We start from the raw sequence: 55,736 nt of genomic DNA on the forward strand, positions 1-55,736 counted from the left end.
CAGTAAACTCTCGGTCGCGGGTGAGCGGGGCCGCTTCGCGCCCCAGCGCGAGCAAGCTCGCTCACCACAGAGTGGTGTGTACACCTGCGACATGGGTGTTTAGCTGGCATATGGCGCCAAATCTTGGGGTTTGTGGCAAACTTCGCGGTTATAAATGCCGGGATCGTCGTGCAGGGCTGCGACGCGATGGAATAAAGCGATGCCAGTTTGGTGTCCGCGGTGCGGAATCGGACTACTTACAGTTTGGTACGACGGTACCAATATCTTCTGCCTGACAGATTTAGAGGAACGACCGTGCATAACGTCGTCATCAGCGGCACTGGCCTGTACACCCCGGCCAACAGCATCTCCAACGAAGAGCTGGTGCAGTCTTTCAATGCTTACGTGCATCAGTTCAACAGCGATAACGCCGCCGCCATCGAGCGCGGTGACGTGCAGGCGCTGACTGAATCCAGCGCGGCCTTCATCGAAAAAGCCTCGGGTATCAAGAGCCGCTTCGTGATGGACAAAGACGGCATTCTCGACCCGCAGCGCATGGCCCCACGCTTGCCCGAGCGCAGCAATGACGAGTGGTCGGTGCTGTGCCAGATGGCCGTCGGCGCCGCCGAACAAGCCTTGCAACGCGCCGGCAAGACCGCCGCCGACATCGACGGTGTGATCGTTGCCTGCTCCAACCTGCAGCGCGCCTACCCGGCCATCGCCATTGAAGTCCAGGAAGCCCTGGGCATCGAGGGTTTTGGTTTTGACATGAACGTGGCGTGTTCTTCGGCCACCTTCGGCATCCAGAATGCCGTCAACAGCATCCAGCTGGGCCAGGCGCGGGCGATCCTGATGGTCAACCCGGAAGTTTGCACCGGGCACTTGAACTTCCGCGACCGCGACAGTCACTTCATCTTTGGTGACGCGGCCACTGCGGTTGTCCTGGAGCGTGCCGACCTGGCGACTTCCGAGCATCAGTTCGACGTGGTGAGCACCAAGCTGCTGACCAAGTTCTCCAATAACATCCGCAACAACTTCGGCTTCCTCAACCGCGCCGCGGAAGAGGGCATTGGCGCGCCGGACAAACTGTTCGTACAGGAAGGCCGCAAGGTGTTCCGCGACGTGTGCCCGATGGTGGCCGAGCTGATCGGTGTGCACCTGGAAGAGAACCAACTGAACGTGGCCGACGTGAAGCGCTTCTGGCTGCACCAGGCTAACCTGAGCATGAACCACCTGATCGTGAAGAAGCTGCTGGGTCGCGAAGCGTCGGTGGAAGAAGCGCCGGTGATCCTCGATACCTACGCCAATACCAGCTCGGCGGGGTCGGTGATCGCGTTCCACACGTACCAGGATGATTTGCCAAAGGGCTCTGTGGCAGTGCTCAGCTCGTTTGGCGCGGGCTACTCGATCGGCAGCGTGATCCTGCGCAAACGCTGATCCACCTCGTTCCTTGTAGGAGCCGGCTTGCCGGCGATGATATCCCTGCGGTGTAAATGACGCACCGTGGCGCCTGCATCGCAGGCAAGCCAGCTCCCAGAGGGATTGGGTTTCCAGAGTGAAATCGAGGTAAACGATGGCAGCAGCGGACGACGCGCACCTGCTAGAACGCTTGCTCAAGGGTGAGCAGCGGGCCTACAAGGAATTGGTCTCCACCTACCAGAGCGCCATGCGGGCGGTGGCTTATGCCATTGTCGGCCAGCGCCACGCCGATGAAGTCGTGCAGGATGCGTGGCTGTCGGTGGTGCGCAACCTGGCCAAGTTCGAAGGCCGCTCCAGCCTCAAGACCTGGCTGCTGACCATTACCGCCAACGCCGCCAAGGGGCGCTACAAGCAGAATCGACGTGAGGTATTGCTCGACGACCTGCCTTCGCCCCACGGCACGATTGGCGATGATCGCTTCACCCCCGACGATGGCCACTGGGCCGTAGCGCCTTATGCCTGGCACCAGGACACCCCGGAAGCCCTGCTGACCGAAGATGAACTGCGCAAATGCCTGGAACATACGCTGCTGAGTCTGTCGGAGTTGCAGAGCAGCGTGCTGGTCCTGCGTGAACGCCAGGGCCTGGAGTTGGAAGAAATCTGTAATCTTCTGACGCTGTCGCTCTCCAATGTCCGTGTGCTGTTGCATCGAGCACGGCTTAAAGTCTTCGCCACAGTGGAGCATTTTGAGGAAACGGGCGAATGTTGACCTGTAAAGAACAAGTGGCGCGTTCCAGTGACTATCTCGATGGGCAACTGACCTTTCGCGAGCGTCTGCTGGTGCGTCATCATTTGATGTTCTGCCCGAACTGCCGACGGTTTATCCGCCAGATGCGCCTGATGCAGGCGACGCTGAAGATCATGCCGGATGAGCCGGTTGAGGGAGTGGATGCCCTGGCGCAGCGGCTGGCGCAAGAGCGACTCAAGGACCTGTAGGAGCGAGCAAGCTCGCTCCTACAGTGGGGCGGGGTTAGAACTTGGCTTCGGCGTCCAGCTGCAGGGTGTTCGCGTTGGCATCGCGATAGCCGGTGGCGCTGGCGTAGTCGGCTTTGGTCAGGAAGTAAGTGGCGCCGATGGCGAAGTTCTTGTCGATGTCGTAACCGACTTTGAACTTGTGACCCCGTGCACCGGTGAAGCCGCCGGCGAAGTCCGAGTCGGTGAAGGCACCCACCACCGCATAACGTTGTACGTCGCGGTAGTTGTAGTCCAGGTTGAGGCCAAACACTTTGGACTTGGCACCGAGCAGCCAGGCAGTGTCCTTATCTTTATCCGTGGCTTTGGTGTTTTGCACGTATTGGCCATAGAACGACAACGGTACCGCCAGGCCGCCGATATCGACTTGGCTGAAGCCTTCGTACAGGCGGTACTCGCTGGCATTGCCGGCCGTGGTGTTCGCCACGGTTTCGCCTGGGGTCAGGCAGCCAGGGGTGGTGCCGGTCGTTGTCGGGCAACGGCTGTCTTCATCGTTCTGGAACGCGTAGACGCTGCCACCCAGGGTCAGTTTCAGATTGTCGGTCAGCGAGAAGCGAGACCCCAGTTGGCCGGCGGTCATGCGCAGGTCATTGCGAAATTGCACGCCGTCGCCGTTGACGTTGTCCTTGAGGCTGTAGTTACCCAGGCTGCCGAACAGCTCGGCGCTGCTGCCCAGTGGGTATTTGTAGGTCAGGGCCAGACCTTCCGGGTTGATATCGCTGTCCCAGATCACGTCGCCCATGCTGACCCAAGGCTGCAACATCTTGCCGCCGATCACGTGCAGGTTCTTGATTTGAGTCGGGTGGTAGTCGATGTAGCCCAGATCCAGCCAGATCGACTTCTTGTTGAAGTAGCCATCCAGGTCCTGGTTGGTGGAGCGAGCATCATCGCTGCTGCCGGTGGCGATACGGATGCCGGTGTCGACTTGCGAGTTGATTTCGGTATAAGCGCCCAGACGAGCACGGATGCGCTCACGGTCCTTGTCCTTGCCGCCATTGTTCGGGGTGCCATCGATCTTGATGGTTTCGTGGCGGAAGCGCACATCACCCTTGAGCTGAGTCTTGGCGGCCCAGGCCAGTTTCTGGTCGAAGCTGCTCAGTTCATTGGTTTTCTTCGCGGTGGCCGCGATCTGTTCGTTGGTCTCTTGTTGAGCTTGCCGTGCGATCTGCTGTTCTTTCTGGTCTTTGGCCAGTTCGCTTTGCAGTTCAGTGTACTGCGCAGCGGTGATCTGGCCGTTGGCCTTGAGCATGTCGAGCAATTTAGCGTCGACTGCAGCGCTGGCCGGAACGCTCAGGGCCAGTAACAGGCCGCCGCACAGGACCGCCGCAGTTTTAGTGGAAGCAAGACGCATATCAATCTCCGAAGGTGAGGAGGGATGGCAAACCATCCAGGACACAACCGACCGATGACGGACGGAAAAATAGCCACCTGCTAGAACCAGGTGCTCTAAAAACAGGCGTCAGTATCACGATCGTTTATGACGACGCAGTGGCGAAGTGATGTCATCTAGATGACAAATTGTTCATCTTCGGAACTATTGCTTTAGCGCTTTGTCTCGCGAATCGGGGGTGTGCGAAGCCCGGCGATCAGCGATACTCGCCAAGCTTTCACGCCCCTGAAGTAGTGAGGATGCCGATGCCGTTGCAACGCCTGGACAGCCTGTCCGAAATCGCCCCGCAAGCCTGGGATTCGTTGGTGCCAGAGGCCCAGCCGTTTGTCCGCCACGCCTTCCTGAGCGCGTTGGAAGACAGCGCCAGCCTGGGCCCGCAGTCGGGCTGGCAGCCAGAGCATCTGTTGCATTGGGAAGGCGATCGGCTGGTGGCAGCGTTACCCAGTTATCGCAAGTGGCACTCCTACGGCGAGTACGTGTTCGATCACGGTTGGGCCGATGCCTGTGAGCGGGCCGGTATCGACTATTATCCCAAGCTGCTGACGGCTGTGCCCTTCAGCCCGGTGAGTGGGCCGCGCTTATTGGCCGCGAGTGCCGATGAGGGTGTCGAGTTGCTCAAGAGCCTGCCGGGTTACCTGGAAATCGAAGGGCTCTCCAGTGCCCATATCAACTTCACGGATGACCTGGCCGATGCGGCACTGGCCCAGCAACCGGGCTGGTTGCAGCGCCTGGGTTGTCAGTTTCACTGGCAGAACCGTGGCTACCGCGACTTCCAGGATTTCCTCGATGCATTGAGTTCACGCAAGCGCAAACAGATGCGCAAAGAGCGCGAACAAGTGGCGGGGCAGGGCATCGACTTCGAGTGGCTGCAAGGCCATGAACTGAGCGAGGCGCAGTGGGATTTTGTCTACGCCTGCTACGCCAACACCTATGCGGTGCGCCGCCAAGCGCCCTACCTGACCCGCGCCTTTTTCAGCCTGCTGGCCGAGCGCATGCCCGAAGCGATTCGCGTGGTGCTGGCCAAACAAGGCCCGCGCCCGGTGGCCATGGCCTTCAGTCTGATCGGCGGCGAGAGTTTCTACGGCCGCTACTGGGGCTGCCTGGCAGAATTCGACCGCCTGCACTTCGAAACCTGTTTCTACCAAGGCATGGACTACGCCATCGCCCACGGCCTGCAACGCTTCGATGCGGGGGCACAGGGCGAGCACAAGTTGATTCGCGGGTTTGAGCCGGTGATTACGCGGTCATGGCACTACCTGCGCCATCCGGGATTGAAGAATGCCGTGGAGGATTTCCTCGAGCGCGAGCGGGTGGGGATTGTGGCGTATGCCGAAGAGGCGAGGGCAGCCTTGCCGTATCGGCAGGTATAAAGTCCCCTGTGGGAGCGAGCTTGCTCGCGAAGAACGCCAAGACACCGCGTTAAACCAGGCTGCCCGCGTTATCGTTGACGTTTTTCGCGAGCAAGCTCGCTCCTACAGGTGAGGCCTCAGCCCGGCTCCTCCTTGCCCAGCCAGCGGTAGGTAACACCACCGATTACCGCGCCGAGGATCGGCGCGAGCCAGAACATCCACAATTGCTGGATCGCCCATCCGCCGACGATCAGTGCCGGTCCCGTACTGCGGGCCGGGTTGACCGAGGTGTTGGTCACGGGAATCGAGATCAGGTGGATGAGTGTCAGCGCCAGGCCGATGGCGATGGGCGCCAGGCCCGGCGGGGCACGACGGTCAGTGGCGCCGAGGATGATCACCACGAACATGGCGGTCATCACCAACTCACTGACAAACCCCGCCGCCAGCGAATAACCGCCCGGCGAATGCTCGCCATAGCCGTTGGACGCCAGGCCCGATGCCAGTTCGAACCCCGGTTTGCCGCTGGCGATGAAATACAACAGCGCAGCGGCAATGGTGCCGCCGATCACCTGCGCCACGATGTACGCCGGTAACTCCCTGGCCGGAAACCTTCCGCCCACGACCAGCCCTACCGACACCGCCGGGTTGAGGTGACATCCGCTGATATGCCCGATGGCGAACGCCATGGTCAGCACCGTGAGCCCGAACGCCAGGGCCACGCCCAACAACCCGATCCCGACTGCAGGAAACGCCGCGGCCAACACCGCACTCCCGCAGCCGCCCAACACCAGCCAAAACGTACCCAGTCCTTCTGTGATTGAACGCTTGAACAAAGACATGCAACCCGTCCTTGATAGATCGCTCTATCCATTCAGCCAATCAGTGATGCTTCCTGCAGATTTACTTCAGCGCCCGTCTGGGCACTGCACTGATTACAGCACGGTTGTGGCACAAATCCAGGCGCAAAAAAAAGCGCCAGCCCCCTGAAAATAAAGGGCTGGCGCCGTCTTAACCAAGGAGCCGGCTTGCCGGCGATGAGGCCAGAAACATCACCGCCGTGCTTGAGGCCGCAATCGCCGGCAAGCCGGCTCCTACAGAGGTGGGTTAGTCGATGCCGACAAAGCCTCCGGTCTGGTGCTGCCACAACCGCGCGTACAGCCCGCCGTGGGCCAGCAATTCGGCGTGGCTGCCGCTCTCGGCGATCTGGCCTTTCTCCAGCACCACCAGGCGGTCCATCCGTGCGATGGTCGACAATCGGTGTGCAATCGCGATCACCGTCTTGCCCTGCATCAGGGTTTCCAGGCTTTCCTGGATCGCCGCTTCCACTTCCGAATCCAGCGCTGACGTGGCCTCGTCCATGATCAGGATCGGCGCGTCCTTGAGCAGCACGCGGGCGATGGCGATCCGCTGACGCTGCCCGCCGGAGAGTTTCACCCCACGCTCGCCCACGTGCGCATCCAGCCCGGTGCGGCCTTCAGCGTCCGACAGCAGCGGGATGAACTCATCGGCGCGTGCCTTGCGGATGGCAGCCCAGAGTTCTTCGTCGCTGGCGTCCGGCTTGCCGTACAACAGGTTGTCGCGGATCGAGCGGTGCAGCAGCGAGGTGTCCTGGGTGATCATGCCGATCTGTTCGCGCAGGGTTTCCTGGGCCACCTCGGCGATGTTCTGGCCGTCGATCAGGATACGCCCGCCCTGCAGGTCGTAGAGGCGCAACAGCAGGTTGACCAGGGTCGACTTGCCCGCACCGGAGGGGCCGATCAGGCCGATCTTTTCCCCGGCCTTGATGTTCAGGTTCAGGCCGCCAATGATCCCGCTCTTCTTGCCGTAGTGGAAATCCACCTGCTCGAAGCGCACTTCGCCATGGGGCACGCTCAGGCGCGGGGCGTTGTCGCGGTCGATCACCGCCAGCGGCTGGGCGATGGTTTTCAGGCCATCCTGTACCTGGCCGATGTTTTCGAAAATGCCGTTGACCACCCACATGATCCAGCCGGACATGTTGACGATACGAATTACCAGGCCGGTGGCCAGGGCAATCGCGCCAACGGAAATCATCGACTGGGTCCACAGCCACAACGCCAGGCCGGTAGTGGTGACGATCAGCAGGCCGTTCATGGTGGTGATCACGATGTCCATGCTGGTGATCACGCGGCTGGCCAACTGGGTTTTTTCGGTCTGCTCGATGATCGCTTCCTTGGCGTATTCCTGCTCGTACTGGGTATGCGCGAACAGCTTCAAGGTCGTGATATTGGTGTAGCCGTCGACGATACGGCCCATCAATTTGGAGCGCGCCTCGGAGGAGATCACCGAACGCTCCTTCACCCGTGGCACGAAATAGCGCAGCGCCAGGCTGTAGCTGATGATCCAGGTCACCAGCGGAATCATCAGGCGCCAGTCGGCTTCGGCAAACAGCACCAGGGAACTGATGGCGTAGATCGCCACGTGCCAGATCGCATCCACCGCTGCGACCGCAGAGTCGCGCAGGGAGTTGCCGGTTTGCATGATGCGCTGGGCGATACGCCCGGCGAAGTCATTCTGGAAGAAATTCAGGCTCTGCTTGAGCACGTAGCTGTGGTTCTGCCAACGGATCAGGCTGGTCATGCCGGGGCTGATGGTCTGGTGCACCAGCAGGTCATGCAGGGCGCCGAAGATCGGGCGCAGCAGCAGGGCGACCACGGCCATCCAGATCAATTCGGTGCTGTGCAACTGGAAGAAATTCGCGGGCGGCGTGCCCTGGGCCAGGTCGATGATGCGGCTCAGGTAGCTGAACAGCGCCACTTCGATGAGTGCACCGATCAGGCCCACCACCAGCAACGCAGCGAAGTGCGGCCACACCTGGCGCAGGTAGTAGAGGTAGAAGGGCAGGACTTTATCGGGCGGGGCGGCGCTGGGGGCGTCGCGGAAAATATCGATCAGTTGTTCAAAACGACGATAGAGCATTAAGTCTGACGCCCGCGGGGCGGGCTCTCCTTTCAAATGCGCGCGCGGCCTTGTGGGCTGCGCGCGGAGCTACCTGCTGACCTCAGTCGATGCGCTTGGCCGACTTGATCACAACAGGATCGATTGGCACGTTCTGCATGCCCTGCTTGGTGGTGGTCTGCGAGTTGACGATGATGTCGACCACGTCCATGCCCTTGACCACTTTGGCGAATACGGCGTAACCGGCATCGCGGCCCGGGTCGAGGAAGGCATTGTCAGCGACGTTGATGAAGAATTGGCTGGTGGCCGAATTCGGGTCGTTGGTGCGCGCCATGGACAGGGTGCCGCGTACGTTATGCAGGCCGTTGCTGGCTTCGTTCTTGATCGGGTCCTTGGTTGGCTTTTGGGTCATTGCCTGGGTGAAGCCGCCGCCCTGGACCATGAAGCCCGGGATCACGCGGTGGAAAATCGTGTTGGTGTAGAAGCCGCTGTCGACATAGGCCAGGAAGTTCTTGGTGCTGATCGGCGCCTTGACCGGGTCCAGTTCGATCTCGATGTCGCCATTGGTGGTGGTGATCAGTACGTGAGGCGCCTTGGCGGGCTCGGCGGCCATCAGGTTGGCGGCGAACAGAACAGAACCGGCAAAGAAGGCGATTTTTTTCAGCATGGGTCAGTGATCCTGGGTAGTGGTTTCGACTGTCTTTAGAAATTCGAGCAGGGTTGCGTTAAAGACTTCGGGTTGATCCAAGGGCGTGGCATGGCGGGAATCTTCGATCACCACCAGTCGCGCATCGGGCAGCAGTTTTACATAGTTTTCTTTTTGCGCCACGGGCGTGTAGTCGTGGTCGGCACTGATGACCAGGGTTGGACAGGTGATCCTCGAAAGTCGTTCCTGCACGCCCCAGCCCACAATGGCATCGAAGCTGGCGAGATAAGCACGTTTGTCGTTTTTTGCCCAGCGTTCGGCCATCTTGCGGCGCAGGTCAGCCTGGTGCGGTTTAGGGAACAGCCGGTCGCCGAGGGCCTGGCCGATGGTGTTCAGGCTGAGGACGCGGGCAAGCGTCCAGCGTTTGGCCCATTGCCAGTAATCGTCGGCGCTGCGCACCTTCACCTGCGGCGCGCTGTTGACGATGCACAGGCTTTTGACGCGTGCCGGTTCGTCCACCGCCAACTGGAAGGCGATCATGCCACCCATGGACAAACCCACCACATGGGCGGGCGGCAGGTCCAGGTGTTCGATCAGCGCGAGCAAATCATAGGTGAAGCCCTGGATGCTGTAGCGCTCCCGGGGTTTGTCCGAGCGGCCATGGCCACGCACATCCACCACGACCAGGCGGTAATGTTTGGCCAATACCGGAATCTGCAGTTCCCAATCCTGGCTGCTGGAGCCCAGGCCGTGGATCAGGATCAGCGGCGTGCCGTGGCCGTATTCCTCGTAGTGCAGGCTGCAGCCTTCGTGGTCGAACCAAGCCATGGATGAACTCCGTTTCAGGCTTGCTGGGGGGCGGCGAAAGGTGCGTCCAGCGGGGCGGTGTCAAAGGTGCGCAGCAGTTCCACGAGGATCTGCGTCGCCGGGCCCAGGGGCTTGTCTTTGTTCGAGTACAGGTAAAACGTCGGGTTGCGGCTGCCGCCCTTTTCCAAGGGGAGTTGCTTGAGCAGGCCTTCCTTGAGTTCGCGCTCGATCAGGTGGCGGGGCAACCAGGCAAAGCCCAGGCCGCTGCTGACGAACGTGGCGGCGGTGGCGAGGCTGCCGACGGTCCAGCGCTGTTCGGCGCCGAGCCAGCCCACATCCCGCGGTTGCTGGCGGCCGGAGTCGCGAATCACCACCTGCATCTGGCTTTCCAGGTCCTGGAAGCTCAGTTCGCGGTTCAGGCGATGCAGCGCGTGATCGGGGTGGGCCACGGCGATGAATTCCACGTCGCTCATTTCCGTGCCCAGGTAGCCAGGGATGATGAAGCCGCTGATGGCCAGGTCGGCCATGCCATCGAGCAGCAGTTCCTCGACACCGGAAAGCACCTCTTCCCTCAATCGCACCCTGCACCCGCGGCTCTGGGGCATGAACGCGGTGAGCGCCCGAACCAGGCGCGCATTCGGGTAGGCCGCGTCCACCACCAGGCGCACCTCGGCTTCCCAGCCCTGCTCCATATGGTGGGCGAGGTCTTCCAGCTGGCTGGCGTTTTTCACCAGTTGCCGGGAGCGGCGCAACAGCACTTCACCGGCGTCGGTGAGCACGGCCTTGCGCCCATCGATGCGCAGCAGCGGTACGCCGAGTTGGTCTTGCATGCGGGCCACGGTGTAGCTCACCGAGGACTGCGAACGGTGCAGCGCTTCGGCCGCCTGGGCGAAGCCGCCATGGTCGACCACGGCTTGCAGCGTGCGCCATTGATCGAGGGTAACGCGGGGCGCTTTCAAGATGGGTTCCTCTTGTCCTAAGCTGGCAGTCCTTATTGGAGACTGCCGAATGAGAAAATTCTGTTGTGTGTTGCTGGCGCTGCTGCCGATGAGCGCGTTTGCCTACCCCATCGACGTAACCAAAAAGATCGACGGCGTCAGCATCGATTACACCGCCTCCGACGTGGACGGCGATATCAGCTCGATCCAGCTCAATAACTACGGCACTAACGATGCGGTGTGTTCGGTAACCTTCACCAACGGCCCGGAGTCGCCGCGTCATCGCACCGTCACCGTGCCAGCAGGCAAAAGCACCAACACCACGGTCAAGTTCAACCGCGCGATTATCAAGATGCGGATCGCCCTGGCTTGCTCGCCGAAGTAACTGACAGCGGAGCATGCTCCGCTTATAAACAAATTTATAGATGGTTTATAGCAGTTTTTTGCGCTTTTTTATCGAATTGGCTCTGATTAATCTTCACTCCATCGACTTACAGCAATTACAGATGGAGCCTACAAAGCCATGTCCAATGTTCTGATCATCGAAAGCAGCGCCCGCCAGCAGGATTCGATTTCCCGCCAACTGACCCAGCAGTTCGTCAGTCAATGGCAGGTCGCCCATCCGGCGGATCAGATCACCGTGCGTGATGTGGCCCTCAACCCGGTCCCTCACCTGGACGCCAACCTGCTCGGCGGCTGGATGAAACCCGCCGATCAGCGCAACGAACGTGAGCAAGTCTCGCTGGATCGCTCCGACGAATTGACCAACGAACTGCTGGCCGCCGACGTTCTGGTGCTGGCCGCGCCGATGTACAACTTCGCCATCCCCAGCACCCTCAAGGCCTGGCTGGACCATGTGTTGCGGGCCGGTGTGACCTTCAAATACACCGCCACTGGCCCTCAGGGGCTGCTGACCGGCAAGCGCGCCATTGTGCTCACCGCTCGCGGCGGCATTCACACCGGGGCCAGTTCCGATCACCAGGAACCCTATCTGCGTCAGGTCATGGCGTTTATCGGGATTCACGATGTGACCTTCATCCACGCCGAAGGGGTGAACCTGAGCGGGGACTTCCAGGAAAAAGGCATCAACCACGCCAAAGCGTTGTTGGCACAGGTTGCGTGATCCTTTAATCGCCAGATAATCCCGCGATGTTTATCTAGCTCCACGCAAACCCTTCAAGTACGCGTAACGAACCTCCCTTTGCACTTTTGCTCCTGAGTGCTCCTGCCCGACTGACGCTTTAGCGAGGTCGGGTTTTTTTTGCCCCGAGTTTCTTCAAGCGCGGAAAACCTTTAATGTCCCGCCCATTCGATACGAGGCGCGCATGGGCTACTTACTGGTTGTTACCCTGATTCAGGCATTTTCCTTCAGCTTGATCGGCGAATACCTCGCCGGTCACGTCGACAGCTACTTCGCCGTGCTGGTGCGCGTGTTGCTGGCCGGGCTGGTGTTTATCCCGCTGACCCGCTGGCGTTCGGTGGAACCAGCTTTCATGCGCGGCATGCTGGTGATCGGCGCGTTGCAGTTTGGCGTGACCTACGTGTGCCTGTACCTGAGCTTTCGTGTGCTCACGGTGCCGGAGGTGCTGCTGTTCACCATCCTCACGCCGTTGCACGTGACCCTGATCGAAGACGCCCTCAACCGCCGTTTCAACCCCTGGGCGCTGGTGGCTGCGCTGGTGGCGGTGGCGGGCGCCGCGGTGATCCGCTTCGACCAGATCACCCCGCACTTCCTTGGGGGCTTCCTGCTGCTGCAATTGGCCAACTTCACCTACGCTGCCGGGCAGGTGATGTACAAGCACCTGGTGGCGCGTTATCCGAGTGATCTGCCGCACTACCGGCGCTTTGGTTACTTCTATCTGGGCGCGTTGCTGGTGGTGTTGCCGGCGTTCCTGTTGTTCGGCAAAGCCAACTTCCTGCCCGACGCGCCGTTGCAATGGGGCGTGCTGGTGTTCCTCGGGCTGGTCAGTACGGCACTCGGGATGTACTGGTGGAACAAGGGCGCCTGCCTGGTGCAGGGCGGCACACTGGCGGTGATGAACAACCTGCATGTGCCGGTGGGGCTGCTGCTCAACCTGCTGATCTGGAACCAGCATGAACCGCTGGGCCGCCTGGCCCTGGGCGGGTTGGTGATTGTGGGGGCGGTGTGGATCAGCCGGTTGGGCTTAAAGCCCGTACCTGGCGTACAGTCACAGACGTAATGGGCCCGGGGCGTGCGTGAGCGGCAATGAAAGTCTGTTATAGAAAAGAACGGTGCGGGGGCGGCAGAGTGGACAAGATTGATGAACTGATCATTGCAGCCTTGAAGGATGACTCCCGGGTCAGCCTGGCGCAATTGGCGCGGCAAGTTCACAAGTCTCGGACTGCGGTAGAGTCGCGCGTTCAAAAGCTGATTGAAAAAGGCATCATCCTGGGCTTCACCATCAACGTCGCCGAGGAGGATGAGACCCAGCAGTCGGCGTTTTTGATGCTGACGCTCAATGGCAGCAATTGCCATCTGGTGTTTCCGAAGATTCAGCAGTTCAGCCACGTGGTCCATGCCTACTCGCTGTTCGGCGACGTCGACATGATGCTCGATGTTCGCTACAGGAGCTTTGAAGAACTGATGGTCTTCAAGGAAACCCTGCTGAAGATCGAGCATGTGAAGGAAGTCGTGGTCAACCCGGTGCTGAAGGCCTGGCGCTAGGCGCGATCGCGAACGGTTTCGAGAAAATGGTGACTCAGGTTCGGCATTTTCTGACGAAGGGTGTCCACGAGTTCTTCGATGACCGCCTGGTTGAATGTGAGCGACGTATCGTCATGCCCCAGGATCACCACCAGCAGCCTGGACGAGTCTTTCGTCAACCGAAAGTCATGGGCGTCGGCGTCAACCTTGCCGATGCTCGCCAACGGCACATCACCGCAGGTATAGACGATATCGCCGACGGGAATCGTGATGGGCTTCTTGGCGAACAGTGGGCGTAGCACCCTCGGCTTATCCGAGCGCATCACGTAGATGTCATCCTGCTGATGATAGGTGTGCACGCCGATGCTGACCCCATGGCGGATCGCAACCGCGTTGTACGCGTCGACGATGTTGTTAATGGAGTAGACGCCTTTGGCGATGAAGCGTCGCAGCAACTTTTCGTTGGCGCTGACGGTGTTTTCGTAGCCGAGTTTTTTAAGCTGCTTGGCAAACCCTTCGTACACGATATTCGACTCCAGCTCGTTAAGGCGGGAGGCCACGTGGTTCAGGTTACTCTGCAGCACGGCGACGAAACTCTGGTCATTCGAGACGGTGATGTCTTCGATCACCGCGGCACACGCATTATTGATGCCCAGCTCGCAGGCTGACTTTTTGATGATCAAGCGACTGTTCATAACCTTAGCCCCACAGTTTGTTTCGAAGGTTCGCGGTACTGATGTCCAGTTGCAGCGCCGAAGGACTTTGCAGCCAGAACAGCCCCGGACAAGTGGCGAAGTCGATGGTGACCGGCGTGGTATCACCCGGGCGGATGAAATAGCGGTGGCCGCAATAGGCCTCGTCTGCCTGAGCGCTTTGTATGGCCTGAGGTGAGGGCGTCTCGAAGGTATGGCGTTTATCGCAGCAGAAGAAACCGATCCGGCCATGGCTGATCTGGCTGACCGCATCGGCCTTGGGGCGTGAGCGGCCGAGGTAGCTATCGAGCGCCAGCGACAGCAGGTCCGGGTGATACACCTGCTGAAACAGCAGCGGTGCGATGCCGCCGTGCAAGCGACCGCCGGCCTCAATCATCACAGGCCCGGCGTCAGACCAGATGATTTCCATATGAATCGGCCCGACCTGTACACCCAGGGCCGCGGCTGCCTGGCGGGCGTAATCGGTCAGTGGTTGCAGTTCGGTCGCCTGAGGGTCAAGGGTGTCCAGGCTTTCGTAGACAAACATGCTGCCGTTCTTCTGAATCTTGGTGTACTTGCAGACGCTGGCAATGATGTAGGTGCCGTCAAAGGCGACCATATCCACCACGTACTCCGGTCCCGCAATGAACGGCTGCACGATAAAACCGAGGTTGACCTCGCCCAAGTCGTTTTTCTGTTGCCAGGCGGCGTTTCTCAAGGCGGTCTCCACTTCGCCCTTGCCCTGGGCAAACACCACCCCTTCGGTGGCCGCCGAGTTCAGCGGTTTGACCACATAAGTGGCCGCCGGGTCGAGTTTGGCCACCACTTCGTCAATGCGGTTCTTTGAACTCAACAGGTGCGAAGCAATGTTGGCCAGGGGGTATTTTTTCAGCGCCTCCTGCATGGAGAACTTGTTACGTCGCAGGTCGCTGGTGATACGGCTGTTGCCCGGAATGCCGAGCAGCTCCGTCAGGTAGTCCGTGAGGTAGATCGCCGTTTCGCAACCGGCGATCACGGCGCTCAGTGACAAGGTTTCCAGGGTGATCAGCAGGCTCTCTTCCCAGACATACACCTCATGGAAGTTCTCTGTGATCAGGTCGTTGGTGAAGTGTTCAGGCAAGGCGCGCGTGGAGATCACGGCGATGCACCGTATGCCCTGCGCATTGAGCAAGGGCGCATAGAGTTTGCCCGTGGAGAACGGGTCAACAATCAGTACGGTTTTCACGTCGTGTATTCCTTATTCCGTGGTGGCGGTGGGCGCGGCGGCGGGGGTCAGGTTCCAGGCCAGTACGGCCGTGGCCAGCAGGCCGGCGGAGACGATCATCAACAGGCGTGCGCCTTCGAGGCCGAGAAACCCCGAGGTGGTAAAGAACGTCAGGATCATCGGTGCGGAGCCACTGACCAGCAGGTAATAGAGCGAGCTCTTGGCGGCGATCACGTCGGCAACCCGGGCGTTGGGCGCTGACTCGATCAGGGTTTTGCGCAACTGGATCCGCAGGCTGTTGATGCAGAAACCCAGCAGGAAGGCTGCCACCATCATCACGTAGAGGTTCTGGAAATAGACGATTGCCACGTCCGCCAGTATCACCAGCAAGATCGCCCCGTAGCTGTTGAGTTTGATGCGTGGCAACACGGCGGCGCTGAAGGCACCCAGGCCCGCCAGGCCACTGGCTACGCCGAACAACGTTGCATTCCACTCATTGAGCTTCTGGAAAACGATGGGCACCAGGCTGTTGAACGCACCGATATGGAAGCCGATCATGCTCAACACAATGATCAGGATGTAGAGGTTTCGCGGCAGGTCCAGCGGCCGGGCAGTGGACGCTCCGGTTACCTGTTCGGCGGTTTCTTCGTGAGGGGTATCGGCCACCAGCAGGATGGCCGCCAATGAGAGAATGGCCGCCAGGCTGATGACCTGCAGCGTCTGGTTGACCGAGAACACATCCACGATCAAGCCGCCCAGGAGTGCGCCGCCGAAGGCACCGATTTGTATGGAGGTTTGCATCAGCCGCGCGCAGGTGTCGCTGTCGGTGAGGCCGGCCAGCACCAGCTTGGTGTTTTTCGATTCCAGGGTACTGATGGTGAAGTAGTCGGTGACGCCCACCACAAACGCGATCGCCAGGAAGCCGATCGGTAGCAAGGCGGCCTCGGTAAACGACAGTCCCAGTACCGCGGCAAAGGCCGCCAGGCGAATGTACAGCAGCCGTTTCAGGCTGAGTTCAATCGTGAAGAACTTGCCGATGTACTGTTCGCATAAATAGGGCACCACGGTCGCCACGCATAAGGTGGCGCCGACCAGGAATGTCGAGCCGGTTGTCTCCAGGCCGAACCAGACCATGGCGATGACGATCGCCATGTCGAGGCCGGTGAAGAGGGTCACGATTGAATAGAACGCGGTGAGTGTCGATTTAGTATTCATGGGCTTCATCAGTCGTAACGGGAGATTTTAAGTAACGGCACACAGCGCTCGGTGTCGCCGACCACGGTGCTGATATGGTTTCTGACGCGTACGGTGGGCAGCGCCTTTTTTTCCAGGTTGCAGACCTTGTACGCGTTGTCGTGCCAGGGGCAGATCACGCTTTGGCCGTCACCCGTCACTTCGCCCATGTGCAGCGGGCCGCCACGATGGGGGCACGCGGTGGGCAGCAATTGCGTTGAATACGCGTGACGCTTGAGGAAGTAGGTTCTTTCCTCCACGGCCACATAATTGGCGTGGGTGATATTCAAGCTGATGGCTTTCATTGGGTTTCCCCTCAGATGGCGGTGACGGTGTATGTGCAGGACTGGCTGCAGATGCGGGTGCCATGCAGCATTCCCTTGGGAATCACGACACCTTCGCCGGCCGTGAGGCGCACCGTCAGTTCGGGGCTGACGACAAAGTCCAGCTCGCCAGATTCGACCCAGAACAATTCGTCATTCGGGTGGGTGTGCAGCACTGAAAGCTCGTGTTCAGGTTCGGTGATCCTCTGGTCCACCGGCTTGCGACCCTGGAGCGCCGCGGCCTTCGCGCGATGCTCATCGATCTCGTCATGCCATTGGATATGGGCATATAGTTCTTCGTCGGCGATGTCCTGAAGCAGCTTGAACTCTTCAAAGCCGCGAATGAGGTCGGGAATGATCGTGTTGCCGAACTGCTGGATCATGGGAATGATCAGGCGCTGGAGGGCCATTCTTCCGTGATGCACATCGATGTGAGCATGCTCATCGAAGTAGTCGGTGGAGACGGTGCCATTGAAGATGGTCTTGATAGCGCGTGACTGGTGCTTGGTTGTCAGCGCCAACGTGGCTTCGGTGTAGTACATGGCGCCGATATACCGGAACAGTTCGCCATGATTGGCCGACACATAGTGGAAATAGTTGGTGAGCGAGAGCGACGCCGGCGTATAGAACTGCCAGTAGTGATGCACGTGATGCGACAGGCCCATGTCCTGAAGCATGTCTTCAAAAATGGTGCTGTGCTTCTTTTTGTCGACGCCGTAGCCATACTCGTCGATCAGGATCTTGAACAATTCGCTGGTGTACACGCCGCAGTTACCCAGCACATTGCGCGCCATGGCCGAGGCTTCGCTGAGGAAGTCCCCAGCACATTGCGTCATGAAAAACCTGGCGGCACGTTGGGGATTGTGGCTGGTGGTCAGCACCTCGTAGAGTTTCGACTCGGCCTGCGCGACGTCATCCAGGACTTTATCGGTGTGGGCGATAAAAGCGTCTAGGCACCAGGGGCCGTTGATATGCACCTCTTCCTTGAGCCAGTTGTACAGGTAGTGCTCCAGCAACGGGCGGATCTTCTTGCCGCTGGCCGCGTGCAAGGGATCATAGAAATGCTTGAAGGCCTTGTAATCCAGTTCCAATGGCGACTTGGGCAAGAACACCAGGTCTTGCTCATAAATGTTCAATAGCAACCGTTGCGCCAATAGATGCTGACTGTTTGAAAGTTGATCGCTCGTCAGGCGGGTGCTGATGATGGTGTCGGTCACATCCTGGGGGCGCGAAGGCCGTTCATAAGGGCTTTGGGTATAAAACCCGCGGGGTTGAGCAAAGGCCGTAGCACCACAATAGTGGGTCAGTGCTTCGGCGTTTGAACTTAATACAAAGTCTGCCGCGTTATCGGAAAGCTGAGTTGTCCATAACATGAGGGGGCCTATCTCTGGCGTTATTTGATGGCCAGATGCTAAGGCGTTGGTTTTTTTAAAAACAGATTAGAAATAGTGCGCGCAAGTAGTGAAATTCACTAAAGGCGTAGGAAGAATTTTCTTTATTGTTCGACCGAGTTGAATATTCGGGGGCAGCGGCTATACACAGGTGCCGGTTGTTATCGGGGTACCTGCTCCGGCGAGGTGCGTGCTTGCCCCTCGCCGGTAGGGTTGTCAGTACTCGCCGGCTTCTGCGGTCCGAGTGTTGTGTGTCATGGCCGCTATCCCGGTGCGCAGGTCAGCGCCACTCGGCTGCTGATACAGGCTCAAGCCAAACTCCGGCAACACCGCCAGCAGGTAATCGAAGATGTCCCCCTGGATCCGCTCGTAATCTGCCCACGCCGTGGTGCGGGTAAAACAATAGATTTCCAGCGGGACGCCCTCGGCGGTGGTTTGCATCTGGCGCACCATGCAGGTCATGTTGGGCTGGATATCCGGGTGGCTTTTCAGATAAGCCAGGGCATAGGCTCGGAAGGTGCCGAGGTTGGTCATGCGCCGGCGGTTGGCCGACAGTTGCGCACTATGGCCCTGGGCTTCGTTCCAGGCCTTGAGTTCAGCCTGCTTGCGCCCGATGTAGTCGGTGAGCAGGTGCACCTGGGTCATGCGCAGTTCTTCATCGTCACGCAGGAAGCGCACGCCGCTGGCGTCGATGAACAGGCTGCGCTTGATGCGGCGCCCGCCGGAGGCCTGCATGCCGCGCCAGTTCTTGAACGACTCGGACATCAGGCGCCAGGTGGGGATGGAGACGATGGTCTTGTCAAAATTCTGCACTTTCACCGTGTGCAAAGTGATATCCACCACATCGCCGTCGGCGCCGACCTGGGGCATTTCGATCCAGTCGCCGACGCGCAGCATGTCGTTGCTGGTCAACTGCACACTGGCGACGAATGACAACAGGGTGTCCTTGTAGACCAACAGGATCACCGCCGACATCGCCCCCAGGCCCGAGAGCAGCAACAGCGGCGAGCGGTCGATCAGGGTGGCGACGATGATGATCGCGCCAAACACGAACAGCACCATCTTCGCCAGTTGCACATAGCCCTTGATCGAGCGGGTTCGCGCATGTTCGGTGCGGGCGTAGATGTCCAGCAGGGCGCTGAGCAGCGCGCTGCTGGCCAGCACCATGAACAGAATGGTGAGCGCCAGGGCCACGTTGCCGATGAACAGGATGGCGGTCTTGCTCAGGTCCGGCACCAGGTACAGGCCGAACTGGATCACCAGGGAGGGCGTCATCTGCGCCAGGCGATGGAAGACTTTGTTGTGCCGCAAGTCGTTGAGCCAGTGCAGCGCCGGTTGCCGGCCGAGCAGTTTGACCGCGTGGAGGATGAGGTAGCGCGCCACGCGCCCGAGCAACAGGGCCACCACCAGCAGCACCAGCAAGCCGAGGCTGGCGTGCAGCAACGGGTGTTCATCGAGGGCGCCCCAGAGGTCCTGGGCGTTGAGCCAGAGCTGTTTGATATCCATGGGTGAAAACGATTCTTCTATTGGGACAAGACGGGGCGATTAGAGCATTTAAGTGCATCAAAGTTGACGTCGCGGACAAATACCCTGACAAAAAAGCGGCTCAATAGCACCGTTCGCGTAAAGAAACTCGGTTTGGGCGCCCGAAACCGGTAACCTATGCAGCTGATTTTTTGTATTTCTTCGAGGTAGCACCCGTGTTTTCCCAATTCGCCCTGCACGAACGCCTGCTCAAAGCCGTGGCCGAGCTTAAATTTGTCGAGCCTACGCCTGTGCAAGCAGCGGCCATCCCGCTCGCGCTCGAAGGGCGTGACCTGCGGGTGACAGCTCAAACCGGTAGTGGCAAGACCGCCGCTTTCGTCCTGCCTGTACTGAACCGCCTGATCGGCCCGGCCAAGGTTCGCGTCAGCATCAAGACCCTGATCCTGCTGCCGACCCGCGAGCTGGCCCAGCAGACCCTGAAGGAAGTCGAGCGCTTTTCGCAGTTCACCTTCATCAAGTCCGGCATCATCACCGGCGGTGAAGACTTCAAGGTCCAGGCGGCCATGCTGCGCAAGGTACCGGACATCCTGATCGGCACCCCAGGCCGCATGATCGAGCAACTCAACGCCGGCAACCTCGACCTCAAGGAAGTCGAAGTGCTGGTGCTGGACGAAGCCGACCGCATGCTCGACATGGGCTTTGCCGACGACGTACAGCGTCTGGTGGGCGAATGCGTCAACCGCCAGCAGACCATGCTGTTCTCCGCCACCACCGGCGGTTCCACCCTGCGCGAGATGGTCGCCAAGGTGCTGAACAACCCTGAGCACCTGCAGGTCAACAACGTCAGCGACCTGAACGCGACCACGCGCCAGCAGATCGTCACTGCTGACCACAATGTGCACAAAGAGCAGATCCTCAACTGGCTGCTGGCCAACGAGACCTATCAGAAGGCCATCGTGTTCACCAACACCCGCGCTGCTGCCGATCGCATCTACGGTCGCCTGGTCGCCCAGGAATACAAGGCGTTCGTGCTGCACGGCGAGAAAGACCAGAAGGACCGCAAACTGGCCATCGACCGCCTCAAGGCGGGTGGCGTCAAGATCCTCGTCGCCACCGACGTTGCCGCGCGCGGCCTGGACGTGGACGGCCTGGACCTGGTGATCAACTTCGACATGCCGCGCAGCGGCGACGAGTACGTGCACCGTATCGGCCGTACCGGGCGTGCCGGCAACGATGGCCTGGCCATCTCGCTGATCTGCCACGGCGACTGGAACCTGATGTCCAGCATCGAGCGCTACCTCAAGCAGTCGTTCGAGCGCCGCACCATCAAGGAAGTCAAAGGCACCTACACCGGGCCGAAGAAGGTCAAGGCGTCGGGCAAGGCCGTTGGCGTGAAGAAGAAAAAGACTGACGCCAAGGGCGACAAGAAGAAGACCGGCGCCAAGTCGCCGACCAAGCGCAAGATCGCCAACCGGCCGAAGACCGACAACCTGTCGCTCGTCAGCAAGGACGGCATGGCGCCACTCAAGCGCCGCAAGCCGGAAGCTCCGGCTGCCGAATAAGGCTTGAGTGATATGAAAAAACCGGACGATTGTCCGGTTTTTTTATGCCTTCAGTTTTTGGTTTTGGCCGCGGCTTCCTTGAGTTCCTTGAGCCGAGCGTCGATCAACTGGCATTTGTCAGGGAACTGCGCGCTTTGCGTATCCAGGTCCATCTTCTGCAGTTCGTCGTTCATCTCCTTGGCCTTGGTCGGGTTTTGTTCGGTCAGTTTGGCCACTTCCTGGGCCAACTGCTCGCGCTTGGCCGTGGCCTCATCGGGCGTGCAGGCCCAGGCGGGCAGCGCGGCGAACAACGCGGTTGCGACGGCCAGGTTCATCAGGGTTTTCATGGGCAGACCTCCTTGGCGGTTATGTGCTGTTGAGGCCGCGAACGTCTGGAAAGTTCAGAGAAATGACGTCTGTCTATTTGGCTGAACGGCTACTGACGCGGCCTGTCACAACCTTGACGGGCTACTTTCCACCGGCCTGCAGGAGGAATCAGGATGACGACTTACAACTGGGATCTGATCGAACGTCTGCTGCATGAAGTGCAGAACGGCGAGGGTAGCTTCGCCCCGCGCAAATACGCCGAGCAGGAAGCGGCCGAAAAGGCCACGGCGGGCGAGTCCACCGGCAATCTGGATGCGTTGAAAAAAACCGCTGCCGATTACGAAGCGCTGCTGTTCAAGCGTGGCTTTATTGAGTCGCGCCCCGAGGAAGAAGGCGGAAATGGTGAAAACTTCATCCTCACTCCGCTGGGCGCACAGCTTTTGGCGCTGATCGACAGCTCGATTCCGGGCAATGATCATCCGCGTCAGGTGCTGGATGAGCAGGCGGATGCGCTGGAGCCGGCGACCTTTGCCGAGGTGGCTTCCAAGGCTCAGATTGCCTGAATCCGTTGCCTTAGATTGCGGCGGCCTTGAGGCATTTAAGTGCCTTGAAGTCGCTGCGTACACCGTCGATTTTCTGCGTCAGTTTCAGGCGCTGTTGCACGGTGCTTTCAGCCATCAGGTCCACGATCAGGCTGCGCGCCGCGGCTTCGGTCTGTGCATAGGCGACGCGGTACTCTGGGGTCCATAGACTTTCCCGGTCCACCAGCAATTGCTGCAATTTCTGCGGGAAGTCAGCGCTCTGGCGTTGCTTCACGGCGTCGATGAATTGCGCCTGCCAGTTCGCACGGTTGCCGATCCATTGCTGGTTTTGCTCACCCAGGCTGATGGACCACGCCGTGACCCGGTTTTTCTGGCTACCGCTCAGCGGCCCCATCCATGCATCCAGGCGTTTATCCATGCGCTCGGCGCGTTCCTGGATCTGCTTGGCCAGCGCGGGCTTGAGGTATTCGTCCTGGCGCTTGCGCAGGTCCTTGGCCAAGGCGTCGTTCATTTCCGTGACCTGCTGATCGTCCAAGCCCTGCAACAACTCAATGGCCGACGGCGTGATTTCACGGGCGACTTGCGCAATGGCTTGCTTGGCTTCGGCAGTGCGGGTCTGCAAGGCGGCATCGGTGACCTGATTGTCGTCGACCATCTGTTGCAGGCGGTCCAGCCAGTCCAGGTAGCCCGGCAATTGTGTGGTGCAGTGCCAGGCCAGGTGCTCCTTGAGTTTGTCGTTGAACCAGCTCTTCTGCCCGGCGTTCATGTCCAGGTAGTCGTTAAGGGTCCAGGGGATGATCACGTCCAGGTTGCGATAGGCCAGGCCCACGCGATTGCAGCCGGCGAGCACCAGGCTCAGGGTCAGTAATACCACCAGTAGTTTGAGCCGACGCAGCATGGGCGGGTCCTTCGCAATGTGGGTTATCACATGTGAACCTGCGCCGGGTGCGACAGTTCATCCCGTTAATAAAACGACCGCGCCGCCTTCAGCGTCAACAGGCCATCGCATTGCGAATTGTGTCCGGAATAGGCTGAGCAATCCCCGCCGCTGAGGCTGGAGTCGCTGTAGATCAGGTTCAGGTCAACGCCCATCCACGCTCGGGAGAATTGCACCGACCAGTCGCTGAAGCTGCGGATGGAGCCGCCTTCCACCGAGACCGGGGTGCCCAACTGATGAGTGGTGTATTTCATGCTGACCCCAATGCCGAAAGGCTGGGTGCCACCGAGGTCGGCGAACAGGGTGCTGTCCTGGCGATCCGGGTCGTTGCTGAAGGAGGCGCCGAAGCGATTGCCCAATAGGTTCAGTCCACCGTAGAACTCCTGGCTGTCGAGGGGGCTGAGCTTGGGGTAGCTGTAGTGGATCAGGCCCACTTCGTAGCCCAGGGTCTGGTCGAAAGGGTGTTTGAAACCCATGTACGAGTCGACTTCGAGGTTACTGGACGGGGACAAGCCCATGTTCGGAGAAAACTGGCCGACGTACAGGCCGCTGTCGTGGCTCAGGTCGAGCCCGCCGTGGAACGAGTCGCTGCCGGGGGAGGTCGGCTTGACCAGGCCCTGGGCCATGCTGCGACTGGGCGTAGTGCCTAATTTCAGGTCGAAGTCGCCCAATTCGCGCTGAAAGATCTGCGCTTCGGCGAGAGGGCTGGCAACCAGGGCACCGACCAGGAACATGCAGGATTTGAACATGCTTCACTCCATGAAAAGCGAGGAGCAGTGACGGAGAAAGTCGGGCAGATGCCCGTGCTAGACGTGTGCAAGCATACCGGCGAATGCCAGGCGGTGAGGCCCGTTCGTCGATTAGCGTGGTTGTGAGGGTGTGGGGAGGGTGATTCGGGGTCTAGTCCTAGCGCCTTGAAGGCAAGACGCATAGGGACCAGGGATGTTGCGCGGTATTACTTTTTACCCAGGCTGATCTGCTTGGACGGGCCGAAAGTCTGGCCACTGACGCCCTTGGCAATTTGCTGGATTTCGCCGCCGGACTTGAGGAACGCCGCAATCTGGCTGTTGATCGACTCGCTGGTTTCAACGGCGGGAGCTGGCTTTGCTTTGCTGTTGGATGCTTTTACGCGCATGGCGGCCACTAACCTGTAGAAAATTAACTTGGCCAGGCATCGTACAGGAAATACTTGACAATTGCTTGGTAAATATCCTCCGGGAATAAGTGCAGCGGCTGCAAATAGCCAAAGTTCATCTTTGAAATAAGCCTCTAACTTGCTGTTTTAACTCGAAACCATGGGCCGTGTAACGGTTGCCAGCCCTGGAAAATTCAGCCGATTGATCGGACGAGCGGGGCGGTGCCATTGGAACGCCACGCCGGCCCCCGATTTTTCAGGCACGCGCGCGTGGCGGGCGCAAGTCGGGTAGAATGCCGCCCACGCAATGAGGGTATTGGAAATGGCTTTAGCCGGGCGCTACAACAGCTTGCAAGTGGTTAAACACACTAACTTTGGTTTGTACCTGGACGGTGCGCAAGATGGCGAAATCCTCTTGCCTAATCGGTATATCCCCAAAGATATTCCCAGTGAAGATGAAGACTGGCTTAACGTTTTCATTTATCTGGACAGCGATGACAAACTTATTGCCACCACTGAAAAACCCAAAGTTCAAGTGGGCGAATTCGCCAGTTTGAAAGTGGTGGAAGTCAACAGTATTGGCGTATTCCTCGACTGGGGTCTGCCCAAGGATCTGTTGCTGCCGTATTCGGAAGAAAAGCGTCAGCTGAGTGCCGGTGAATATTGCGTGGTGCACGTCTACCTCGACAAGCACACCAAGCGCATCACCGCCACCGCACGCCTGGATCGCTACCTGGACAAGACGCCTGCCAACTACCAGGTGGGCCAGGAAGTCGACTTGCTGGTGGCTGAAGCCACCGACATGGGCTTCAAGGCGATCATCAACAACAAGCACTGGGGCCTGATCCACAAGAACGAAGTGTTCAAGTTCCTGCGCCCAGGCAAGGAAGAAAAGGGTTTTATCAAGGAGATCCGCGCCGACGGCAACATCAGCCTGAGCCTGCAACCGGTCGGCCAGGAAGCGGCCTCCAGCCTGAACTCGAAGATCCTTGCCAAGTTGCGTGAAAACAACGGCACCTTGCCGGTCAGTGACAAGAGCGACCCGGCGGTGATCAGCAACTTGTTCGGCGTGAGCAAGGGCAACTTCAAGAAAGCCATCGGTGCGCTGTATAAACAGGGCCAGATCGTAATTCACGCGGATCGCATTGAACTAAGCTGAGTGCGTTTTGCTCTTCTGTAGGAGCGAGGGGGACGCCTGGTCATTGTTCGCGAAAAAGGCCCATCCGACCCCGTGATGCGCCTGGACTATTTTCGCGAGCAAGCTCGCTCCTACAAAGGGCTGCACCCATGTCGAAAAAAGCGCTCTTCGCCTTCTTTGGTACCTTGCTCGCGTTTCTGGTCCTCGACGGCCTCTGGCTTGGCGTCTTGATGGGCTCCACCTATAAATCGCTGCTCGGCCCGTTGATGCTCGATCAACCGCGGCTGTTGCCGGCCGTGTTGTTCTACCTCCTCTATGTCATCGGTTGTGTGGTGTTCGTAGTATTGCCCAGCGCCAGCTGGCAGCGCGCGGCCCGAATGGGGGCTTTGCTCGGCCTGGTCGCCTACGGCACCTATGACCTGAGCAACTGGGCCACGTTGCAAGGCTGGTCCGCCGAGCTTGCGATCATGGACATGGCCTGGGGAACATTTCTGACCGCCGCGTGCTGCACGGTGGGTTACCTGTGTGCACAACGAGTGCACCGCTGATTGTGTACAGGATATAGGTGCACCGTCGCTGAGCGTGTGCCCATCCTATAACCCTGCATTGACCCCTTTGGAGCGCCGCGCCAGGGGGATTGCGCTCAATTGGCACGTATTCTGCTGACTGTCTCGTATACAAACCATGCCGCCTCCCGTATGCATCCCCGCTGCGGCAGCGCAGGCCGGTATTTCGAGGAGCCCAGCGATGACCGAACAATTGCCCAAAGGCTACAGCCCACGCCTGTACAACCAGGACCTGGGCCCACTGCCGCAGAAGTGGAACTGGTACAACATCTTCGCCTTCTGGATGAGCGACGTGCACAGCGTCGGCGGTTATGTGTTTGCCGCCAGTCTGTTTGCCCTGGGGCTGGCCAGTTGGCAGGTGTTGATCGCCTTGCTCGCTGGTATTTGCATCGTGCAGTTGATCGCCAACCTGGTGGCCAAGCCGAGCCAGCAAGCTGCGGTGCCTTATCCCGTGATCTGCCGGCTGGCGTTTGGTGTGTTCGGCGCGAACATTCCCGCAGTGATTCGCGGCTTGATCGCCGTGGCCTGGTACGGGATCCAGACGTACTTGGCCTCGAGTGCGTTGATCATCGTGGTGCTGCGTTTCTTCCCACAGATGGCGGTGTATGCAGAACCGCATTTTGCAGGCCTGTCCTACCTGGGTTGGTTTGGTTTCCTTAGCCTGTGGGTGTTGCAAGCGGCAGTGTTCTGGGCGGGCATGGAGTCCATCCGCCGTTTTATCGATTGTGCGGGGCCGGTGGTGTATGCGGTGATGTTTGCCCTGGCCGCCTGGATCGTGTGGAAGGCCGGTTGGTCGAACATCAGCTTTACCCTGGCGGAGAAATCCCTGTCAGGCTGGCAGGCGTTTGGCCAGGTGATCGTGGCCACGGCGTTGGTGGTGTCGTATTTCTCCGGGCCGACCCTGAATTTCGGCGATTTCAGCCGCTACTGCCGCAGCATGCAGGATGTGCGTCGCGGCAATCTCTGGGGGCTGCCGGTGAACTTCCTGGCGTTTTCCCTGGTGACCGTGGTGATCGTCTCGGGCACCTTGCCGGTGTTTGGTGAAATGCTCCACGACCCGATCGCCACGGTTTCGCGCATCGATAACAGCATGGCGGTATTGCTGGGTGCCTTTGCCTTTGTCACCGCGACCATCGGCATCAATATCGTCGCCAACTTCGTCTCCCCGGCGTTTGACTTCGCCAACGTCGCCCCGAGCAGAATCAGCTGGCGCGCAGGCGGGATGATCGCCGCCGTGGCATCGATCTTCATCACCCCGTGGAACCTGTTCAACAACCCGCTGATGATCCACTACACCCTGGATATCCTCGCGGCCTTTATCGGTCCGCTGTTCGGGATCCTGCTGGTGGATTTCTACCTGATCAAAAAACAGCAGATCGACGTGGATGCGCTGTTTGATGACAGCCCGAGCGGGCGCTACTACTTCGACGGCGGCGTGAACTGGACGGCGGTAAAAGCGTTGGTGCCGGCGACGCTGGTGGGCGTCGCGATTACCTTCACGCCGGCGTTGCAGGGCATGGCCAACTTTGCCTGGTTTACCGGCTGCTTCCTGGGTGGGCTGTTTTTCCTGGTGCTGGCGCGGCGTGAACAGCTGCGTGTACCTGCGCCGATGGTTGCCGGCTGACCAGCACTGAGCCCGCTACCAACAAGCCTGCGCCGGCCACTACCAGTGCCGGTTGCAGGCCACCGCTCAGGTGGCTGCTGACCGACGCCAGCAACGGGCCGCTCAGTTGGCCGATGGCAAAGCTCGCAGTCAATAGGCCGGTGCTGCGCTGGTAGCCGTGGGGTGCGACGTCCCGCAGGCGTGCCATCACCAACTGCATGCACGCCAGGAATGGCCCGCCGCACAGCAACACCCCCAGTGCCAGGCCCCAGCCATTACCCAGCAGGCAGGCAAACACGCCGGCTGCTTGCAGCCACAGGGTGGTCATCAGCCAGCGGCGAGTGGTGTCAGGATCCTTGCGACGCAGGGTCGCCACCACCACGCCAATCGCTGCGGCCAGGCCAAAGCATGGCCAGAACAGGTCGGCTTGCCAGGCGCCCTTGAATTGCGCGCTGGCCATCTGCGAGAGGAACGTCGCCGGGATGATGTAGCCAAGGCCGTACAACACGTAGATCCAGCACAAATGCGCGATGCTGCCGTTGCTGCCCGCGTCGGAGTGGCCGGCTACGGGGCTTGCGGCGGCAGATGGCTTGGGCAGGAAGGGCAGAATCGCCAGCAACATCACCAACGCCACCGCGCCATACACCAGCCACAAGGTTGCCGAGCTTTGCCCCAGCAGGTTGGAGCCCAGCGCCAGCAAACCGGTCAGCAGGATCCCCAGTCCAGGCCCGGCGAATACCAACGCACCCAGGCGCGGACGCCCGGCGGCAATCGCCAGCGGCTGGCTCAGGCTGGTGATCATCACCAGTGCCCAGGCACTCGCGACACCGGTACCAAAGCGCAGTAACAGATGCGGCCAGAACCCATGGGCCCAGTACGATGCCAGGGTCAGCAGTACACACAGCCACAGCCCGCCATACAAACGCCCACGCACGTGGTGATGGCTGCGCGCAAAGATCGAATCCACCGCTCCGACGAAGTAGCCCAGGTAATTGGCGGCCGCAATCAGGCCGGCGCCGGTCAAGTCGATCTGCCCTTCACTGAGCAGATGCGGCATTTGTGGGGTGAGGGCGAAGCGGCCAATGCCCATCGCCATCATCAGGGCGACAAAGCTGGCGAGTAAGCGGATCAACGGAGACATGGTCAGGTTTCCTGCGGGTAAACGAATACCTTCAGGCTAAAGCCGATTGACTTTCTGTAAAATTGAATAATAGTGAGTAACTTGTTCAGTTTTGGAGAAAGATATGGAGTTCAGTCAATTGCGCATCTTCCAGGCCGTGGCGGAAGAGGGCTCCATCACGCGTGCGGCCGAGCGCCTGCACCGTGTGCCGTCAAACCTGTCGACGCGGCTCAAGCAAATGGAGGAGCAACTCGGTGTAGAGTTGTTCGTGCGCGAGCGCCAGCGTTTGCAGCTTTCTCCGGCGGGCAAGGTGTTGCTGGACTACAGCACCCGTCTGCTGGCCCTGCACGACGAAGCCCACGGTGCCGTACAAGGTGGGCAACCGGCTGGCGACTTTGTGCTGGGCAGTATGTACAGCACGGCGGCGGTTCATTTGCCGAAGTTGCTGGCGGGTTATCACAAGGCGTACCCGATGGTGAACCTCCAGGTGCAATCGGCGCCCAGCGGCGAGCTGCTCGAAGGGTTGATTACCGGTCGTCTGGATGCGGCCTTCGTGGACGGCCCCATCACCATCGCCTCCCTGGACGGAGTGGCCCTGTGCGAGGAACGCCTGGTGCTCATCTGTGAAGCCGATCACCCGCCCGTACGCGGGCCACAGGATGTGGAGGGCCGCTCGGTGTTCACCTTCCGTCGCAGTTGCGCCTACCGGGCACGGCTGGAAACCTGGTTTTCCCACGAGCGCGTGGCCATGGGCCGGGCGATTGAGATCGAGTCCTACCAAGGCATGCTCGCCTGCGTGATCGCTGGGTCCGGGGTGGCGCTGATGTCTGAATCCATGCTCGCCAGCCTGCCAGGCAAGGACAGCGTGTCCGTTCATCCGCTGACGGGGCCTTTTGCCACTGCGACGACCTGGCTGATGTGGCGAAAGGGTATGCTCGGCGCTAACCTCAACGCATGGATCGACCTGCAGCAAGAGGGCAAGGCCGAGGTCCTGCAAGACGCACGCGCGATTGCTTGAACGATCCGTCAGGATTTGGATCAATTCAGTAATAGTTCGTTGTGGTTTCGTTCAAGCAATACGTAGGACTTAGGGCTACTATCAGTGTAGGAAAAGGCGACAGAACTTGCGCCTACCAGCATTACCCTCAAAGGGGGCAACCATGAAAGAGAAAATTCAAAACTGGCTCCATGATCTGGGTGTTGCACTGGGCTTGATCGAGCCTCCACTACAGCCGGTGCCGATTCGCACAGATGACGAGCAACGTCGTCCACGTCGCAGGTAAGTCCTGAAGCGCTCACGCGATTGAATCGCGTGGGCGCTGACACAATGGGTCGTTCTTCAGGGTGTGACCGGTTCCCTGTAATCCGAGCGCAGCCGCGTTTCGTTCCGTACAGTGTGTGATGAAGCACGCTTCTTTGTCGGACCTTTCTGCTTATCCCGCCATCCGTGCCTTTTTCCTGTTTACCCTTCTATATTTTTGCCTTTACAGGGATGAATAGGCATTGAAATGTCGAGTATTGATAGCGAAGGCATGTTGATTTCCGACAGAGTCGAGCATCGTCGGTTTCAAACGATCGAGCACGGAAATTTGCGTGGTGTGCGTGCTTTGGTGGTCCACCAGACAGACGCACCCACCGCGCAGCACACCTTTAACGGTTACCTATCCAAAGGCAGCGGTGCGCACTTTCTCATTGAAAAAAATGGCGCCATCTACCAGACGGCCAGCCTGAAAAAACGCTGTTATCACGTTGGGCGCTACCTGCGTTCCAAATGCCTGGCAACTGATAAGGCAAAGTGCGACACCGCACAAATCCAACCTATCCAGGCTCTCACCTGGACGCTGCAGATTCGCGCACTGGACCGCTATGAGCGGACCAAGGACTATCCTGAGCGATATCCGATGAACGCGGACTCCCTAGGGATTGAATTGGTCGGCAAGCATCTGGATGCCGCCCGTTACGAGGAGGTGACTGCCATGCAGAATCAATCTCTGCGGTGGTTGGTGGCTGAGTTGTATGACCATTTCCGCCTGACGCCCGAAGACGTCTACACGCATCCGCAAATCTCCTACAAGCACCCAGGTGAAGCCAGCAGCGCGGTGTGGCAATGAATCTGAGGCCATGGCTGTTTGGCGTGTGTGCATTATTTGTCGGATGCTCGCCCTCCCGCCCGGTTATCGATGACATTCTCATCTCTTCCTTCCACTCCGACGAGCCTGAACGGTGCCGACCCAGTGACGTTGCGCTGGATGAGCGGCAGGTGGCTTCCTTTTTTAAGAGGGCCGAGCTTATCGATGGTCGCACGCTACATGATGAGTTTGAGTGGGCGCCTTGTTACCTTGAAGGCACGCTGAGATATCAGGAAAACGCATGTACATGGCGGGTGATGGCAGGCGCTACGGGGGCGATCAAGTGCTCGGCATCCGAGCAATATTTTGGCTGCAATAGTTGCAGTGATTTTTTTGAAGGCGCCAGGCAGTAGTGTCGGATAAAAAAACGGGCACGACATCCGACGTCGTGCCCGCTGAAGAAACCGCTCTAAAACCCGTTCTATCTCACACCGCGCTGGCCGCCACGCCCTCTGGCCGGCGCGACAACAAACTCACCACCACAAAACTCACCAGCCCTACCGCCAGGCTGTAGTAGATCGGTGTGTTCGCATCCAAGCCATCCTTGATCATGAACACCAGCGCCGTCACAAAGCCCAGGGTCATGGAGGTGATCGCACCCGATGTGGTCGCGCGTTTCCAGAAGATCGCGCCGATCAGTGGGATCAGCATGCCGCCCACCAACAGGTTGTAGGCCAGGGTCAGGGCGCTGATCACATCGCTCACGACCAGTGCGATCCCCAGCACGGCAATGCCGGTCAGCATCGTGAACAGGCGGTTGATGGCCAGGCTCGACTGTTTGCCGCCACGCAGGCGCGGCAGCAGGTCTTCGGTCAGTACGGTGGAGGCGGCGAGCAGGCCGGCGCTGGCGGTGGACATCATCGCTGCGAGGGCGGCGGCAATCACCAGGCCACGAATGCCGTCTGGCAGCGAGGCTTTCACGATAGCGGCAAACGCATTGTTGACGTTATCCAGGTCCGGGATCAGCACATGCGCGGCCATGCCGATCAGTGCACAGGCCAGGCCGTAGAGGATGCAGTAGAAACCGGCGAACGTGCCTGCGTACTTGGCGACCTTTTCGTCACGGGCGGTGAACACCCGCTGCCAGATGTCCTGGCCGATCAGGATGCCGAAAAAGTAGATCATGAAGTAGGTGATGATCGTGTCCCAGCCGATCGCGGTGAAGCTGAAGTTCGACGCGGGCAGCTTGGCCACCAGTTCGTCCCAGCCGCCGACGCGGTACAGGCAGATCGGCAGCAGGATAAACATCAGGCCGACAGTCTTGATCACGAATTGCACGATGTCGGTGAGGGTCAGCGACCACATGCCGCCGATGGTCGAGTACACCACTACCACGCCACCGCCCAGCAACACCGAGATCCAGAATGGCAGGCCGAACAGCACTTGCAGCACGGTGCCGATGGCCAGGATCGAGGTCACACCGATCATCAGCGCGTAGGCCAGCATGATCACGGCGCTGGCCTGGCGGGCCATGGGGTTGTAGCGTTTTTCGAGGACCTGGGTCACGGTGAAGATCTTCAGCTTCAGCAGCGGCTTGGCCAGGAACAGGTTCAGCGCAATGATGCCCATGCCCAGTGCGGCACACAGCCAGAAGCCGGAGATACCGTGCACATACCCCAGGCGCACGGTGCCGACGGTGGACGCGCCGCCCAAGACTGTCGCGGCCATGGTGCCCATGTACAGCGACGGTCCGAGGTTGCGCCCGGCCACCAGGTAGTCTTCGTGGGTCTTGGCGCGGCGCATGCCGTAATAGCCGAGCACGAGCATGCCGGCGGCGTAGATGAGTACGACGAATAAATCCAAAGCCATGACGGCGAGTCTCCGATTATCGTTTTTATGGGGATCAGGCGGCTTGTTGCAACGCCGGTTTAACGCGCGCATCCGTGCGTTTGCTGCGGGGATCAGTCGGCCCGTACACGGCCGCCGGTTCCGGGAACACGCGAAGCAAGGTCAGGTACACCACCGACGCCAACCCCAGCGTCACCGGCAGGCTGATATCGATACCATCGGCCAGGTTGCCCAACGGCCCGACAAACTGCCCCGGCAGGTTGACGAAGCACAGGCCCACCAGCGCACTCGGAATCCACGCGCCCAGCCCGCGCCAGTTCCAGCCATGGCTGAACCAGTAGCGACCGCCGGTTTCACCTCGGGTGAACACCTGCAGGTCATCCGGGCAATAGAAACCGCGACGCACGATCAGACCGATGATCATCATCACCATCCACGGCGTGGTGCAGGTGATGATCAGCACGGCAAAGGTCGACACGCTCTGCACCAGGTTGGCGGCGAAACGTCCGATGAAGATGAAGGCAATCGACATCACCCCGATCAGCAGCGTGGCCTTGACCCGCGACAGCAGGCGCGGGAACACGCTTGACATGTCCAGGCCCGTGCCATACAGCGAGGTGGTGCCGGTGGACATGCCGCCGATCACCGCGATCAGGCACACCGGCAGGAAGAACCAGGTCGGCGCCACTGCCAGCAAACCGCCGACATAGTTATTGGCCGCGATGTAGTCCGGTGCCTTGACCGCCACGATGGTTGCGGTGGCCAGGCCGAACAGGAACGGGATCAAGGTCGCGATTTGCGCCAGGACCACCGCCAGCATGATGCGCATTTTCGGCGTTTCACGCGGGATATAGCGCGACCAGTCCCCCAGGAACGCACCGAAGGAAATCGGGTTGCTCATGGCCACCAGCGCGGCGCCGATGAAGGCGGCCCAGAAACCGGTCTGGCCCAGCCCTACGGTGCCGGCGAAGTGGCTGTCGAACGCCGGTGCGAAAGCGAAGATGCCCAACAAGAACAGCAGGCTCGCCGCCCATACTGCAATGCGGTTGACCCACAGCATGAAGCGAAAGCCGTAGATGCACACGGTCAGTACCAGAATCGCAAACACGCCATAGGCCAGGCCCAGGGTCAGGTCGGTTTCCGGCAGGCCGATCAGACGTTTCGCACCGCCCACCAGCGCATCACCCGAACTCCACACGGACAGTGAGAAGAAGGCAATGGCGGTCAGCAGTGAGAGAAACGAGCCGACAATCCGCCCGTGCACGCCAAAGTGCGCACCGGAAGACACGGCGTTGTTGGTGCCATTGAGCGGGCCGAACAGGCCCATGGGTGCCAGGATCAACGCACCCACCAGCACGCCCAGCACAATCGCCCAGGCGCCGGCCTGGAACGACAGGCCGAATAACACCGGGAAGGCGCCCAGCACGGCGGTGGCAAAGGTATTGGCACCGCCGAAGATCAGTCGGAACAGGTCCTTGGGGCCGGCGGTACGCTCGTGGTCCGGGATCTGTTCGACCCCGTTGGTTTCTATCTTGCGAATACTTTTATCGTTGTTTTTATTATTCATGATCAGCTCCGATCACATTGGCTAAGGGGGCGGCAGCCCTTCCGGCATAGCGGACAAATGTTCGTGACAGGCCAGCCACAGGCCTTCTTGTTGTTCTGCGCCAAGCCCTTGCCGTTTGAAGACAATGGTCTCGCGTTCCTGGCTATTGAATTGCTCCCCGTTCATGCGCAACTCGGTGGCCACGTCATGAATAAATATCGCCACGTCACCCTGCAGGCTGACAACGGCGTTGCTCGACGTGCACGACAGCACCTCGAAGCCCTCGTCCCGGCGCCAGCTGTCCCACAACGCCTGGTAGGCATCACGACTCAGCAGCGGCTGGGGGAGGGTGTAAAACACAAAGCTGGCGTCGGCCGTGAACGCGCCGAAGTAGGCGGCGCGATCATTGCGGGCGAAGGCCGCCACCAGGTCGGCGGCGGCTTGCAGCACTTCGTGCGTGCTCATCAGCGGTGCGCCACGCCCGGCAGTACGCAGAGCATTTCGTACAGCAGGTTGGCGCCCAGCAGCGAGGTGTTGCCGGTGGTGTCGTACGGCGGCGAAACTTCTACCAGATCGCAACCAATCAGGTCGAGGCCCTGGCAGCCACGGATGATCTCGATCGCCTGGATGGTGGTCAGCCCGCCGATTTCCGGGGTGCCGGTGCCCGGTGCCCAGGCCGGGTCGATGCCGTCGATATCAAAGCTTAGGTACACCGGGCCGCCGCCGACTTTTTCACGCACTTCGGCCATCAGTGGCGCGAGGGAGTGGTGCCAGCATTCTTCGGCCTGGACCACGCGGAAGCCTTGCTTGCGGCTCCAGTTGAAGTCTTCGGCGGTGTAGCCCTGGGCGCGCAGGCCGATTTGCACGACGCGGTCGCAATCGAGCAGGCCCTCTTCCACGGCGCGGCGGAAGGTGGTGCCGTGGGCGATTTTCTCGCCGAACATATGGTCGTTCACATCGGCGTGGGCATCGATGTGTACCAGCCCGACCTTGCCGTGTTTCTTATGGATCGCCCGCAGGATCGGCAGGGTGATGGTGTGGTCGCCACCCAGGGTCAGGGGGATCACGTCGTGTTCGAGAATCTCGTCGTAGGCTTCTTCGATGATGCGCACGGCATCGAGCAGGTTGAAGGTGTTGATCGCCACGTCGCCAATGTCCGCAACCGACAGGGAGTCGAACGGTGCGGCGCCGGTGGCCATGTTGTACGGGCGGATCATTACGGATTCGGCGCGGATTTCACGCGGCCCGAAACGGGTGCCGGCGCGCAGCGAGGTGCCGATGTCCAGCGGTACGCCGATAAAGGCGGCATCCAGGCCCTTGGCCGTTTGCAGGTGGGGAAGACGCATCATGGTGGCGATGCCGGCGAAGCGCGGCATTTCGTTGCCGCCCAGTGGTTGGTGGAAAATCTTGTCCACGGGAGTGCCTCATCGTTGTTTTGTTTATTAGGGGCCGATTCTGCGAAATACGTGGAAACGAAAGAATCGGCAGGGGCAAATACTTAGTTCAGATTTTTCTAAACTAATGCCTGAGGTAAACTCGGCTCCCACAGTTTTTGTGTGTTTCTGGAGAACCCATGGCCAATGCCTTGCCCGACCTGAAACTCCTGCGCATCTTCGTCAGCGTCGTGCGGCACCAGGGGTTCGCCAATGCCCAGCACGAACTCAACCTGTCCACGTCGGCCATCAGCACTTATATGAGCCAACTGGAATCTGCGTTGGGCCTGGTGCTGTGCCATCGCGGCCGGGGTGGCTTCAGCCTGACCAGCAAAGGCGAGTTGTTCCACCAGGAAACCCTGCGATTACTGGGCGAACTGGAAGGTTTCGAGCAATACGCTGCCGCCTTGAAAGGCGAGCTGCGCGGCACCCTCAAGCTCGGCGTGCTCGACTCCACCGTCAGTGACAAGGCGCTGCCGTTCGCCGAAGTCATCGGCGCCTACAGCCAGGAGCATCCGGCGGTGCACCTGCATTTGTCGGTGATGAGTCCCTATGAGCTGCAACTCGGTGTGCAGGACAACCGCCTCGACCTGGCCATCGGCGCCTTCTCCAACCGCATGAGCGGGCTGATCTACATGCCGCTGTACCGCGAGCAGCACTGGCTGTATTGCAGCACCCGTCACCCGCTGTTCAACGAGCGACGTATTCCGGAACAAGTGATTACCCAGCAACGCATGGTCGGTCGTGGCTACTGGAGCCAGGCCGAACTGGCGCGCCATGGTTTCAAGCACAGTGCGGCGACCGTGGAAAGTATGGAGGCGCAGTTGATTCTGGTGCTGTCTGGCGCCTATATCGGCTACCTGCCCGAACACTACGCCCAGGCCTGGGCCGACAAAGGGGATTTGCGTGTATTGCTGCCGGCAACCTTTGGCTACCAGGCGCCGTTCTCGATGATCATGCGCCGGGGTCGCAGCCGTGAGCCGCTGATCCAGACCTTCCGCGACTTGCTCAAGACCCAGCTCAACCAGGCCTGAAAACACCATGTCCAGACTCCAATGCCCACGTTGCCTCAGGCCCGCCACCCATTGCCTGTGCGCGCTGATCCCCAGCCTCGACAGCCGCACCCGCGTGTTGCTGTTGCAGCATCCGAGCGAGGTCAATCACGCGCTTAATACCGCAAGGCTGGCGGCGTTGGGTTTGAATAACGCGCAGCTGGTGGTGGGGGAAGTGTTCGAGGATCTGCCGACGCTGCTGAACCTGCCCGGCTATCAGGCGCGGCTGTTGTTTCCGGCGGACGACGCGCAACCGTTACAGGCCTACGCGCCTTCCGACCAACCGTTGCTGCTGGTGGTGCCGGACGGCACTTGGCGCAAGGCGCGCAAATTGCTGCACCTCAATCCTTTGCTGGCAGCGTTGCCACGGGTAGCGCTGGCGGAGGGCGCCGTCTCCCGCTATCGACTGCGCAAGGCGCCAGGGCCGGGGGCATTGTCGACAGTTGAAGCCATCGTGCAGGCATTGCACGTGCTGGAAGCACCCAGCTCATTCGAGCCGTTGCTCAAGCCCTTTGAAGCATTGATCGAAGGGCAGATTGCGGCGATGGGGGCAGAGGTTTTCCAGAGAAATCATGGCGACGGGCGGCTTGCCTAGCAGGCTGACCGAGGCGCGGCCATCGCCGGCAAGCCAGCTCCTACACGCATTTCTAGTGTGGGAGCGGTCTTGCCCGCGATAGCGTCCTCCCAGGCAACAGATTCGCTGCTTATTCCTATAAGCCATAAGCACCGCACTTTGCGTGATATGGCGCGCCAGGCTTTCCCGGTATGATGTTCGCCCCCGCAGTCTGGATTGCGAATACGCCATGACCTTGCAGTACCCTACAATCGCCGATTGCGTCGGCAATACACCCCTGGTCCGCTTGCAACGCATGGCGGGTGAAACCAGCAATACCCTGTTGCTCAAACTCGAAGGGAACAACCCGGCCGGTTCGGTAAAGGACCGCCCGGCGCTGTCGATGATTACCCGCGCCGAGTTGCGCGGGCAGATCAAGCCCGGCGACACCCTGATCGAAGCCACCTCCGGCAACACCGGGATCGCACTGGCCATGGCCGCAGCGATCAAGGGCTACAAGATGGTGTTGATCATGCCTGACAACGGCAGTGCCGAGCGCAAGGCGGCGATGACCGCCTATGGCGCCGAGCTGGTGCTGGTGACCCAGGAAGAAGGCATGGAAGGTGCCCGCGACCTCGCCGAGCGCATGGCCGCCGAAGGCCGTGGCCAGGTGCTGGACCAGTTCGCCAATGGCGATAACCCTGAGGCGCACTACACCACCACCGGCCCGGAAATCTGGCGCCAGACCCAGGGCACCATCACCCATTTCGTCAGCTCCATGGGCACCACCGGCACCATCATGGGCAACTCGCGCTACCTCAAGGAGCAGAACCCGGCGATCCAGATCGTCGGCCTGCAACCGATGGAAGGCGCGGCCATCCCGGGCATTCGCCGCTGGCCTGAGGAGTACTTGCCGAAGATCTACAACGCCACGCGCGTGGACCGCATCATCGACATGGCCCAGCGTGAAGCCGAAGACACCACCCGCCGCCTGGCCCGTGAAGAAGGCATCTTCTGTGGCGTGTCCTCCGGTGGCGCCGTGGCCGGTATGTTGCGTCTGTCCAAGGAAGTCGAAAACGCGGTGATCGTCGCGATCATCTGTGACCGAGGCGACCGTTACCTGTCGACCGGCATTTTCGACGCGCCCAACTGATGGCCAAGCACGAGAGAGGCCTGCGCTTCCAACCGACGGGCGGCAGCCGGGCCCCGCAGATTCCTGTAGGCAAGAAACAACGCTTGACCATCGAGCGCCTGGCCAACGACGGCCGTGGCATTGTGTTCTTTGAAGGCCGCACCTGGTTTGTGAATGGCGCGCTGGCCGGCGAAGAGGTGGAAGCGCGGGTGTTGGGCACCCACGGCAAAATCGTCGAGGCTCGCACCGAGCGCGTGTTCAAGGCCAGCGAACTGCGCCGCCCGGCGCCGTGCGCGCACGTGGGTCGCTGCGGCGGTTGCAGCGTGCAGCACTTGCCCCATGCCGAACAACTTGCCCTGAAACAGCGCATGCTCGCCGAGCAACTGTCCCGCGTGGCCGGTGTCGAACCGCAAGAGTGGGCCGCACCGCTGAGTGGGCCCGAATTCGGCTACCGTCGCCGCGCCCGCGTGGCGGTGCGCTGGGATGCCAAGGCGAAACATCTGGAAGTCGGTTTCCGCGCCGTGGCCAGCCAGGACATCGTCGCCATCGACGATTGCCCGGTGCTGGTACAGGCCTTGCAACCGATCATGCAGCGCCTGCCGAATATGCTGCGCCGCCTGAGCAAACCTCAGGCTCTCGGGCATGTGGAGTTGTTCAGTGGCACGTCCATCGCTGTGTTGCTGCGGCATATGGCGCCGTTGTCCGAAGCGGACCTGAATATTTTGAAAGAATTCTGCACCTTCCATGACGCGCAACTGTGGCTGCATGGCGAGGGCCAGCCGGAACCGGTCGAGGCTGATTCGGTCCTGGGGTTTCGATTGGAACAGTGGGATCTGGAGTTGGCTTACCGGCCTGGGGACTTCGTGCAAGTCAACGCCGGGGTCAATGCGGCGATGGTCGCCCAGGCCCTGGAATGGCTGGCGCCCCAACCCGATGAGCGGGTGCTGGACCTGTTTTGCGGCCTGGGCAATTTCGCCTTGCCACTCGCTCGCCAGGTGCGCGAAGTGGTGGCGGTGGAAGGCGTACAGACCATGGTGGACCGGGCGGCCGTGAATGCCGTCAGCAACAATTTGCATAATGCGCAGTTTTTTCAGGCCGATTTGTCCCAGCCTTTGACTGACGCGGAATGGGCCAAACAGGGCTTTTCTGCGGTACTCTTGGACCCACCCCGTGATGGTGCCCTGGAGGTTGTGCGCAAGCTCGCGACCCTTGGGGCCAAGCGTCTGGTGTATGTGTCCTGCAACCCGGCCACGCTGGCGCGGGACACGGTTGAGTTGGTCAAGCAAGGCTACCGGCTAAAACGTGCCGGGATCCTCGACATGTTTCCGCAAACCGCGCATGTCGAGGCCATGGCGTTATTTGAAGCGGGCTAGGATGCCCGTTTAATCCGACTGGCCTGCATTCTCCAAGGCCGTGACCTGCCAGGGAGTGTGTGTAAGCTTTATCAAGGTAAAGCAGGTCAGCGATGATTTTTGACGCATCGAAGGTGCGTCGTAGGGAAGGTAAGCAAGATGGTACAGGTGAGAGCACACCAGCCGATCAACACCGACGGCAGTATCAATCTCGAGGCATGGCTGGATCATGCCGTCAGTGTCGACCCGGCACTGGACCGTGAAGCCTTGAAAGCAGCCTGCGAGTTCGCTCGTGAGTCTGAGCAGCAAGACAATGCGGCCAAGAACCTGTGGGCCGAAGGCACTTCAAGCTTTCGGACCGGGTTGGAAATCGCCGAGATCCTCGCCGATCTCAAGCTGGACCAGGATTCGCTGATCGCCGCCGTGCTCTATCGCGGCGTGCGCGAAGGGCACATCCCGTTGCCCACCGTCAGCCAGCGTTTCGGCGCGGTGGTGGCCAAATTGATCGACGGCGTGCTGCGCATGGCCGCGATCAGCGCCAGCCTCAGCCCGCGCCAGTCCATGGTGCTGGGCACCCAGGGCCAGGTCGAGAACCTGCGCAAGATGCTGGTGGCGATGGTCGACGACGTACGCGTCGCCCTGATCAAGCTGGCCGAACGTACCTGCGCGATCCGTGCGGTAAAGACTGCCGACGACGAGAAGCGCAACCGCGTTGCCCGCGAAGTCTTCGACATCTACGCGCCGCTGGCGCACCGCCTGGGCATCGGCCATATCAAGTGGGAACTGGAGGACTTGTCCTTCCGTTACCTGGAGCCCGATCAATACAAGCAGATCGCCACGTTGCTGCACGAGCGGCGGCTCGATCGTGAGCGCTTCATCACCGACGTGATGAACCAGTTGCGCTCCGAGTTGCAGGCCACCGGTGTCGAAGCCGACATCAGCGGTCGCGCCAAACACATTTATTCCATCTGGCGCAAAATGCAGCGCAAGGGCCTGGCCTTCAGCCAGATCTACGACGTGCGTGCCGTGCGCGTGCTGGTGCCGGAAATGCGCGACTGCTACACCGCGCTCGGTATCGTGCACACCCTGTGGCGGCACATTCCCAAGGAGTTCGACGACTACATCGCCAACCCCAAGGAAAACGGCTACCGCTCGCTGCATACCGCAGTGATCGGCCCCGAGGGCAAGGTGCTGGAAGTGCAGATCCGCACCCACGCCATGCACGAAGAGGCCGAGTTGGGGGTGTGCGCGCACTGGCGCTACAAGGGCACCGACGTCAAGGCCGGGTCCAACCAGTACGAAGAGAAAATCTCCTGGCTGCGCCAAGTGCTGGAATGGCACGAAGAACTGGGCGACATCGGTGGCCTGGCCGAACAGTTGCGCGTGGATATCGAGCCGGACCGGGTCTATATCTTCACCCCGGACGGTCATGCCATCGACTTGCCCAAAGGCGCCACGCCGCTGGACTTTGCCTATCGCGTGCATACCGAGATCGGCCATAACTGCCGGGGCGCCAAGATCAACGGGCGCATCGTGCCGCTCAACTACAGCCTGCAGACCGGTGAACAGGTCGAGATCATCACCAGCAAGCACGGTACGCCGAGCCGCGACTGGCTGAACCCGAACCTGGGCTACATCACCACGTCGCGGGCGCGGGCGAAGATCGTCCACTGGTTCAAATTGCAGGCACGCGACCAGAACGTCGCCGCCGGCAAGACCTTGCTCGAGCGCGAACTGGCACGCCTGGGCCTGCCTCAGGTGGACTTCGACAAGCTGGCCGAAAAGGCCAACATGAAGATTGCCGAAGACATGTTCGCGGCCCTCGGTGCTGGCGATTTGCGCCTGGCGCAACTGGTCAACCTGGCCCAGCAACTGGTGGAGCCGGAACGCGGCAGCGAACAGCTGGAGCTGATCCCGCGCAAGGCCACCGGCTACAAGCCCGGCAAGCGTGGCGATATCCAGATCCAGGGTGTAGGCAACCTGATGACGCAAATGGCCGGCTGCTGCCAGCCGTTGCCGGGCGATGCCATCGTCGGCTACATCACCCAGGGCCGCGGCGTGAGCATTCACCGCCAGGATTGCGCCTCGGTCCTGCAACTGGGCGGGCGTGAGCCGGAGCGGATCATCCAGGTCAGTTGGGGCCCGGTGCCGGTACTCACCTACCCGGTGGACATCGTCATCCGTGCCTACGACCGTTCCGGTTTGCTGCGTGACGTGTCGCAAGTGCTGCTCAATGAGCGGATCAACGTGCTGGCGGTCAACACCCGCTCGAATAAAGAGGACAACACCGCGTTGATGTCCCTGACCATCGAGATCCCGGGCCTGGACGCATTGGGACGTTTGCTGGGGCGGATTTCCCAGTTGCCGAACATCATCGAGACACGGCGTAACCGTACACCTTGATTCCCTCAAAATGTGGGTGCTGGGCTTCTGTGGGAGCTGGCTTGCCTGCGATAGCATCACCTCGGTGCATCTGATACACCGAGGTGTCTGCATCGCAGGCAAGCCAGCTCCCACATTGATTGTTCAGCGGCTCCAGAAAATGGGCAGAGATTGACTGATGTATTCACTAGAAGACCTGCTGCACCTGATGAACCGCCTGCGAGACCCGCAATACGGGTGCCCGTGGGACATCAAGCAAACTTACGCCACCATCGTCCCGCACACCCTGGAAGAAGCCTATGAAGTCGCCGACGCCATCGAGCGCGGCGACTTCGATCACCTGCAAGGTGAGTTGGGCGACCTGCTGTTCCAGGTGGTGTATTACAGCCAGATGGCGCGGGAAGAGGGGCGCTTCGAATTCGCCGGGGTGGTCGACAGCATCACGCGCAAGCTGATCCGCCGCCATCCCCATGTGTTCCCCACCGGCGAGCTGTATGCGCCGTTGGATGTTCCGCAACTGAGTGAGGAACAGGTCAAGGCGCGCTGGGAGCAGATCAAGGCCGAGGAGCGTGCGCAGAAGTGCGACGCACCGGAGCAACTGTCCCTGCTGGATGACGTGCCCACGGCGTTACCGTCCCTGTCCCGCGCCGCCAAGTTGCAAAAGCGCGCCAGCCAGGTCGGTTTTGACTGGCCGTCTGCCTTGCCGGTAGTGGATAACGTGCGCGAAGAGCTGGATGAAGTGCTCGAAGCCATGGCGGACAACGACTCGGCGGCCATCGCCGATGAGGTCGGCGACCTGCTGTTCGCGGCGGTCAACCTGGCTCGTCACCTCAAGGTCGACCCGGAAACCGCGCTGCGTGGCGCCAATGCCAAGTTCGAACGACGTTTCCGATTTATCGAACAGGCATTGCGCGATACGCACCAATCCATAGAAGATTGCACCCTCGAAACGTTGGACGCCCTGTGGGGCGAAGCCAAGCGTCAGGAAAAGAATGTGTCCAGCTGCGGTTGAGCAGTTGCCTAAGTGAGTAAGCACCATGAGCCTTTCCCTTCGCGACCAGTTGCTCAAAGCAGGTCTGGTCAACCAAAAGCAGGCCAAGCAGGTCGGCAAAGAGAAACAGAAGCAGCAGCGCCTGGTCCACAAAGGCCAGATCGAAGCGGATGACACCCAGGCCCGCCTGGCTGCCGAGGCGCAGGCCGAAAAGGTCAAGCGCGACCAGGAACTGAACCGCCAGCAGCAGGAAAAAGCTGAGGCCAAGGCCCGTGCCGCCCAGGTCAAGCAACTGATCGAAACCTCGCGCCTGCCCAAGCTGACCACCGAGGACTACTACAACTTCGTGGATGACAAGAAGGTCAAGCGCCTGTCGGTCAACACGCTGATGCGCAACAAGCTGAGCAACGGCTCCCTGGCGATCGTGCACCACGGTGGCGGCTACGAGGTGATTCCACGCGAAGCGGCGCTGAAGATCCAGGAGCGCGCACCGGAACGTATCGTGCAGCTCAATATCCTCACTGAAAGCCAGGTGCCGGACGAGGATGATCCATACGCCGCCTACCAGATCCCGGATGATCTGATGTGGTAAGGCTATAGCAACGAATTGTGGTGAGCAGGCTGCCCTGTGGTGAGCGGGCTTGTCCCGCGCCGAGCTGCGTAGCGGCCCCAAAACGCAAACGCCGCATTCTCCCTGCAAGACTGCGGCGTTTTTAGTGGGGCGGCTTCGCCACCCAGCGCGGGGCAAGCCCGCTCACTACGAGGTAACTTCAGGAGCTTTCTGCCTGGCGTCTCATCTCAAGGGCTTCGAGCTCGTTTTTATAATTATGAGCGTCGCTCTCGTTGTGAAACATGCCGACCAACAGGTCTTGTTGGTGTACATCCCAGATGTGAATCCCATGGCCCAGTGCTTCGTGGGACATATGTTCGTCGTCGCGTTCAGTTACTTTTACAGTCATCTGCTTGCTCCAATCTCTGGTGAATCTGCGGCAAGTCGTCGCAGGCCTTTGTTATATGTTTTGTTAGCTTGCTAAGTAAATCGATTTTGCACGCAACAATTCATTGCAGGAAACGCAACAGTGCCGCAGGCCGCGTAAACCGCGACATTGCGCCGCAGGCTGCTGAGTTTTATGACAAAAGTTTCATGTTGGCGTAAGGCTTCAGCCTCGTATTGACTGGACCGCCGCTATCGCAGGCAAGCCAGCTCCCACATTTTGAAATGCATTCCAAATGTGGGAGCTGGCTTGCCTGCGATAGCGGTAGACGCCTCAACACAAAACCTCCAGACGAAAAAAAGCCCCGCATCTGCGAGGCTCTTTATTCCATCTACCGATCAGCTACCTTTGACAGCCTTACCGTCAACCGTACCGTCCTGCAGCATGATGTTGTATTCCTTGCCGTCGGTTTCCACCTGGCGCAGGGCAACCAGGATGCCGCCCTGATCCTTGGCAAACCACATCTGGGTAATGCGCTTGCTTTGTGTCGGATCACGCACGCGCTCGACCTTGATCGCGTCGATGGAACCCACCTTGGTCTGGACCTTTTCCGGGCCGATCACGCGGAAGTCGTAGGTGTCGACGTCGGTGCCTTCAACCACGTTGTAGCTCATGCTCTTCTTGCCGGCAGCCACATCGCGCTGCAGGGCCAACTGGTAGGTCGACTTGTCGAGCATGCCGCTTTGCAGGGGCACGTTGACCGGGTCCTTGTTTTCAAAACCGGTGACTTTCTTGGCGGTTTGGTCGAAGTCCAGGTTGATCTTCTTCGCCTTGCCCAGGCCGCCGCGTTCGAAGGTATAGCTCTTCGGTTGCAGGGCGTCCTTGTCAAACTGGATGACGCTGGTTTCGGTCAGGCTGGCGATCATCATGGAAGCCTTGAAGTTCAAGGTCCAGGTGCCGTCGCCGTTCTTGGTCAGGCTGCGTTCTGCCGAACCACTCATGGGCAACTGTTTCCAGTCGGCGGTGTAGCTGGCGGAGAAAGGATGTAAATCTGCTGCTTGCACGGCAGGCAAGGCGAACAGCGCAAAAGCGAAGAGCAGGGCGCGACGCATAAAATCTCCTAGGTTCGAATCAAGTGGCCGCTGGCCGCGAGTAACTGACCGTCCAATAATGCACCCTGGTCACCAAGAATCAACCGCCCCTCGGCAAACCAGCGAACAGCCAGCGGGTAAATCCTGTGTTCCTGGGTGTGAACCCGTTGCGCAAGGCTCTGCGCCGAGTCTTCAGACTCTACCGGAACCACTGCCTGTACGACCAGAGGCCCGCCATCGAGTTCCTCGGTGACAAAGTGCACGCTGCAGCCGTGCTCGCTGTCGCCGGCATCGAGCGCACGCTGGTGCGTGTGCATGCCTTTGTACTTGGGCAGCAGGGAAGGGTGGATATTCAGCAGGCGCCCTTCGTAATGCCGCACGAAATCAGCGCTGAGGATGCGCATGAAGCCGGCGAGTACCACGAGTCTGGGGTTGAAGGCGTCGATCAGTTCGATCAAGGCATTGTCGAAGGCTTCGCGGCCGTCGAACGCCTTGTGATCCAGGTCGCGGGTTTCGATACCTGCGTCCCTGGCACGTTGCAGGCCGTAGGCGTCGCTGCGGTTGGAGATCACCGCAGCGATGCGCACCGGGCTGTCGCCGGTGCGCGTGCTGTCGATCAAGGCCTGCAAGTTACTGCCGGTGCCGGAAAGCAGCACCACGACATCACAGGTCTGAGGCATCAGTGAGCCTTGAGGTTCTTCAGTTCGACCTGGGCTGCGCCTTCCGGGGCAGTGGCGATCTGACCGATGACCCATGGCTGCTCGCCAGCTTCACGCAGGACGTTCAGCGCAGTTTCAACGTGCTCTTGAGCCACGCAGATGACCATGCCCACGCCGCAGTTCAGCACGCGGTGCATTTCGGTTTCGTCGACGTTGCCTTTCTCTTGCAGCCAGTCGAATACCGCAGGACGCTGCCAGCTGGCCACGTCAACGATGGCCTGGGCGCCTTTTGGCAGCACGCGTGGGATGTTGTCCAACAGGCCGCCACCAGTGATGTGGGCCATGGCCTTGACTGCGCCAGTGTCCTTGATCAGCTTGAGCAGTGGCTTGACGTAGATGCGGGTCGGGGCCATCAGCAGGTCGGTCAGTGGCTTGCCATCGAGCTGGGTGTTCTCGATCTCGGCACCGGACACTTCGATGATCTTGCGGATCAGCGAGTAACCGTTGGAGTGCGGGCCGGAAGAGGGCAGGGCCAGCAGGGCGTCACCGGCAGCGACTTTGGAGCCGTCGATGATTTCGGCTTTTTCCACCACGCCGACGCAGAAGCCGGCCAGGTCGTAGTCTTCGCCCTCGTACATGCCTGGCATTTCAGCGGTTTCGCCGCCGACCAGGGAGCAACCCGACAGTTCGCAGCCAGCGCCGATGCCGGTGACCACTTGTGCAGCGGTGTCCACGTTCAGCTTGCCGGTGGCGTAGTAGTCGAGGAAGAACAACGGCTCGGCGCCGCATACCACCAGGTCGTTGACGCACATGGCGACCAGGTCGATGCCGATGGTGTCGTGCTTGTTCAGGTTCAGTGCCAGGCGCAGCTTGGTGCCCACGCCGTCGGTGCCGGACACCAGGACAGGCTGCTTGTAGCCGGCCGGGATTTCGCAGAGGGCGCCAAAACCGCCCAGGCCGCCCATGACTTCGGGGCGCGCAGTGCGCTTGGCGACGCTCTTGATGCGTTCGACCAATGCTTCACCGGCGTCGATGTCTACACCGGCGTCCTTGTAGCTCAGGGAGGGTTGCTTGCTCATGATCCAGGCCTTTAGGGGGGATTCAGGGGTAACGACCGAGCGGGCAGGCGCTTTTGGTAAAAGCCCCAGCCGTTGACGGTCTGCGAAGGCGCGCGATTTTATCAGGCTTGAGGGGCAGCGGCCATCCTCGGGCCGACGGGCAGGGCCATATAGGTAAAAAAAGCCGGTTAAAAAAATGCTGATTGGCTCTGCTTTGGCGCGTATTAAGGTATAGCCTTTAACCCGCTATCGTTATGACAGTACAAAAACTGCCAAGACCCTGTGAATGTTTTGCCGGTGGCTGTGGTCACAGCCTTGCCAAACCGAGTTCACGCGGTCTGTTCCAGCCGCTAAATTTGTCGTTCGGGAATCTTCCATGCGTCTGTGTAAATTCTTCTTTGTAGGCTGTTTGTCGTTGGTCAGCCTGGCGAGTCATGCCGAAACCCTCAATGGCCTTTATCAAGTACTCGAACCTGTCAGCAGCCAATCGCCGCAAGAGCGCGACCAGGCCACCCAGCGTGCCGTGCAGACCCTGGTGATCCGCCTGACCGGCGACGCCAAGGCCGCCGATGGCCCGGGCCTGGCGGCCGTTCGCAAGGATCCGCAACAAATCATCAGCCAGTACGGCTACGACGCCGGTCCGCCGGAAAGCCTGCAAGTGGATTTCGACCCGGTGAGCACTGATCGCGCCCTGCGTGAAGCGGGCCTGTCGATCTGGGGCAGCAATCGGCCATCGATCCTCGGCTGGTGGCTGAACGACTCCACGGAAGGTAGCAGCCTGGTGGGCGATGGCCAGACCGTCGCGCAAGCGTTGCGTCGTGCGGCGCAACACCGTGGCTTGCCGCTGCGTCTGCCGCTGGGTGATCTGGATGAGCAGGTGGTCGCCACCGCACCGAACCTCGAAAGTGCCGACGCCACGCCACTGCGCGCCGCTTCCGAGCGCTACGGCGCCGACGCCTTGCTGGCCGTGCATGCACGCCAGGAAGGCAGCCAATGGCAAGCCAAATGGCGCCTGTGGTTGGGTGACAAGAGCGAGCAGGGCACCGCCCAAGGGGCCGACACCGGTGCCGTGGCCGATGCGGTAATGCTGGCGGTCAGCCAGAAATTGGCGCCGCGCTTTGCGGTCAAGCCCGGTGTGAGCACTGAGCAACTGCTTGAAGTACAGGGCATGACTCTGGAGCGCTATGCCGCGCTGGGTCATCTGCTGGAGCCTTTTGGTGGTCAGCCACAGTGGGTGGATGGCAATCGCATTGTGTATCGCGTCAACGGCAGTGCCGATCAGTTGCGTACCCAGTTGAGCCTGGCAAAGCTGCAGGAAATGCCTGCAGGCGAGGCGTCGGTCCAGCAACCGGTGACAGAGGGTGCCCAGCCGGCTACGGCACCAGAACCTCAGGCGCAACTGCGTTTTCGTTGGTAGAAGTTTTCTTCTTTATATAGATGGAGTGGTTTATGGCGGATACGCGTCGTTGGGTGTGGCTTGGCGGGATTGTCCTGCTGTGCGTTTTTGTATTCTTGCTGCATTCGATCCTGACGCCGTTCCTGGTCGCATTGCTGCTGGCCTATCTTTTCGATCCGGTGGTGGATCGCCTGGAGAAAGCCGGGCTCTCGCGTACGTGGGGCGTGGTGGCGGTGTTCGCCCTGTTTACCTTGATCATCACGGCGTTGGTGCTGGTGCTGGTGCCGATGTTGGCCAAGCAGCTGTTCCGCCTCTATGAACTGGCGCCGCAGATGCTCGATTGGCTGCAACACACAGCCATGCCGTGGGCCCAGGCCAAGTTGGGGCTGGCGGATGGGTTCTGGAAGTTCGACAAGGTCAAGGCGGCCATCAGCGAACATATGGGCCAGACCACCGATATCGTCGGGGTCATCCTCAGCCAGGCAACCGCGTCCAGTCTCGCGCTGATCGGCTGGTTGACCAACCTGGTGCTGATCCCGGTAGTGGCGTTCTACCTGCTGCGCGACTGGGACATCATGATGGCCAAGATCCGCAGCCTGCTGCCGCGCAACCGTGAGGAGCGCATTGTCTCGCTGGCCGAGGAATGCCATGAAGTGCTCGGTGCGTTCGTGCGGGGGCAGTTGCTGGTGATGCTGGCCCTGGGGATCATCTACGCTGCGGGCTTGATGGCCATCGGCCTGGAGCTGGGTCTGTTGATCGGCCTGATCGCCGGCCTCGCCGCGATCGTGCCGTATATGGGCTTTGTGATTGGTATCGGTGCGGCGTTGGTGGCGGGGCTGTTCCAGTTTGGTGGTGACCTGTATCCGATGCTCGGCATCGTGGCGGTGTTCATGGTCGGCCAGGCCCTGGAAGGCATGGTGCTGACGCCGTTGCTGGTCGGCGACCGGATCGGCCTGCACCCGGTGGCGGTGATCTTTGCGATCCTGGCGGGCGGTGAGCTGTTCGGCTTTACCGGCATTCTGCTGGCGCTGCCGGTAGCGGCGGTGATCATGGTGCTGGTGCGCCATGTGCATGATCTGTACAAGGATTCGGATGTGTATACGGGGGTTGAAGACCCCGACCTGTAACCGTTTCTTCACAAACCCGGCCCTGGCCGGGTTTGTCGTTTCTGGAGGCGGGCCGTCAAACAATCTGCACAAATCCAACAAGTTAACGCAAACCTTTGATTTTGCTTGGGGTCTGTTGCATTGTGCGCCCGGCGTCACGGGTATAAACTTTGCAAACTTTACACAGAGGCCACTAACGGTTCGTTTGGAGCCGTTCAGTCAGCATGAAACCGATTCAGCTGCCCTTGGGTGTGCGTCTGCGTGATGACGCCACCTTTATCAACTACTACCCAGGCGCCAATGCCGCTGCACTCGGCTATGTCGAGCGGCTCTGCGAAGCCGACGCCGGGTGGACCGAAAGCCTGATCTATCTGTGGGGCAAGCACGGCGTAGGGCGTACCCACCTGCTGCAGGCCGCGTGCCTGCGTTTCGAACAGATGGGCGAGCCGGCGGTTTACCTGCCGTTGGCGGAGTTGATGGATCGCGGTATCGGCATCTTTGACCACCTCGAGCAATACGAGCTGGTGTGCCTGGACGATCTGCAAGCGATCGCTGGCAAGGCCGATTGGGAAGAGGCGCTGTTTCACCTGTTCAACCGCTTGCGTGACAGCGGCCGACGCCTGCTGATTGCCGCGTCGACTTCGCCACGTGAGCTGCCGATCAAGCTGGCAGACCTCAAGTCCCGGCTGACCCTGGCGCTGATCTTCCAGATGCGCCCACTCTCCGACGAGGACAAATTGCGTGCCTTGCAATTGCGCGCCTCCCGTCGCGGCCTGCACCTCACCGATGAGGTGGGGCATTTCATTCTCACCCGCGGTACGCGCAGCATGAGCGCGTTGTTCGATTTGCTCGAACAGCTCGACCAGGCCTCTTTGCAGGCTCAGCGCAAGCTGACCATCCCCTTCCTGAAAGAAACCCTCGGCTGGTAGCCAGCCCCCTGTTTTCGCGGCTTTCGGCAAATTACAGGCGCCAGAAAACCTGCGTTTTAGCCGGTTTGGCCACGCAAAAGGCGGGTATAGGGTGTTAAGGGCTTAGATGTCATAGTCCAAACAAGAAGTCACATAGATCACGATTGAATTTGCAAATCGATGTGATAGTGGGCATAGTCTCGACTTCTTTACATATCAGCCACGGTCGTGCCCATGCTAAATCGCTTCGCACCCCTCGTGCCTCTCGCACTCGTTACCCTGTTGTTTGGTTGCGCCTCCCACCCTCAACAGGTGGCAGAACAGCAAAAACCACAGGTTCAAAATCAGGCAAAATTCGTTGCTGCACAGTCTGCTTCTGTTTACGAAGAAGAAGTGGCAACTGAAAAGGAACTGGCCGACTTCGCCGGCAGCAAGCCTTACCAGCTTCCAGTTCTGGCCGACAGCATCCTCGAACGCGGCATGTCCCTGATCGGTACCCGTTACCGTTTTGGCGGTACCTCTGAAGCCGGTTTCGACTGCAGCGGCTTCATCGGCTACCTGTTTCGTGAAGAAGCTGGCATGAACCTGCCACGTTCCACTCGCGAAATGATCAACGTGAATGCACCGTTGGTCGCGCGCAACAACCTAAAGCCTGGTGATCTGCTTTTCTTCAGTACTGCAGGCCGTGGTCGCGTCAGCCATGCCGGTATCTACCTGGGTGACAACCAGTTTATCCACTCCAGCAGCCGTCGCAGTGGCGGTGTTCGAGTCGACAACCTGGGCGACAGCTACTGGAGCAAAACCTTCATCGAAGCCAAGCGCGCACTCGCCATGGCCCCGACGACGGTTACCGCTAGCAAGTAAACTTAAAGTGATACTTGAAGTTTGACGTGTAAGCGCTAGAATCCCTGGACATTGTTGTAATCCGTTCGCGCGAGCTTTGCTTGCGCGTTCTGGTTTTCAGCGTTCGGCAGCGAAAGCCGCATCCAGACCAGGATTGTTCTGCACATGTCGACCTCGGCCCGCCTGATTCTCATTGTTTGCGCCGCGCTGCTCAGCGCCTGCGCAAGCCGTCCACCGCCGCCTGCTCCCGTAGCGGTGAAGCCCAAGCCGGTGTTCAACTACTCAACCCAGAATTTCTCGCCTGCGGCCGAAGACGTGCTCTTCCGTGCGCTGGGCCTGGTCGGCACGCCTTATCGTTGGGGCGGTAACACGCCGGACTCCGGGTTTGATTGCAGCGGCCTGATCGGTTTTGTGTTCCGCGATGCCGCCGGCATCTCCCTGCCGCGTACCACCCGCGAGCTGATCGTGATGCGTGCGCAGGATGTCAGCGAACAGAACCTGCAGACCGGCGACTTGCTGTTCTTTGCCACCGGTGGTGGTTCACAGGTCAGCCACGCCGGGATCTATGTGGGCGAGGGCCGCTTCGTGCATGCGCCGCAAACCGGCGGTACGGTAAAGCTGGATACCCTATCCAAAGCGTATTGGCAGAATGCCTACCTGAGCGCCAAGCGCGTACTGCCAGGAAACCTGGCGCGCAACCCCTGAAACACCGCCCCCTTTAGGAGCCGGCTTGCCGGCGATGAGGCCCTTGAGGCTGCCATCGCCGGCAAGCCGGCTCCTACCGTTCATTTCGCGGTCGAAACGCGCCACACTTTGTTCCCCACGTCATCCGCCACCAGCAAATCTCCCTGCTGATCAATCACCACGCCCACCGGTCGGCCCATGGCTTTCTCATCCTTGTCGAGGAACCCGGTCAGTACGTCCACCGGCTGTCCTTTGGGTTGCCCGCCCTCGAATGGCACGAAGATCACCTTGTAGCCACTGTGCGGCTTGCGATTCCACGAACCATGCTGGCCGATGAACGCGCCGTTGCTGAACTGTGCCGGGAGCTTGCTGCCCTCGGCGAATGTCAGTCCTAAAGACGCCGTATGTGGGCCTACCGCGTAATCCGGTGCGATTGCCTTGGCTACCAGGTCCAGGTTCTGTGGGTTGACGCGCACGTCCACATGCTGGCCGTAGTAACTGAACGGCCAGCCATAGAAGGCACCGTCCTTGACCGAAGTGATGTAGTCCGGCACCAGGTCGCTGCCGATCTCGTCACGCTCGTTGACCGCCGTCCACAGCTTGCCGCTCTGGGGTTCCCAGGCCATGCCGTTGGGGTTGCGCAGGCCCGAGGCGAAGATGCGGTGCTCGCCGCTGGCGCGGTCCACTTCCCAGATCGCTGCCCGGCCCTGTTCCGCTTCAAGACCGTTTTCGCCCACGTTGCTATTGGAGCCGACGCTCACATACAGCTTGCTGCCGTCCTTGTTGGCCACCACATTCTTGGTCCAGTGGTGGTTGATGCTGCCGCCTGGCAGATCGACGACTTTGGTGCCGGCTTGCTTGATCGCGGTTTCGCCCGGTTGGTAGGGAAAGCGCAGCAGCTTGTCCGAGTCGGCCACGTACAGGTCGTTGCCGACCAGTGTCATGCCAAACGGCGAATTGAGATTCTCTAGGAACACCGTGCGGGTTTCTGCGACACCGTCGTGGTCGGCGTCCCGCAGCAGTGTGATGCGATTCGGGCTCGGCACCCCGGCACCGGCGCGTCCCATGACCTTTTCCATGACCCAGCCACGAATGCCCTTGGCATCATCCGGCTTGGGCGGTGCGTTGGTTTCCGCCACCAGTACGTCGCCATTGGGCAGCACGTACAGCCAGCGCGGATGGTCCAGGCCTTCGGCGAACGCCGCCACCTGAGTGCCCGCGGCAGCGGTTGGCTTCGCGCCTTCGGGCCAGCCGATGGCCGGCGCGATATTCACCGTGGGGATCAGGGTTTTGTTCGGTTCCGGCAACTTGGGCGAGGGTCCGGTGCCGTCGGAGACTTGGAGGGTGGAACTTTCACCGCAGGCGGCGAGGGTGCCGGTGACCATGATGAGTAGGGCGAGTCTGGTTTTATGCATGGTGTTCTCCTTGATACCTGTAAGGGTAGAGGAAGAAGGCGGTGCGATGGTTCAAGTGCAAGGCCAGCTTTAATTGACGCTCTATCCCCAACCCACTAACCTTCGCCGCTTGTTCCAGGTGCTCTGTGACCCATGGGTCGACGGAGTGAAACAGGGAAGCCGGTGAGTGAGCGCACTTGTACACAGTGCTGCCGCGATTCCGGCGCTGCCCCCGCAACGGTAAATGAGTCAAGACGGTGCCTTTTGCCACTGTATCGCCAGCGATATGGGAAGGCGCGCCGTCGGCCTGCCTGCTCTATAACGCGAGCGCCACTCATGAGCCCGGAGACCGGCCTGAAACATCCAACAGCATCACGGTGGGCGATGCTTGGCTGTCTGTTTTACTTTTTTCCTGCCCGCCGTTTTTGTCCAGCCCCAACGGAGAGCTGCCATGACCGATTCCCCCGACCGCGACGAACGCCACCTGGCGCGCATGCTGCGCAAAAAAGCCGTGATCGACGAGCGCATCGCCAATTCACCCAACGAATGCGGTTTGCTGCTGGTATTGACCGGCAACGGCAAAGGCAAAAGCAGTTCCGCGTTCGGCATGCTGGCCCGGGCCATGGGCCACGGCATGCAGTGCGGTGTGGTGCAGTTCATCAAGGGGCGTAACAGCACCGGCGAAGAATTGTTCTTCCGCCGCTTCCCCGAGCAAGTGCGCTTCCATGTCATGGGCGAAGGCTTCACCTGGGAAACCCAGGACCGCCAGCGCGACATCGCTGCCGCCGAAGCCGCCTGGGCGGTTTCCCGTGAATTGCTGCAAGACCCGGCCATCGGCCTGGTGGTGCTGGATGAGCTGAACATCGCCCTCAAGCACGGTTACCTCGACCTGGATCAGGTTCTCAGCGACCTGCAAGCCCGCCCGCCGATGCAGCATGTGGTAGTCACCGGCCGTGGCGCCAAGCCTGAGTTGATCGAAATGGGCGACACCGTTACCGAAATGGGCATGCTCAAGCACGCGTTCCAGGCCGGTATCAAGGCACAGAAGGGCGTCGAACTTTGAATCAGCCCCGTCATTGCCCGGCGGTCCTGATCGCCGCGCCGGCATCCGGCCAAGGCAAAACCACGGTCACCGCCGCGCTGGCCCGTTTGCACCGCAACCTGGGGCGCAAGGTGCGCGTGTTCAAATGCGGCCCGGACTTCCTCGACCCGATGATCCACGAGCGCGCCAGCGGTGCGCCGGTGTATCAATTGGACATGTGGATGGTCGGCGAGCAGGAAAGTCGCCGCCTGCTGTGGGAAGCGGCGGGAGAGGCGGACCTGATCCTGATCGAGGGCGTGATGGGCCTGTTCGACGGTACACCGTCCAGCGCCGACCTGGCGCGGCATTTCGGCGTGCCGGTGCTGGGCGTGATCGACGGCACGGCCATGGCGCAGACCTTCGGCGCATTGGCCTTGGGCCTGGCGCGTTATCAGCCGGATCTGCCGTTCGCCGGTGTGCTGGCCAACCGTGTCGGCACTCTGCGGCATGCACAACTGCTCGAAGGCAGCCTTACCGAGGGCCTGCGCTGGTACGGCGCATTGTCCCGCGAGACCGGTATCGAATTACCCAGCCGCCACCTCGGTCTGGTGCAGGCCAGCGAACTGAATGACCTCGACGTACGCCTGGACGCCGCCGCCCAAGCGTTGGGCAGCAGTTGCGAAGTGGCCTTGCCGCCGCCGGTGACGTTTGCCGCACCGCAAGTGATCGACGCTGAACCATTGCTCGAGGGCGTACGCATCGCCGTCGCCCGTGACGAAGCCTTCGCCTTTACCTACGGCGCCAGTCTCGACCTGCTGCGGGCGATGGGGGCCGAGTTGCGTTTCTTTTCACCGATCCACGACCGTGAATTGCCTGACGCCGACAGTCTCTATTTGCCTGGCGGTTACCCGGAATTGCACCACCAGGCGCTGTCGGAAAATACCCCGATGCTCGACGCCATCCGAGCCCATCATGCGGCTGGCAAACCCTTGCTTGCCGAGTGCGGCGGCATGCTCTACCTGCTCGACTCGCTGACCGATGTCGACGGCACCCGCGCGGCACTGGTTGGCCTGCTGCAGGGTGACGCTGTGATGCAAAAGAAACTCGCGGCACTGGCCCTGCAAAGCGTCGACTTGCCGGAAGGCACGCTGCGGGGTCATACCTACCACCATTCCCTGACCAGCACCGAGTGGCAACCGATTGCCCGCGGGCTGAGCCCCAATGGCGGGCGCGGTGCCGAGGCGGTGTATCGGCAGGGGCGGATGACCGCTTCCTACGTACATTTCTATTTCCCATCGAATCCCCAGGCGGTGGCCGCATTGTTCGCGCCCGATCTTGTAGGAGCCGGCTTGCCGGCGATGAGGCCATGACCGATAACGCCTTCCCCGAGGCCGACCGCCAGGCCGTCTACCGCGCCATCGCCGAGCGCCGCGACATGCGCCACTTCAGCGGCGGCACTGTGGCCCCCGAATTGCTGCATCGCCTGCTCCAGGCCGCACATCAGGCGCCGAGTGTCGGCCTGATGCAGCCGTGGCGCTTTATCCGTATCAGCGACCGCGCCTTGCGTAGCCAGATTCAACAGTTGGTGGAAGAAGAACGTGTGCGCACCGCCGAGGCCCTGGGCGAGCGCTCCGATGAATTCATGAAGCTCAAGGTCGAAGGCATTCACGATTGTGCCGAAGTGCTGGTGGCGGCGTTGATGGATGATCGCGAGCGGCACATCTTCGGCCGGCGTACCTTGCCGGAAATGGACATGGCGTCATTGTCCTGTGCGATCCAGAATCTGTGGCTGGCAGCCCGCGTCGAGGGCCTGGGCATGGGCTGGGTCTCGCTGTTCGAGCCCCAGGCGCTGGCCGGTCTGCTGGGGTTGCCGCCCGGCGCCAAACCCCTGGCCGTACTGTGCCT

At 60.3% G+C, this 55,736-nt stretch carries 57 protein-coding genes and 1 riboswitch (1 of these 58 running past the window's edge); of the genes, 31 read left to right on the forward strand and 26 right to left on the reverse strand.

Features of this window, described 5'->3' with window-relative positions:
- Positions 1-294 precede the first annotated feature (294 nt).
- The 3 genes from BM70_RS0109355 to BM70_RS0109365 all read left to right on the forward strand — a co-directional run bounded on the left by BM70_RS0109355 (position 295) and on the right by BM70_RS0109365 (position 2,394).
- Entirely contained in the window at positions 295-1,416 is a 1,122-nt protein-coding gene (locus tag BM70_RS0109355; protein WP_025855770.1) for a beta-ketoacyl-ACP synthase III, read from the forward strand.
- Positions 1,417-1,552: 136 nt separating this feature from the next.
- Complete coding sequence (locus tag BM70_RS0109360) at positions 1,553-2,167, forward strand: RNA polymerase sigma factor (protein ID WP_025855771.1); 615 nt, start codon at positions 1,553-1,555, stop codon at positions 2,165-2,167.
- Positions 2,161-2,394, forward strand: a complete 234-nt coding sequence (locus tag BM70_RS0109365) for an anti-sigma factor (protein WP_025855772.1) — start codon at positions 2,161-2,163, stop codon at positions 2,392-2,394. The genes BM70_RS0109360 and BM70_RS0109365 overlap by 7 nt, the downstream gene beginning before the upstream one ends.
- 34 nt (positions 2,395-2,428) lie before the next feature.
- On the opposite strand, the gene BM70_RS0109370 is transcribed toward BM70_RS0109365, so the two are convergent.
- Positions 2,429-3,781: a putative porin gene (locus BM70_RS0109370; protein WP_025855773.1), complete on the reverse strand. Its 1,353-nt coding sequence runs from the start codon at positions 3,779-3,781 to the stop codon at positions 2,429-2,431.
- 284 nt (positions 3,782-4,065) lie between these two features.
- Between BM70_RS0109370 and BM70_RS0109375 the strand changes: the two genes are divergently transcribed.
- Entirely contained in the window at positions 4,066-5,190 is a 1,125-nt protein-coding gene (locus BM70_RS0109375) for a GNAT family N-acetyltransferase (protein WP_025855774.1), read from the forward strand.
- Between the two features lie 116 nt (positions 5,191-5,306).
- Here BM70_RS0109375 and aqpZ read toward each other — a convergent pair whose 3' ends face one another.
- The 5 genes from aqpZ to BM70_RS0109400 all read right to left on the reverse strand — a co-directional run bounded on the left by aqpZ (position 5,307) and on the right by BM70_RS0109400 (position 10,497).
- Positions 5,307-6,008: an aquaporin Z gene (aqpZ, locus tag BM70_RS0109380; protein WP_025855775.1), complete on the reverse strand. Its 702-nt coding sequence runs from the start codon at positions 6,006-6,008 to the stop codon at positions 5,307-5,309.
- Between the two features lie 265 nt (positions 6,009-6,273).
- Entirely contained in the window at positions 6,274-8,106 is a 1,833-nt protein-coding gene (locus BM70_RS0109385; protein ID WP_025855776.1) for an ABC transporter ATP-binding protein, read from the reverse strand.
- A gap of 82 nt (positions 8,107-8,188) precedes the next feature.
- Positions 8,189-8,752 carry a peptidylprolyl isomerase gene (locus BM70_RS0109390; RefSeq protein ID WP_025855777.1) on the reverse strand — a complete coding sequence of 188 codons (564 nt, stop codon included), beginning with the start codon at positions 8,750-8,752 and terminating at the stop codon, positions 8,189-8,191.
- A gap of 3 nt (positions 8,753-8,755) precedes the next feature.
- On the reverse strand, positions 8,756-9,559 hold the full coding sequence (locus BM70_RS0109395; protein ID WP_025855778.1) for an alpha/beta fold hydrolase: 804 nt from the start codon (positions 9,557-9,559) through the stop codon (positions 8,756-8,758).
- A gap of 14 nt (positions 9,560-9,573) precedes the next feature.
- Positions 9,574-10,497, reverse strand: coding sequence for a LysR family transcriptional regulator (locus BM70_RS0109400; protein WP_025855779.1), 924 nt, complete (start codon positions 10,495-10,497; stop codon positions 9,574-9,576).
- A gap of 49 nt (positions 10,498-10,546) precedes the next feature.
- Between BM70_RS0109400 and BM70_RS0109405 the strand changes: the two genes are divergently transcribed.
- The 4 genes from BM70_RS0109405 to BM70_RS0109420 all read left to right on the forward strand — a co-directional run bounded on the left by BM70_RS0109405 (position 10,547) and on the right by BM70_RS0109420 (position 13,162).
- Positions 10,547-10,861, forward strand: coding sequence for a 3-phosphoglycerate kinase (locus BM70_RS0109405; protein ID WP_025855780.1), 315 nt, complete (start codon positions 10,547-10,549; stop codon positions 10,859-10,861).
- A gap of 138 nt (positions 10,862-10,999) precedes the next feature.
- On the forward strand, positions 11,000-11,599 hold the full coding sequence (locus BM70_RS0109410) for an FMN-dependent NADH-azoreductase (protein WP_025855781.1): 600 nt from the start codon (positions 11,000-11,002) through the stop codon (positions 11,597-11,599).
- Positions 11,600-11,801: 202 nt separating this feature from the next.
- On the forward strand, positions 11,802-12,677 hold the full coding sequence (locus BM70_RS0109415) for a carboxylate/amino acid/amine transporter (protein WP_025855782.1): 876 nt from the start codon (positions 11,802-11,804) through the stop codon (positions 12,675-12,677).
- Positions 12,678-12,745: 68 nt separating this feature from the next.
- A complete protein-coding gene (locus BM70_RS0109420; RefSeq protein WP_025855783.1) occupies positions 12,746-13,162 on the forward strand; it encodes an Lrp/AsnC family transcriptional regulator in 417 nt (138 codons plus the stop codon).
- Here the strand turns inward: BM70_RS0109420 and BM70_RS0109425 are convergent.
- The 6 genes from BM70_RS0109425 to BM70_RS0109450 all read right to left on the reverse strand — a co-directional run bounded on the left by BM70_RS0109425 (position 13,159) and on the right by BM70_RS0109450 (position 19,490).
- Positions 13,159-13,836: a phenylalanine--tRNA ligase beta subunit-related protein gene (locus BM70_RS0109425; protein WP_025855784.1), complete on the reverse strand. Its 678-nt coding sequence runs from the start codon at positions 13,834-13,836 to the stop codon at positions 13,159-13,161. The genes BM70_RS0109420 and BM70_RS0109425 overlap by 4 nt on opposite strands.
- 4 nt (positions 13,837-13,840) lie before the next feature.
- Entirely contained in the window at positions 13,841-15,058 is a 1,218-nt protein-coding gene (locus BM70_RS0109430) for an ATP-grasp domain-containing protein (RefSeq protein WP_025855785.1), read from the reverse strand.
- Positions 15,059-15,070: 12 nt separating this feature from the next.
- Positions 15,071-16,252, reverse strand: a complete 1,182-nt coding sequence (locus BM70_RS0109435) for an MFS transporter (RefSeq protein ID WP_025855786.1) — start codon at positions 16,250-16,252, stop codon at positions 15,071-15,073.
- An 8-nt stretch (positions 16,253-16,260) separates the two neighbouring features.
- Positions 16,261-16,575 (reverse strand): Rieske 2Fe-2S domain-containing protein, encoded by a 315-nt coding sequence (locus BM70_RS0109440; protein ID WP_025855787.1) that lies wholly within the window; start codon positions 16,573-16,575, stop codon positions 16,261-16,263.
- Positions 16,576-16,586: 11 nt separating this feature from the next.
- A complete protein-coding gene (locus BM70_RS0109445) occupies positions 16,587-17,735 on the reverse strand; it encodes an iron-containing redox enzyme family protein (RefSeq protein ID WP_256220880.1) in 1,149 nt (382 codons plus the stop codon).
- A 465-nt stretch (positions 17,736-18,200) separates the two neighbouring features.
- Positions 18,201-19,490, reverse strand: a complete 1,290-nt coding sequence (locus BM70_RS0109450; protein WP_025855789.1) for a mechanosensitive ion channel family protein — start codon at positions 19,488-19,490, stop codon at positions 18,201-18,203.
- Between the two features lie 194 nt (positions 19,491-19,684).
- On the opposite strand from BM70_RS0109450, the gene BM70_RS0109455 reads away from it, so the two are divergent.
- Complete coding sequence (locus BM70_RS0109455) at positions 19,685-21,031, forward strand: DEAD/DEAH box helicase (protein ID WP_025855790.1); 1,347 nt, start codon at positions 19,685-19,687, stop codon at positions 21,029-21,031.
- Between the two features lie 50 nt (positions 21,032-21,081).
- Here BM70_RS0109455 and BM70_RS0109460 read toward each other — a convergent pair whose 3' ends face one another.
- On the reverse strand, positions 21,082-21,357 hold the full coding sequence (locus tag BM70_RS0109460; RefSeq protein WP_025855791.1) for a hypothetical protein: 276 nt from the start codon (positions 21,355-21,357) through the stop codon (positions 21,082-21,084).
- Between the two features lie 153 nt (positions 21,358-21,510).
- On the opposite strand from BM70_RS0109460, the gene BM70_RS0109465 reads away from it, so the two are divergent.
- The gene (locus BM70_RS0109465; RefSeq protein ID WP_025855792.1) at positions 21,511-21,900 is read left to right on the forward strand and encodes a hypothetical protein; all 390 of its coding nucleotides are present in this window, start codon (positions 21,511-21,513) and stop codon (positions 21,898-21,900) included.
- Between the two features lie 10 nt (positions 21,901-21,910).
- On the opposite strand, the gene BM70_RS0109470 is transcribed toward BM70_RS0109465, so the two are convergent.
- The 3 genes from BM70_RS0109470 to BM70_RS0109480 all read right to left on the reverse strand — a co-directional run bounded on the left by BM70_RS0109470 (position 21,911) and on the right by BM70_RS0109480 (position 23,951).
- Positions 21,911-22,777, reverse strand: coding sequence for a DUF6279 family lipoprotein (locus tag BM70_RS0109470; protein ID WP_025855793.1), 867 nt, complete (start codon positions 22,775-22,777; stop codon positions 21,911-21,913).
- Between the two features lie 65 nt (positions 22,778-22,842).
- Positions 22,843-23,565 (reverse strand): TorF family putative porin, encoded by a 723-nt coding sequence (locus BM70_RS0109475; protein WP_025855794.1) that lies wholly within the window; start codon positions 23,563-23,565, stop codon positions 22,843-22,845.
- A gap of 206 nt (positions 23,566-23,771) precedes the next feature.
- Entirely contained in the window at positions 23,772-23,951 is a 180-nt protein-coding gene (locus tag BM70_RS0109480) for a hypothetical protein (RefSeq protein WP_003193095.1), read from the reverse strand.
- A 322-nt stretch (positions 23,952-24,273) separates the two neighbouring features.
- Here BM70_RS0109480 and BM70_RS0109485 point away from each other — a divergent pair, with 322 nt between their 5' ends.
- From BM70_RS0109485 to BM70_RS0109495, 3 genes are all read left to right on the forward strand, one after another.
- Positions 24,274-25,110 (forward strand): S1 RNA-binding domain-containing protein, encoded by an 837-nt coding sequence (locus BM70_RS0109485; RefSeq protein ID WP_025855796.1) that lies wholly within the window; start codon positions 24,274-24,276, stop codon positions 25,108-25,110.
- Positions 25,111-25,238: 128 nt separating this feature from the next.
- Positions 25,239-25,637, forward strand: coding sequence for a DUF2177 family protein (locus BM70_RS0109490; RefSeq protein WP_025855797.1), 399 nt, complete (start codon positions 25,239-25,241; stop codon positions 25,635-25,637).
- Between the two features lie 199 nt (positions 25,638-25,836).
- On the forward strand, positions 25,837-27,279 hold the full coding sequence (locus tag BM70_RS0109495; RefSeq protein WP_025855798.1) for an NCS1 family nucleobase:cation symporter-1: 1,443 nt from the start codon (positions 25,837-25,839) through the stop codon (positions 27,277-27,279).
- Here BM70_RS0109495 and BM70_RS0109500 read toward each other — a convergent pair.
- On the reverse strand, positions 27,191-28,399 hold the full coding sequence (locus BM70_RS0109500; RefSeq protein WP_025855799.1) for an MFS transporter: 1,209 nt from the start codon (positions 28,397-28,399) through the stop codon (positions 27,191-27,193). The two genes, BM70_RS0109495 and BM70_RS0109500, sit on opposite strands and share 89 nt — an antisense overlap.
- 103 nt (positions 28,400-28,502) lie before the next feature.
- On the opposite strand from BM70_RS0109500, the gene BM70_RS0109505 reads away from it, so the two are divergent.
- The 3 genes from BM70_RS0109505 (at position 28,503) to BM70_RS0109510 (ending at position 30,489) form a co-directional block, all read left to right on the forward strand.
- A complete protein-coding gene (locus BM70_RS0109505; protein WP_025855800.1) occupies positions 28,503-29,396 on the forward strand; it encodes a LysR family transcriptional regulator in 894 nt (297 codons plus the stop codon).
- A 142-nt stretch (positions 29,397-29,538) separates the two neighbouring features.
- Positions 29,539-29,661, forward strand: a complete 123-nt coding sequence (locus BM70_RS33585; RefSeq protein WP_003193089.1) for a PA1414 family protein — start codon at positions 29,539-29,541, stop codon at positions 29,659-29,661.
- Positions 29,662-29,886: 225 nt separating this feature from the next.
- Positions 29,887-30,489, forward strand: coding sequence for a peptidoglycan recognition family protein (locus BM70_RS0109510; protein ID WP_025855801.1), 603 nt, complete (start codon positions 29,887-29,889; stop codon positions 30,487-30,489).
- 444 nt (positions 30,490-30,933) lie between these two features.
- Here the strand turns inward: BM70_RS0109510 and BM70_RS0109515 are convergent, their stop codons facing one another.
- The 4 genes from BM70_RS0109515 to speB are packed head-to-tail and all read right to left on the reverse strand — an operon-like array spanning position 30,934 to position 35,256.
- Positions 30,934-32,316: a sodium:solute symporter gene (locus BM70_RS0109515; RefSeq protein WP_025855802.1), complete on the reverse strand. Its 1,383-nt coding sequence runs from the start codon at positions 32,314-32,316 to the stop codon at positions 30,934-30,936.
- Between the two features lie 34 nt (positions 32,317-32,350).
- Positions 32,351-33,862 carry a cytosine permease gene (locus tag BM70_RS0109520; protein ID WP_025855803.1) on the reverse strand — a complete coding sequence of 504 codons (1,512 nt, stop codon included), beginning with the start codon at positions 33,860-33,862 and terminating at the stop codon, positions 32,351-32,353.
- A 21-nt stretch (positions 33,863-33,883) separates the two neighbouring features.
- Positions 33,884-34,306 carry a nuclear transport factor 2 family protein gene (locus tag BM70_RS0109525; protein WP_025855804.1) on the reverse strand — a complete coding sequence of 141 codons (423 nt, stop codon included), beginning with the start codon at positions 34,304-34,306 and terminating at the stop codon, positions 33,884-33,886.
- Entirely contained in the window at positions 34,306-35,256 is a 951-nt protein-coding gene (gene speB / locus BM70_RS0109530; RefSeq protein ID WP_021490873.1) for an agmatinase, read from the reverse strand. Before speB ends, BM70_RS0109525 begins: the two co-directional genes overlap by 1 nt.
- Before the next feature lie 158 nt (positions 35,257-35,414).
- On the opposite strand from speB, the gene BM70_RS0109535 reads away from it, so the two are divergent.
- The 7 genes from BM70_RS0109535 (at position 35,415) to BM70_RS0109565 (ending at position 43,328) form a co-directional block, all read left to right on the forward strand.
- Entirely contained in the window at positions 35,415-36,308 is an 894-nt protein-coding gene (locus tag BM70_RS0109535; RefSeq protein WP_025855805.1) for a LysR family transcriptional regulator, read from the forward strand.
- Positions 36,309-36,315: 7 nt separating this feature from the next.
- Positions 36,316-36,921, forward strand: coding sequence for a tRNA-uridine aminocarboxypropyltransferase (locus tag BM70_RS0109540; RefSeq protein WP_025855806.1), 606 nt, complete (start codon positions 36,316-36,318; stop codon positions 36,919-36,921).
- A 208-nt stretch (positions 36,922-37,129) separates the two neighbouring features.
- Complete coding sequence (gene cysM / locus BM70_RS0109545) at positions 37,130-38,032, forward strand: cysteine synthase CysM (protein ID WP_025855807.1); 903 nt, start codon at positions 37,130-37,132, stop codon at positions 38,030-38,032.
- Complete coding sequence (rlmD, locus tag BM70_RS0109550; RefSeq protein WP_025855808.1) at positions 38,032-39,384, forward strand: 23S rRNA (uracil(1939)-C(5))-methyltransferase RlmD; 1,353 nt, start codon at positions 38,032-38,034, stop codon at positions 39,382-39,384. Before cysM ends, rlmD begins: the two co-directional genes overlap by 1 nt.
- Before the next feature lie 138 nt (positions 39,385-39,522).
- Positions 39,523-41,766 carry a GTP diphosphokinase gene (gene relA / locus BM70_RS0109555; RefSeq protein WP_025855809.1) on the forward strand — a complete coding sequence of 748 codons (2,244 nt, stop codon included), beginning with the start codon at positions 39,523-39,525 and terminating at the stop codon, positions 41,764-41,766.
- A gap of 157 nt (positions 41,767-41,923) precedes the next feature.
- The gene (mazG, locus tag BM70_RS0109560) at positions 41,924-42,757 is read left to right on the forward strand and encodes a nucleoside triphosphate pyrophosphohydrolase (RefSeq protein WP_025855810.1); all 834 of its coding nucleotides are present in this window, start codon (positions 41,924-41,926) and stop codon (positions 42,755-42,757) included.
- Between the two features lie 25 nt (positions 42,758-42,782).
- Positions 42,783-43,328, forward strand: a complete 546-nt coding sequence (locus BM70_RS0109565; protein ID WP_025855811.1) for a DUF2058 domain-containing protein — start codon at positions 42,783-42,785, stop codon at positions 43,326-43,328.
- Between the two features lie 178 nt (positions 43,329-43,506).
- On the opposite strand, the gene BM70_RS0109570 is transcribed toward BM70_RS0109565, so the two are convergent.
- The 4 genes from BM70_RS0109570 to purM form a co-directional block, all read right to left on the reverse strand.
- Positions 43,507-43,695: a hypothetical protein gene (locus tag BM70_RS0109570; RefSeq protein WP_025855812.1), complete on the reverse strand. Its 189-nt coding sequence runs from the start codon at positions 43,693-43,695 to the stop codon at positions 43,507-43,509.
- Between the two features lie 374 nt (positions 43,696-44,069).
- Positions 44,070-44,783 carry a DUF3108 domain-containing protein gene (locus BM70_RS0109575; RefSeq protein ID WP_025855813.1) on the reverse strand — a complete coding sequence of 238 codons (714 nt, stop codon included), beginning with the start codon at positions 44,781-44,783 and terminating at the stop codon, positions 44,070-44,072.
- 8 nt (positions 44,784-44,791) lie between these two features.
- Positions 44,792-45,442: a phosphoribosylglycinamide formyltransferase gene (gene purN / locus BM70_RS0109580; RefSeq protein WP_025855814.1), complete on the reverse strand. Its 651-nt coding sequence runs from the start codon at positions 45,440-45,442 to the stop codon at positions 44,792-44,794.
- On the reverse strand, positions 45,442-46,500 hold the full coding sequence (purM, locus tag BM70_RS0109585; RefSeq protein WP_010208661.1) for a phosphoribosylformylglycinamidine cyclo-ligase: 1,059 nt from the start codon (positions 46,498-46,500) through the stop codon (positions 45,442-45,444). Before purM ends, purN begins: the two co-directional genes overlap by 1 nt.
- Before the next feature lie 355 nt (positions 46,501-46,855).
- Between purM and BM70_RS0109590 the strand changes: the two genes are divergently transcribed.
- The 5 genes from BM70_RS0109590 to BM70_RS0109610 all read left to right on the forward strand — a co-directional run bounded on the left by BM70_RS0109590 (position 46,856) and on the right by BM70_RS0109610 (position 51,437).
- Positions 46,856-47,896 (forward strand): DUF2066 domain-containing protein, encoded by a 1,041-nt coding sequence (locus BM70_RS0109590; RefSeq protein ID WP_025855815.1) that lies wholly within the window; start codon positions 46,856-46,858, stop codon positions 47,894-47,896.
- A 32-nt stretch (positions 47,897-47,928) separates the two neighbouring features.
- Positions 47,929-49,002 carry an AI-2E family transporter gene (locus tag BM70_RS0109595; RefSeq protein ID WP_025855816.1) on the forward strand — a complete coding sequence of 358 codons (1,074 nt, stop codon included), beginning with the start codon at positions 47,929-47,931 and terminating at the stop codon, positions 49,000-49,002.
- A gap of 203 nt (positions 49,003-49,205) precedes the next feature.
- Positions 49,206-49,910 (forward strand): DnaA regulatory inactivator Hda, encoded by a 705-nt coding sequence (gene hda / locus BM70_RS0109600; protein ID WP_025855817.1) that lies wholly within the window; start codon positions 49,206-49,208, stop codon positions 49,908-49,910.
- A 213-nt stretch (positions 49,911-50,123) separates the two neighbouring features.
- Complete coding sequence (locus BM70_RS0109605) at positions 50,124-50,753, forward strand: C40 family peptidase (RefSeq protein ID WP_025855818.1); 630 nt, start codon at positions 50,124-50,126, stop codon at positions 50,751-50,753.
- 144 nt (positions 50,754-50,897) lie between these two features.
- Positions 50,898-51,437: a C40 family peptidase gene (locus BM70_RS0109610; protein WP_025855819.1), complete on the forward strand. Its 540-nt coding sequence runs from the start codon at positions 50,898-50,900 to the stop codon at positions 51,435-51,437.
- Between the two features lie 80 nt (positions 51,438-51,517).
- Here the strand turns inward: BM70_RS0109610 and BM70_RS0109615 are convergent, their stop codons facing one another.
- Positions 51,518-52,831 (reverse strand): sorbosone dehydrogenase family protein, encoded by a 1,314-nt coding sequence (locus tag BM70_RS0109615; protein ID WP_025855820.1) that lies wholly within the window; start codon positions 52,829-52,831, stop codon positions 51,518-51,520.
- A 99-nt stretch (positions 52,832-52,930) separates the two neighbouring features.
- A riboswitch (cobalamin riboswitch) is annotated at positions 52,931-53,183 on the forward strand.
- Between the two features lie 78 nt (positions 53,184-53,261).
- Between BM70_RS0109615 and cobO the strand changes: the two genes are divergently transcribed.
- The 3 genes in view from cobO to bluB are tightly spaced (each overlapping or abutting the next) and all read left to right on the forward strand, a layout consistent with a single transcriptional unit that may run on beyond the window.
- Complete coding sequence (gene cobO, locus BM70_RS0109620) at positions 53,262-53,873, forward strand: cob(I)yrinic acid a,c-diamide adenosyltransferase (protein WP_025855821.1); 612 nt, start codon at positions 53,262-53,264, stop codon at positions 53,871-53,873.
- Entirely contained in the window at positions 53,870-55,201 is a 1,332-nt protein-coding gene (locus BM70_RS0109625) for a cobyrinate a,c-diamide synthase (RefSeq protein ID WP_025855822.1), read from the forward strand. The genes cobO and BM70_RS0109625 overlap by 4 nt, the downstream gene beginning before the upstream one ends.
- On the forward strand, positions 55,198-55,736 hold the 5' portion of the coding sequence (gene bluB, locus BM70_RS0109630; RefSeq protein WP_025855823.1) for a 5,6-dimethylbenzimidazole synthase. The gene runs 112 nt beyond the window's last position; 539 of the gene's 651 nt are visible here — the first part of the coding sequence; its start codon is at positions 55,198-55,200; the stop codon falls past the right edge of the window. The genes BM70_RS0109625 and bluB overlap by 4 nt, the downstream gene beginning before the upstream one ends.

The organism is Pseudomonas sp. CHM02 (assembly GCF_000612585.1).
Classification (GTDB): Bacteria; Pseudomonadota; Gammaproteobacteria; order Pseudomonadales; family Pseudomonadaceae; genus Aquipseudomonas.

Bases quoted from the DNA above. Each gene is read 5' to 3' on its own strand.
- BM70_RS0109360 (WP_025855771.1), top strand. From the start codon at position 1,553: ATGGCAGCAGCGGACGACGCGCACCTGCTAGAACGCTTGCTCAAGGGT.
- BM70_RS0109365 (WP_025855772.1), top strand. From the start codon at position 2,161: ATGTTGACCTGTAAAGAACAAGTGGCGCGTTCCAGTGACTATCTCGAT.
- BM70_RS0109370 (WP_025855773.1), bottom strand. From the start codon at position 3,781: ATGCGTCTTGCTTCCACTAAAACTGCGGCGGTCCTGTGCGGCGGCCTG.
- BM70_RS0109375 (WP_025855774.1), top strand. From the start codon at position 4,066: ATGCCGTTGCAACGCCTGGACAGCCTGTCCGAAATCGCCCCGCAAGCC.
- aqpZ (WP_025855775.1), bottom strand. From the start codon at position 6,008: ATGTCTTTGTTCAAGCGTTCAATCACAGAAGGACTGGGTACGTTTTGG.
- BM70_RS0109385 (WP_025855776.1), bottom strand. From the start codon at position 8,106: ATGCTCTATCGTCGTTTTGAACAACTGATCGATATTTTCCGCGACGCC.
- BM70_RS0109390 (WP_025855777.1), bottom strand. From the start codon at position 8,752: ATGCTGAAAAAAATCGCCTTCTTTGCCGGTTCTGTTCTGTTCGCCGCC.
- BM70_RS0109395 (WP_025855778.1), bottom strand. From the start codon at position 9,559: ATGGCTTGGTTCGACCACGAAGGCTGCAGCCTGCACTACGAGGAATAC.
- BM70_RS0109405 (WP_025855780.1), top strand. From the start codon at position 10,547: ATGAGAAAATTCTGTTGTGTGTTGCTGGCGCTGCTGCCGATGAGCGCG.
- BM70_RS0109410 (WP_025855781.1), top strand. From the start codon at position 11,000: ATGTCCAATGTTCTGATCATCGAAAGCAGCGCCCGCCAGCAGGATTCG.
- BM70_RS0109415 (WP_025855782.1), top strand. From the start codon at position 11,802: ATGGGCTACTTACTGGTTGTTACCCTGATTCAGGCATTTTCCTTCAGC.
- BM70_RS0109425 (WP_025855784.1), bottom strand. From the start codon at position 13,836: ATGAACAGTCGCTTGATCATCAAAAAGTCAGCCTGCGAGCTGGGCATC.
- BM70_RS0109435 (WP_025855786.1), bottom strand. From the start codon at position 16,252: ATGAATACTAAATCGACACTCACCGCGTTCTATTCAATCGTGACCCTC.
- BM70_RS0109440 (WP_025855787.1), bottom strand. From the start codon at position 16,575: ATGAAAGCCATCAGCTTGAATATCACCCACGCCAATTATGTGGCCGTG.
- BM70_RS0109450 (WP_025855789.1), bottom strand. From the start codon at position 19,490: ATGGATATCAAACAGCTCTGGCTCAACGCCCAGGACCTCTGGGGCGCC.
- BM70_RS0109460 (WP_025855791.1), bottom strand. From the start codon at position 21,357: ATGAAAACCCTGATGAACCTGGCCGTCGCAACCGCGTTGTTCGCCGCG.
- BM70_RS0109465 (WP_025855792.1), top strand. From the start codon at position 21,511: ATGACGACTTACAACTGGGATCTGATCGAACGTCTGCTGCATGAAGTG.
- BM70_RS0109470 (WP_025855793.1), bottom strand. From the start codon at position 22,777: ATGCTGCGTCGGCTCAAACTACTGGTGGTATTACTGACCCTGAGCCTG.
- BM70_RS0109475 (WP_025855794.1), bottom strand. From the start codon at position 23,565: ATGTTCAAATCCTGCATGTTCCTGGTCGGTGCCCTGGTTGCCAGCCCT.
- BM70_RS0109480 (WP_003193095.1), bottom strand. From the start codon at position 23,951: ATGCGCGTAAAAGCATCCAACAGCAAAGCAAAGCCAGCTCCCGCCGTT.
- BM70_RS0109485 (WP_025855796.1), top strand. From the start codon at position 24,274: ATGGCTTTAGCCGGGCGCTACAACAGCTTGCAAGTGGTTAAACACACT.
- BM70_RS0109490 (WP_025855797.1), top strand. From the start codon at position 25,239: ATGTCGAAAAAAGCGCTCTTCGCCTTCTTTGGTACCTTGCTCGCGTTT.
- BM70_RS0109495 (WP_025855798.1), top strand. From the start codon at position 25,837: ATGACCGAACAATTGCCCAAAGGCTACAGCCCACGCCTGTACAACCAG.
- BM70_RS0109500 (WP_025855799.1), bottom strand. From the start codon at position 28,399: ATGTCTCCGTTGATCCGCTTACTCGCCAGCTTTGTCGCCCTGATGATG.
- BM70_RS0109505 (WP_025855800.1), top strand. From the start codon at position 28,503: ATGGAGTTCAGTCAATTGCGCATCTTCCAGGCCGTGGCGGAAGAGGGC.
- BM70_RS33585 (WP_003193089.1), top strand. From the start codon at position 29,539: ATGAAAGAGAAAATTCAAAACTGGCTCCATGATCTGGGTGTTGCACTG.
- BM70_RS0109510 (WP_025855801.1), top strand. From the start codon at position 29,887: ATGTCGAGTATTGATAGCGAAGGCATGTTGATTTCCGACAGAGTCGAG.
- BM70_RS0109515 (WP_025855802.1), bottom strand. From the start codon at position 32,316: ATGGCTTTGGATTTATTCGTCGTACTCATCTACGCCGCCGGCATGCTC.
- BM70_RS0109520 (WP_025855803.1), bottom strand. From the start codon at position 33,862: ATGAATAATAAAAACAACGATAAAAGTATTCGCAAGATAGAAACCAAC.
- BM70_RS0109525 (WP_025855804.1), bottom strand. From the start codon at position 34,306: ATGAGCACGCACGAAGTGCTGCAAGCCGCCGCCGACCTGGTGGCGGCC.
- BM70_RS0109535 (WP_025855805.1), top strand. From the start codon at position 35,415: ATGGCCAATGCCTTGCCCGACCTGAAACTCCTGCGCATCTTCGTCAGC.
- BM70_RS0109540 (WP_025855806.1), top strand. From the start codon at position 36,316: ATGTCCAGACTCCAATGCCCACGTTGCCTCAGGCCCGCCACCCATTGC.
- cysM (WP_025855807.1), top strand. From the start codon at position 37,130: ATGACCTTGCAGTACCCTACAATCGCCGATTGCGTCGGCAATACACCC.
- rlmD (WP_025855808.1), top strand. From the start codon at position 38,032: ATGGCCAAGCACGAGAGAGGCCTGCGCTTCCAACCGACGGGCGGCAGC.
- relA (WP_025855809.1), top strand. From the start codon at position 39,523: ATGGTACAGGTGAGAGCACACCAGCCGATCAACACCGACGGCAGTATC.
- mazG (WP_025855810.1), top strand. From the start codon at position 41,924: ATGTATTCACTAGAAGACCTGCTGCACCTGATGAACCGCCTGCGAGAC.
- BM70_RS0109565 (WP_025855811.1), top strand. From the start codon at position 42,783: ATGAGCCTTTCCCTTCGCGACCAGTTGCTCAAAGCAGGTCTGGTCAAC.
- BM70_RS0109570 (WP_025855812.1), bottom strand. From the start codon at position 43,695: ATGACTGTAAAAGTAACTGAACGCGACGACGAACATATGTCCCACGAA.
- BM70_RS0109575 (WP_025855813.1), bottom strand. From the start codon at position 44,783: ATGCGTCGCGCCCTGCTCTTCGCTTTTGCGCTGTTCGCCTTGCCTGCC.
- purN (WP_025855814.1), bottom strand. From the start codon at position 45,442: ATGCCTCAGACCTGTGATGTCGTGGTGCTGCTTTCCGGCACCGGCAGT.
- purM (WP_010208661.1), bottom strand. From the start codon at position 46,500: ATGAGCAAGCAACCCTCCCTGAGCTACAAGGACGCCGGTGTAGACATC.
- BM70_RS0109590 (WP_025855815.1), top strand. From the start codon at position 46,856: ATGCGTCTGTGTAAATTCTTCTTTGTAGGCTGTTTGTCGTTGGTCAGC.
- BM70_RS0109595 (WP_025855816.1), top strand. From the start codon at position 47,929: ATGGCGGATACGCGTCGTTGGGTGTGGCTTGGCGGGATTGTCCTGCTG.
- hda (WP_025855817.1), top strand. From the start codon at position 49,206: ATGAAACCGATTCAGCTGCCCTTGGGTGTGCGTCTGCGTGATGACGCC.
- BM70_RS0109605 (WP_025855818.1), top strand. From the start codon at position 50,124: ATGCTAAATCGCTTCGCACCCCTCGTGCCTCTCGCACTCGTTACCCTG.
- BM70_RS0109610 (WP_025855819.1), top strand. From the start codon at position 50,898: ATGTCGACCTCGGCCCGCCTGATTCTCATTGTTTGCGCCGCGCTGCTC.
- BM70_RS0109615 (WP_025855820.1), bottom strand. From the start codon at position 52,831: ATGCATAAAACCAGACTCGCCCTACTCATCATGGTCACCGGCACCCTC.
- cobO (WP_025855821.1), top strand. From the start codon at position 53,262: ATGACCGATTCCCCCGACCGCGACGAACGCCACCTGGCGCGCATGCTG.